The sequence below is a fragment of the Thermomonospora sp. CIF 1 genome, from assembly GCF_001896795.1.
Classification (GTDB): domain Bacteria; phylum Actinomycetota; class Actinomycetes; order Streptosporangiales; family Streptosporangiaceae; genus Thermomonospora; species Thermomonospora curvata.
On the sequence record NZ_MOYN02000022.1, the window covers coordinates 368,770 to 426,440 of the forward strand.

Consider the following 57,671-nt stretch of genomic DNA (forward strand, 5'->3'; position numbering starts at 1 on the left):
CAATCCCCGGCCAACGCCCGATTCGTCCCTGGGTAGGGTCGATTCCGACTGCATGGAAGGAGATCACGATGTCGGTCGTGAAGATCAATGTGCTGACCGTCAGCGAGGAGATGCGCAGCGAGCTGGAGCGCCGGTTCAGCGGCCGGGCGGGGCTGGTGGAGTCGGCCGACGGCTTTGAGCACTTCGAGCTGCTGCGGCCGGTGGACGGGACCGACCGTTACTTGGTGTACACGCGTTGGCGCAGCGAGGAAGATTTCAAGAAGTGGACCGAGAGCCAGGCGTTCCAGCGGGGGCACGCCGAGGCCGCCAAGGACGCCGAGGCCGCGGGGCACGGCCACGGCCACGGGCACGGCGGCCCTGCGGCCTCGAACGCGGAACTGTGGAGCTTTGAGGTCATCCAGAGCGCCGAGCCCAAGCCCAAGGAGGGCTGAGCCGCACCCCGACGCAGCCGCCCAAGGGAAAGGCCGCGGATCCGGATCAGTCCGTGGCCACCAGATCCCGGTACTCGGGGTGCCGCCTGATGTAGCCCTTGATGAACGGGCACAAAGGCACCACCCGCACGCCCTTGGAGCGCAACTCGTCCAGGACGCCGCGGGCCAGGGCGCTGCCGACGCCCTGGCCCTCATACTCCTCGGCCACCTCGGTATGGATGAGGGCGACCGCGCCGCCGCGCGGCTGATACCGGACGAACCCGGCGAGGCGGCCGGCTATGTGGATCTCGTAGCGGCTCGCGGCGGGGTTGTCACTGACCCGTGTGCTCATACGGGTGTCAGTGCCCGGCGGCGGCCTTTCATTCCCCGGTGCGGCCGGCGGTGTCGGCTTCGTAGCCGGCCCGCAGCAGCCCGTAGGTGACCGCGTCCTCCATGGCCTGCCAGGACGCGGCGATCACGTTCTGGTCCACGCCGACGGTGCTCCAGGTGGCCTCGCCGTCGCTGGTCTCCTGCAGCACCCGCGTCACCGCGCCGGTGCCGCGGCCGCCCAGCTCCAGGATGCGGACCTTGTAGTCGGTCAGCTCCATGCGGGCCAGCTCGGGGAACAGCCGCTCCAGGGCGGTGCGCAGCGCCCGGTCCAGGGCGTTGACCGGGCCGTTGCCCTCGCCGGTGCACACGATGCGCTCGCCCTTGGCGTGCAGCTTGACGGTGGCCTCGCTGATCACCTCGCCGTCGGGGCGCTGCTCGACGATCACCCGCCAGGACTCCACGTCGAAGTGCCGGGTGCGCTCGCCGTTCAGCTCCTCCCGCAGCAGCAGCTCGAAGGAGGCGTCGGCGGCCTCGAAGGTGTAGCCCTGGGCCTCCAGGTCCTTGACCTTGTCAACGACTTTGCGGGCCTTCTCCCCCGACAGGTCATAGCCCAGCTCACGGCCCTTGAGCTCCACCGAGGCGCGCCCGGCCATGCTGGAGACCAGCATCCGCATGTCGTTGCCGACCTGGGCCGGGTCGATGTGCTGGTAGAGGTCGGGGTCGACCTTGACGGCCGAGGCGTGCAGCCCGGCCTTGTGCGCGAACGCCGACACGCCCACATACGGCTGCTGCGGGCTGGGCGCCACGTTGGTGACCTCGGAGATGGCGTGCGCGATGCGGGTCATCTCCGCCAGCTGCTCGTCGGTCACCAGCCGCATGCCCCGCTTGAGCTGCAGGTTCCCGATGACGGTGAAGAGGTTGGCGTTGCCGCTGCGCTCACCGTAGCCGTTGGCGCAGCCCTGGATGTGGGTGGCGCCGGCCTTGACGGCGGCCAGGGTGTTGGCGACCGCGCAGCCGGAGTCGTCGTGGCAGTGGATGCCCACCCGGGCCCCGGCGCCGACCACCTCGTGCACCACCTCGGCCAGCTCATCGGGCAGCATCCCGCCGTTGGTGTCGCAGAGCGCGACCACGTCCGCGCCGGCCTCGGCGGCGGTCAGCACGACCTCCATCGCATAGGCCCGGTTGGCCTTGAACCCGTCGAAGAAGTGCTCGGCGTCCACGAAGACGCGCCGGCCCTCCGCCCGCAGGTGGGAGACCGTGTCGCGGATCATCGCGAGGTTCTCCTCCAGCGTGGTGCGGAGGGCCAGCTCCACGTGCCGGTCGTGGCTTTTGGCCACCAGCGTCACCACCGGCGCCTCCGATTCGCGCAGGGCGGCCACCAGGGGGTCGTCGGCGGCCTTCAGGCCGGGCCGGCGGGTCGCGCCGAACGCGGCCAGCTGCGCGTTCTTCAGGTTCAGCTCGGTGCGGGCGCGCCGGAAGAACTCGGTGTCCTTGGGGTTGGCACCGGGCCAGCCGCCTTCGATGAAGCCGACGCCCAGCTCGTCGAGGTGGCGCGCGACCGCCAGCTTGTCGGCCACAGAGAGGTTCAGGCCCTCCTGCTGAGCGCCGTCTCGCAAAGTGGTGTCGTAGACGTGGAACCCGTCGCCGTACATCAAGCTTCCCTTCGCGGTTGCCCGCGCGCAGGTCCGGTGCCCGGAAAAGCAAAAAACCTCTCACGGACGTGAGAGGTCTGCGCGCCGGCGGTGTCCTGTCAGATGCCGACGCGCCGGCCAATAATGATCAGGCCCTGGCGCATAACGGAACCCTGTCTACCACAGCCTTAACGCGGCCGTCACATCCGTCTCATCTATCGAGACGGCCCGGCCGCCGGACCACACCATGGCGGCCGTCCCTGCCGAAAGCACATCACCGCAGGTGAAGCGGGGTGAACTGGGCGGGTGAAGGGTGCGTTTTCGCCTGCCGGGCGCGCGGTGCGTCCACGGTTCGGGAACTTCCCGAAACGCAGACCACGCGGCCTTCCCGCGGAGGCGGTGGGTGCGGGATGTTCCAAGGGCGCCGGACGAGCGGCGCATCCCGCCGGTCGGCGCCTTTGGCGGGGGAAGGGCGTCCCTGAGCGGGCGAAGCGCTCCATCCGGCGGGCGGTGCGTGCCGTCCGCCGGATGGATGAGGCACGTTTCCGAAAGGGAGAGCGTCCCAGGAGAGCGCGACGATCAGGCGATCTTGTGGACCCAGCCGTAGGGGTCGGGGCGGGTGCCGTACTGGATGCCGATCAGCTCCTCGCGCAGCCGCATGGAGATCGGGCCGGGCTCGCCATCGCCGATCTTCCACTCCCGGCCGGGGCCCTTGACCCCGCCCACCGGGCTGATGATCGCCGCGGTGCCGCAGCCGAACACCTCGGTGATCTTCCCGGAGGCGCAGTCGGCCTCCCACTGGTCGATGGAGATCTTCCCCTCCTCCACCGGGATGCCCAGGTCGGGGGCGAGCTTGAGCAGCGAGTCGCGGGTCACGCCGGGCAGCAGGGTGCCGGTGAGGGCCGGGGTGAGGATGCGGGCATCCGGGCCGGAGCCGTAGACGAACATCAGGTTCATCGACCCGACCTCCTCCACCCAGCGGCGCTCGGCGGCGTCCAGCCAGACCACCTGGTCGCAGCCGTGCTCCAGCGCCTCGGCCTGCCCGGCGAAGGAGGCGGCGTAGTTGCCGCCGCACTTGGCCTCGCCGGTGCCGCCGGGCGCGGCCCGGGTGTAGTCGGTGGAGATCCACACCGTCACCGGCTTGATGCCCTGCGGGTAGTACAGGCCGGACGGGGAGGCGATCACCATGAACAGGTACTCCTGCGAGGGACGCTGCACCCCGAGGGCCCGGCTGGTGGCGAACATGAACGGGCGCAGGTACAGGCTGTAGCCCTCGGTCCGGGGCACCCAGTCGCGGTCGGTGCTGACCAGCAGCTCCAGCGACCGCACGAACAGCTCCTCGGGGATCTCCGGCATGGCCATGCGGCGGGCCGAGCGATTGAAGCGCGCGGCGTTGCTGTAGGGGCGGAAGGTGACGATCGAGCCGTCCGCCTGGGCGTAGGCCTTGGTGCCTTCGAAGATCTCCTGGGCGTAGTGGAAGACCTGGGTGGCCGGGTCCAGCGTGATCGGCCCGTACGGCTCCAGCCGGGCGTCGTGCCAGCCGCGGTCGGCCGAGTACCGGATGGTGATCATGTGGTCGGTGAAGTGCTGGCCCCATCCGGGATTGGCCAGGATGCGCTCCCGCTCCTGCTGCGGGGTGGGGTTTTGGGAAAGCTTGATATCGAAGTCCAAGGTGCTGCTCATGATCTGGGTCCTCTCCCGGAGCGGCCGGCGGGCCTCGTCGCCGCGCTGGCACTCCCATTGTGATACTTCGTCCGGCTCTCCTGGGATCACGGGCGCACCAAAAACCGGGCGGCCCGTGGGGCACGCCCGGAGAGTCATGCCGCAACCAGCGGAGGGCGTGCCGCTAGCCGACTACTCGCTTGGCGATGGCGTCGCCGACCTCGTGGGTGGCGCGCACGGCGGTGCCACGCTCGGCCAGGTCCGCCGAGACGGCCTGCTCCACCGCACGCGCGGCCTCGGTGGCGCCGATGTGGTTCAGCAGCATGGCCACCGACAGGATGGTGGCGGTCGGGTCGGCCTTGGCCTGCCCGGCGATGTCGGGGGCGCTGCCGTGCACCGGCTCGAACATCGACGGGGCGGTGCGGTCGGGGTTGACGTTGCCGGAGGCGGCCAGCCCGATGCCGCCGGCGATGGCGGCGCCGATGTCGGTGATGATGTCGCCGAACAGGTTGTCGGTGACGATCACGTCGAAGCGCTGCGGGTTGTTCACAAAGAACATCGTCGCCGCGTCGACGTGGCAGTAGTCGGTGGTGACCTGCGGGTATTCGGCCGCGACCCGCTTGAGGGTGCGCTGGTAGAGGTCACCGGCGAAAGTCAGCACGTTGTCCTTGTGGACGAGCGTGAGCTTCTTGCGCGGCCGGGCGGCGGCCTGCTCGAAGGCGTAGCGGATGACCCGCTCGACCCCGTAGGCGGTGTTGACGCTCTCCTGGGTGGCGACCTCCTGGGGAGTGCCCTTGCGCAGCACCCCGCCGACCCCGGTGTAGGGGCCCTCGGTGCCCTCCCGGACGACGACCATGTCGATGTCGTCGGGGGTGACGTCGGCCAGCGGGGTCTTCACGCCCGGGAACAGCTTCACCGGGCGCAGGTTGACGTAGTGGTCCAGCTCGAACCGCAGGCGCAGCAGCAGCCCCCGCTCCAGGACGCCGCTGGGGACGCTCGGGTCGCCGACCGCGCCCAGCAGGATGACGTCCTGGCCGCGCAGTTCCTCCAGCACCGAGTCCGGCAGCGTCTCACCGGTGCGGTGCCAGCGGGCCGCTCCCAGGTCGTAGGTGGTCCGGTCGAAGACCAGGCCATGGGCGGGGGCCACGGCGTCGAGCACCTTGAGCCCTTCGGCGACGACCTCGGGACCGATCCCGTCTCCGGGGATGACGGCCAGACGAACGGTGCGGGTACTGCTGGAAGCCATGGCCGTACCTTAGTGCATTGATCTCAGTGGTCGGGCATTGATCTCATATGCCGGATGAGGGACCCTCACCTGGGGGTGCGGCCTCCGTTGTCGCGGCGGTCCAGGGCGTCCTGCAGGGCCTTGGCGGCCTCCTGGCGGGCCTCGTCCTCGGTGGGCTGCGGGTGGATGTCGGTCATGGTCGTCTCCGTGGTGGTCGTTGCTGCCGGCCCCTTTCCCCGTCCGTCGTCTCCGCAGGTCATACGGGAAGAGAGGGAAAGATCGCGATCGGCGCCGGTGCGCGACGGCGCTGGGTTCTCAGGTTCCGGCGCCCGGGGGTGCGGGCCTGAAAGACTCGGTGGTCGCCGCGAAAGCGGCGGAACGCGGGCGATGCGGCCGGTCCGGCGCCGGTTCCGGTCGGGGACGCCGGTGCGGTGGCCTCGGCGGCCTCGCAGGATTTCCGCGGGCGTCGCCTGCCCCACCTGCGATGTTACCCGCCCGTAAAGGGGTCATCCCACCTCATCGGCCCATTTCACGCGGTTTGGGACCGGTCCAAGGCGAGGCGGCCTCGACGCCGCGGCTGCGGGGGCGGCAGCGAGGGGGTGGGACGGCGTCGCCGCCTCGCCCGGCAAGCGACCGGTGAACCGGAAAGCGCCGCAGAGCGCGCCCACGGCCGGTGCGGTCAAGGACGCGCTCTGCGGCGGCACGAGCCGTCCCGGCGGGATGCGCGCCGAGACGGCGGCGTCAGTCGTTGCCGTCGAGGTCGACGCGGCGGCCCATGTCGGCGCCGATCTCGGTGCGGATGGTCTCCAGCAGGTCCGGGCCGATGGCCGAGTCCACGGTCAGCGCGATCAGCGCCTTGCCGCCCTTGGAGCTGCGGCCCACCTGCATGCTGGCGATGTTGATCTGGGCGTCGCCCAGCAGCCTGCCGACCACCCCGACGATGCCCGGCCGGTCGGTGTAGGAGAAGAACGCCATGTGCTCGGCCGGCACCAGCTCCATGTCGTAGCCGTTGATCTCGACGATCCGCTCGATGTGCTTGGGGCCGGTGAGAGTGCCCGACACCGACACCACCGTGCCGTCGGTCATGGTGCCCTTGACCTGGACGACGTTGCGCCAGTCGGGGCTGTCCTCGGTGGTGGTCAAGGTGACCTCCACGCCCCGGTCGCGGGCCAGCAGCGGGGCGTTGACGAACGTCACCGCGTCCTCCACCACGTCCAGGAAGACGCCCTTGAGCGCGGCCAGCTCCAGCACCTTGACGTCGTGGGCGGTGATCTCGCCGCGCACCACCACCTCCAGCCGGACCGGCACCCCGCCGGCCAGCGCGGTGAAGATGCGGCCCAGCTTCTCGGCCAGCGGCAGACCGGGCTTGACGTCCTCGGCCACCGCGCCGCCCTGCACGTTGACCGCGTCCGGCACGAACTCCCCGCTCAGCGCCAGCTTGACCGAGCGGGCCACCTGGGTGCCGGCCTTCTCCTGCGCCTCGTGGGTGCTGGCGCCCAGGTGCGGGGTGACCACCACGTTGTCGTGGTGGAACAGCGGGCTGTCGGTGCACGGCTCGTTGGCGAACACATCCAGCCCGGCGCCGGCCACCCGGCCCTCCTTGAGCGCCGCCTCCAGCGCGTTCTCGTCGACGATCCCGCCGCGGGCGGCGTTGATGATCCGCACCGACGGCTTGACCAGGTGCAGCTCCTTGTCCCCGATCAACCCGATGGTCTCGGGGGTCTTGGGCAGGTGGACGGTGATGAAGTCGCTTTCGCGCAGCAGCTCTTCCAGGGAGACCAGCTTGACGCCCAGCTGGGCGGCGCGGGCCGCCTGCACATAGGGGTCGTAGGCGATGATCTCCATGTCGAAGGCGGCCAGCCGCTGGGCCACCAGCACGCCGATGCGGCCCAGGCCCAGCACGCCGACGGTCTTGCCCTGCAGCTCCACGCCGGTGTACTTGGAGCGCTTCCACTCGCCCTGCTTGAGGGCGGCGTGGGCCTGTGGCACGTTCCGCGCGGTGGCCAGCAGCAGCGCGATGGCGTGCTCGGCGGCGGTGACGATGTTGGAGGTGGGGGCGTTGACCACCATGACCCCGGCCTTGGTGGCGGCCTCCACGTCGACGTTGTCGAGCCCGACCCCGGCGCGCGCCACCACGCGCAGCTTCTTGGCGTGCTCGAACACCTCGGCGTTGACCTTGGTGGCGCTGCGCACGATGAGGGCGTCCACCTCGGCGACGGCGGGCAGCAGCGCGGACCGGTCGGAGCCGTCGACGTGACGGACGTCGAAGTCGGCCGCCAGCAGCTCGATTCCGGCCGGTGAGAGTTCTTCGGCTACGAGGACGACAGGCTTGCTCAAGGAAAGTCCTTTGGATGTGGATTTGCAGCTGAGGTCATGGATGTGCAGCTGAGGTCAGCGAGTCCACCCCCTCGTGTGCCTCGCCCCGTACGTGAAGTCTAGCCGCCGCCGCTCACTTCCCCGGACGCGGCGGCAGGCACGTCCCAGAACGCACTGAATGCGGCGATCCATCAGGTTCGGCAGCCGCCGAGCGGTTTCGCCTTCCTCTCAAAGCATCCGCGCACCGCCCGCGGCGGCCTCATTCTCCACGGCGGCCGCTCACCGCTTTCGAAGAACCGAGGTGACCAACACCTGACGACGTGACGAACAACACCTTTTGCCGGACCCGCCGATAACGGCTCTGGTCGTGGATCCACCGTTCAGGCCGGCCCCTGCCGAAAGCCCCGAACCGCGCATCTCGGCCGTCCCCAAAGGCACGGTATGGCGGTGCTACGCCGCCCGCCTTCCCGAGGACGAGTCCCAGGCTCCGCAGACGGCCCCCGGACACGCACCCGCCGATCAAAAACCACGGCGCTCACCGAACGCCCCGAACCGCGCACCTCAGCCGTCCCAAGACACCGGTGCGACAACAACGCACCGCCCACCGTCCCAAAGACAGGCCCCCGCACAGACGACGCCCGGACACACACCCACCGAACGTTCCGGCCCCGCACCTCAGCCGTCCCAAGGCACCGGTGCGGCAACGACGTACCGCCCTCTTCCGAGGGCAGGCCCGAAGTGCGCAAGCGGTTTCCGGAGGCGCGTCCTGGCGGTCAGAGCGTGGCGCCGGCCGGGATGCCGCCGCGGGAGCCGAGTGTCTCCCGCGGCCCGTCCGGGGTGTCCCGGGGGTCGCCGGGCGGGGCCTCGGCGGTGCGGCGCCCGCCGAGGCCGGCGGCGGCGCCGGCGGCCAGGCAGGCCAGCGGCACGGCGGCCAGCACGTAGCGGTAGTCGAACTGGGCGGTCGCGGCCGGGACGACGATCAGCACGGCCGACAGCGTCCACGGCAGCATGATCAGCACGCCGCCGCGTCGCCAGGCGGCCGCCGCCCCGGCCAGCCCGATCGCCAAGATGACCCCCAGCACGGTGCCCCGCAGGTAGACGTGCCGCTGGTAGACCTGCATGAAACCGGCGTAAGGGTGGACGACTTCGGTCGTGACCCGGCCGCCCCGCCGGTACTCCTGCAGCGCGGGCAGCACGTGCTCGGGCGGGCGGGCCGTCTCGTCGCGGAACAGGTAGTGGCCGTAGGTGAACTCCTCCGGGTAGACCGGGTGGCCCCACTGGAAGGTGCGCGCCACATCGATGGCGACGGTCCGCAGGTAGTCGCCGGGCTGGGCGAGCATGGCCCGCCTGGCGAACGACCCGGCGAGCCGGTTCTGCTCGGCGGTGAAGGAGCTGCCGGGGATGCGGCGCACCGGGGCGAACTGCCCCCACACATACGAGCCGGGCGCCTTGCGTTCAGAGGGGTGGGCCGCCACGCACAGCGGCATCTCCTCCGGCGGCGGGCGCATCTTCTCGCAGTCGGCGAACGCCATCGAACGGCTGTAGAGCATGACTCCGGAGCTGCCGGTCAGCTCCAGCCGGCCGTGGTGGGAGTGGTACCACTGCAGGTAGCAGGCGATCGGCAGGGCGCAGGCCCCGGCCAGCGCGGCGACCGGCCGCCAGCCGGCCCGCCGCACCAGCAGGTAGAGCACGCCGACGGCCAGCAGCGGAAGCCCCACCGAGCGGGTGATCGCGGCCAGGCCCAGCAGGATCCCGGCCAGCGCGCAGTTGCGGGCGGTGGACCCGCCCAGCAGCAGGACGGTCACCGCGGCCATGACCAGGAAGGCGAACAGCGTGTCCGACAGGACCAGGTGCTCCAGCTGGATCTGGAAGGCGTCGAACAGCACCGGCACGGTGGCCAGCGCCGCGATCCAGCCGCGGACGGCGAAACGGCGGCGCAGCACCGCGTAGATCATCACGGCGATGCCCAGCCCCATGAGGTGCTGCAGCGCGGCGACCAGCGTGAAGCTGTGGAAGCCCTTCAGCAGCCACAGCAGCAGCGGGTAACCGCTGGGCCGGATCAGCCCCGGCTCCAGCCGCACCGCCGCCGAGACGTAGTCGTAGGAGTCGGGGAACCACATCACCGACCGGTAACCGAGCATGGTCACCACGCGCAGCGCCGCCGCGGCCACCAGCAGCGGTATGAACACCCGGTGCCGGCCGAGCAGCTCCCGGGCCCGGCGCGCCACGGCGGCGCCGCCCGCCCGCAGCGTCCGGACGTTCACGCGCGCTCCCCGCTGCCGCGATGCCGGGCCGGGCGTCGTCCGGCGGTCCCGCCGAACCCAGGTGCGGTCAACGCTTGCATGCGGCCTCCTGCCTGTCTGGGGAGCCGAGATCCCGGACATACGCCAGATGTCCACCACCCCGAGCCGCGGGGGTGTGCGCGATCGTCGACCGTGGCAGCGGGATCGAGACGGCCCGCTCCACTCCGCCGGGTATTCGCCGATGATATTGGCTGCGGCGAGATCCCGTGCGGGTTCGGCCGCTCCGCTCCGCCGGCGTGGTGTGCCGCACACGTCCGGCATGCCCGTTCCAAGCCTTCGTGTTCGGGCGTCCCGGACGCTCCGCCGGGGACGCACGTGACACCATGCACCAGACGCCCCCGCCGGCCACCGCACCCCACGCCCAATGGCAGGGAAAACCCTCCCCTGAGACAGCCAAATCCATCGGCCGTCCCACCCCGGACAGCGAACAGGCGAAACGTCGCACGCCGGCACCCGCCTGGAGCAGGACGCGGCACCGGGTTCTCTGTGAGTGCACAACGAAGAAAGACGCGCCGTATGTCTCAGGTGCCCTCACGGCCGCCGGAGCACCTTGCTCCTCTCGCGGCTCCTCTCGTGGTTCTTCTTGCGGCGTCCCTCTTGCGGCGACACGACCGATGGGAACCGGTTTCCCCCACCGGCCGGACTCTGCTATTGGATCATGGAATGCCGAGGTGACGGCTACCGGCGGGTCTGGCGGCACGTGTGCCGTTTTCCCGGTGCCGAAGGTCGCCGACCCCCTACCGTGACCCTGGCCCCCGTATGTGCACCGACCACAGGAGAGTCCTTTGACGGCGGAACCGGAAGCGAGCGTGCTGCACGACGTCCTGCGCGTGTACGACCACCGGTTCCTCGACCTCAACAGCCGGCAGCGCACCCGGCTGCTGGAGGGCACCCGGCACGTCCTCGGCGACGGGCTGAGCGATGAGGTGCGCGCCGCGCTCCCGTCCGCCTACCGGATACGGGCGTTCTGCATCCAGCACGGGCTGGATGAGGAGCTGGAGCGGATGATCCGGGACGAGACCGAGGGGCGGCGCAGCGGCGCCGTGGTCGTCGGCGGCCGGGTGTATGCGATCTACCCCTACCTGCGCGGCGTGCCCCGGCAGGACGCCGACATCACCAGTGAGGTGCAGGCCGGGCACCGGCTCGACGCGGTGGGCTGGCAGGGCGACCGGCTGCGCATCCGCGGCTGGGCGGCGCTGGAGCGGGTCGAGGCGCGCACGGTGACGACCGAGCTGATCTTGCGGGAGCGGACCAGCGGAGCCGAGCACCGTTTCTCCACCACGCCCCGGGAGGACGGGTTCGAGGCCCTGATCGACTTCACCGAGGTCGGGGCGGGCCGCTGGGACACCCATGTGGCGGTGACCGTCCATGGGGTGCGCCGGCAGGCGCGCTTCGGCAAGGTCCGCGACCCGCGGCTGCCGACCGATCCCCGGCGGCACCAGATCCGCATGCCCGAGGGGAGGGTCGATGCCACGGCGTACTTCACCAAGGGCGGCTATCTGGCGGTCAAGGTCGGCGGCGTGCGCCGCCCCGTCCCGCTGCGCACCAGGATCATCCGCCGCCTCATCCGCTGACGGCCGGGAAAGAGCCCTCGGGGCTTCTTACCGCCGCCAGGAACGCCGGGCCTACGAAGGCGCCCCGGCCGGAAAGCGCGTCCGCACCCGAAGATGCGAGATGCGAAGCAAAGCCATGGCCGCATTCCCGAGGGGCGCAGACTGCCTCAAGCGTTGCCGGGCCCGCAGAGGCGCCCGGCCGGAAAGCGCGTCCGGCCGTCGCCGTGTCCGGGGGTGCGGGGCGTGAAGGCGGGCCCCGTACCCCCGGGTCAGCCGATGCGGCGGGTGACGGGCAGCCGGGAGCGGGTGAACATGCCCGCGGCGAGGGCCGCCAGGAGGGGGACGAGCAGGCCGAGGGCGGCCAGCAGCGCCCAGGGAATGTCGATGATCACCCCGTGCATCTCGGCGGACCGGTCCGCGGAAGGAGCGGTGAGGTAGGAGTTGTCGGTGAGCGGATAGGCCACCGCGATGCCCGGGACGATTCCGGCGGCGATGCCCAGCCAGCAGCCCAGCAGCGCGGTGAAGGCGGCCTGGCTCATCGTCAGCAGCCGCCGGGTGCCGGGCCGGGCGCCCACCGCGGCGAGGGTGGCCAGATCGGGCCGGGCGTCGGCGATGGACAGCCCGGTGACGATCATCGACCCGCCGAACACCATGATCCCGCCGGCCAGCGCGAGCAGCAGCAGCGGCACCGCGAACGACTCGGTGAATCCGCGTTCGACATAGAGGTCCGGTGAGATGTCCTCGGGCAGGAGCGCCGCGATGCGCTCGGTGATCTGCTCCTCTTGCGCGGGGGTCACCCGGTGGTCGGCGCGGTCGATCCCGTAGTACCTCAGCGTGGTCGGCAGCCCCAGCTCGCGGGCGGACCGCACCGATATCACCGCCACGGCCTCACTGGGCAGCGGTTCGGGGACCGTTAGCACCGGCGCCTTGAACTCGCGCACGACCCGTCTTTTAGGCTCGCCTTCGGGGTCTTTCGGCGGCCGCTCCTCCATGAGCCGCAGATCCATTACCCTGCCGTCGGTCTTGCGGCCGTTGGGCAGGATGATCCCGCCTTCCTCCAGCACCCGGACCGCTTCGGGGTCGTGGCGGCCGAGCAGCAGCCCCACGTCGCCCGGCCGCACGGCCACGAGGTTGCCCTCCAGCGTCGACTTGCGGCCCAGCCGCAGCCATCGGCAGCGCGGGGTCTCGGTCGCCTCGCAGCCGGACAGAGAGTCGGCCAGGTACACCTCGCGGAGCGGCACGCCGGGCAGTTCCTTGTGGAGAACCCGGCGGATCTGCTCGGCGCGCCCTTCGTTGATCCCGACCAGGGCCGAGCCCATCGGCAATTCCGCCTGGTATTCGATGCGCTGCTGAGCGAAGTCGCTGGCGCCCCCGATGGCCAGTGCGGTGACGCCCGCGACCGCGGCCATGATCGCGGCGACGGCCGGCGCGGTGCGGCCCCTATGGCGGGCGCCGTCACGGACGGCCAGCCGCAGCGGCAGCGGCAGCGCGCGGGCCGGGCGGGCCGTGACGCCCACCAGCCACGGGCTGATCATCACGCAGCCCACGATGATCGCCGCCGCTCCGAACGCGGGGCCGAACTCCTGCCAGAAGCGGATCCCGCCCAGGCTGAGCACCACTCCCCCGGCGATGGCGAACGCCCCGGCGATCGGCCAGCCGATCCGGCCGCGCCCGCGTGCCCGCTCCCGCCGTCCGGCCAGCGCCGCCACCACGTCCGTCCGGGCCGCCTGGACGGCGGGCACGCAGGCGGCCAGCAGCCCGCTGAGCGCGCCCAGCGCCACGGGCGCCGCCACCAGCTTCCAGGGCACCTCATAGGGCCCCATCCGGTTGCCGGTGAGGCGTTCCAGCACCGGGACGGCCGCCGCGGCCAGCCCCAGCCCGAGCACGGCGCCCGCCACCGCGGCGAGGATGCCCAGCACCGCGCCCACGGCCAGCACCATGGCCCGCAGGTGGCGGGGCTCGCCACCGGCCGCCAGCACCAGGGCGAGCCGGCGGCGCTGCCGGCGGATGCCGACGGCGAACGCGGGCCCGGCCAGCAGCACGACCTCCAGCACGATCATCGCCACGGCCATCGCGACGACCGCGATGAAGGCCGGGCTCGTCTCCTCCATGGACTGCAGGCCGGCCCCGGAGGGAGGGTCGCGGACGAGTTCGGCCGAGGTGACCACCAGGCCGAGCCGGTTGAGGTGCTCCACATCCGGCCAGGTGACCGCCCTGCCGGCGACCAGCAGCCACTCGGGGGAGCGTTCCTCGGCCGGGATCAGGCCGCTGCCCGGCAGCGTCTGGACGAACTGGCCGTAGGGCTCGCCCAGTGGGTCGGCGAGGTGGCCGACGATCCGTTTGGGGGTGTCGGCGCGGGTCAGGCGGATGGTCCCGCCGATGCGGTAGCCGCGGTCGCGCAGCCCTTCGGAGACCGCCACCTCCTCGTGGGAGGCCGGCAGCCGCCCTTCCAGGAGGGTCAGCATGCCGGCGGTGGCCGGATCGCGCAGGTCCACCTCGCGCACTCCCACCCAGGAGTAGCCGCGGGGGGTGCGCAGGTCGGTGGCGCCGTCGAGCAGCGGCAGAACGCGGGCACCGGGCCCGAACCGCGCGGTCACCGCCTGGGCGACCTGCGGGGTGTCCCACGAGTCGCCGGGCGCCACCTCATCGGGCTCCTCCAGGTGCTCCCAGTACTCGCCGAGGACGTCCTGGGAGACCGGGCCGCCGACGTACTGCAGCCGGGCGTCGGCGCGGCCGAGCTCGTGGGGCAGGCGCTCGACGGGATTCCAGTCGTAGGTCGCATACAGCACCGCCAGCGCCACGATGGCCAGCACCGGGACACCGATCATGCACAGCACCAAGGCGCTGCGGCCCTTGTCGCGCAGCGCGTCCCGCCGGGCGACGCGCAGCGCCACCCGGTAGCCGCCGAGGTTCACCGGGCGCCCTCCAGCAGGCTCTCGGGGCCGGCGGGGCTCCCGGTGGCGTCGACGATCACGCCGTCGCGCAGGAACACCACCCGGTCGGCCCAGGCGGCGTGCCGGGATTCGTGGGTGACCATCAGGCAGGCGGCCCCGGCGTCGCAGCGGGCCCGCAGCAGGCGCATGACCTCCTCGCCGGTGGCGGTGTCCAGCGCCCCGGTCGGCTCGTCGGCGAGCATCAGCCGCCGCTCCCCCACCAGTGCCCGGGCGATCGCCACGCGCTGCTGCTGCCCGCCGGACATCTCGTCGGGGAACCGGTCGGCCAGCTCGGGGACGCCGACCTCCTCCAATGCCCGCAGCGCCTCGCGCCGGGCCTGGGCGGTGCGCACGCCGTCCAGCTCGCGGGGCAGCATCACGTTCTCCGCCGCGGTCAGCGCGGGGATGAGGTTGAGGTCCTGGAAGACGTAGCCGATGCTGCGGCGCCGCAGCCGCGCCAGCTCCGCCTTGCCCAGGGTGCTCAGATCGACGCCTTCCACCAGCACCCGCCCGCCGGTGGGCCGGTCGAGCCCGCCGGCGAGGTTGAGCAGGGTGGACTTGCCGGAGCCGGACGGCCCCATCACCGCCACGAACTCCCCGGCCTCCACATGGAGGCTGACGCCGCGCAGGGCGTGCACCAGGTTCGGCCCGGCGCCGTGGTCGCGCGAGACCTCGCGCATGACGAGCACGCTCATCGCCGCTCCCCCGTCCGTCCGGGCGCGGGGGCAGAGGGCTCGGGCGCGGGCGGTTCGTCGGCGACCCGCACCGCCGGGCGGAACCCCACGTCGATGCGGGTCATGAACGCCTCGCAGTGGTCCAGCCAGCGCACCTCGGCCTCGGCCTGGAAGATCATGGATTCCAGCACCAGCCGCCAGGCGCTCTCGGCCGGGCCGGCGGGCACGGCGGGGGCGTCGGCCTTGAGCCGGGTCAGGTCGCGCAGCGTGCGCAGCGTGGCGGTGCGCTGGGCCTGCACGACGTCACGGACGTCGACGCCGGGCGTGGTGACGGCCATCGCCAGCTTGATGGCCAGTTCGTCGCGGGGCCGGTCGGCGCGGGCGACGGGGGTGGTGAACCAGCGGCGCACCTCCTCCTCGCCGGTGGGAGTGATGTTGTAGACGAAACGGCCCTCGGCGTCGGCCTCTCCCTTGGTGACCAGACCGTCGCGTTCCAGACGTGACAGCGTGGAGTAGACCTGGCCGATGTTCAGCGGCCAGGTGGCGCCGGTGGACGCCTCGAACTCCGCGCGAAGCTGATACCCGTAGCGAGGCCCCTGAGACAGCAGGGCCAACAGACCATGACGAATGGACACATACGCAGTATGCATACCGCGTATGCCCAGGGCAATACCGAGTATGCACCCCGTCCGGAAGCGGCCAGAAGAAGCGGCCGGAGACGGCGACGGCCCGCCGCAACGGACGTCGCGGCGGGCCGTGCCGAGCGCGAACGGATCAGGCGGCCGTCCCGGCAAAGGGCCGATGCGGCCGGGGACGCTCCGATCCGCCTTCCCCGTGACCGGGAAGAACCGTCAGTCGTTCAGCCAGCTCATCATCGGGCGGAGCTTGGCGCCGGTCTTCTCGATCGGGTGGTTGCCCAGCTCCTCGCGGTACTTGAGGTGGTTGACCTGGCCGCCGTCGAACTCGGCCACCAGCTCCTTGGCGAACTCCCCGGACTTGATCTCCGCCAGGATCTGCTTCATCGCCTCCTTGGTCTGGGGGGTGATGATGCGCGGGCCGCGGGTGTAGCCGCCGTACTCGGCGGTGTCCGACACCGACCAGTACATCTTCTGGATGCCGCCCTCGTACATGAGGTCGACGATGAGCTTCATCTCGTGCAGGCACTCGAAGTAGGCCACCTCCGGCTGGTAGCCGGCCTCGATGAGGGTCTCGAACCCGGCCTTGATCAGCTCGGAGACGCCGCCGCACAGCACGGCCTGCTCACCGAACAGGTCGGTCTCGGTCTCCTCGGCGAAGGTGGTCTTGATGCCGCCGGCCCGCAGGCCGCCGATGGCCTTGGCGTACGACAGCGCCAGCGGCCAGGCGTTCCCGCTGGCGTCCTTCTCCACCGCGACCAGCACCGGCACGCCGCGCCCGGCGGTGAACTGGCGGCGGACCAGGTGGCCGGGGCCCTTGGGGGCCACCATCGCCACGTCCACGCCCTCGGGCGGCTCGATCAGGCCGTAGCGGATGTTGAGGCCGTGCCCGAAGAACAGCGCATCGCCCTCGACCAGCGCGGGCTTGATCTGGGTGTTGTACAGGTCGCGCTGGACGTGGTCGGGGGCCAGGATCATGATCAGGTCGGCCTCCTCGGCCGCCTCGGCCGGGGTGACCACCCGCAGCCCGTCGGCCTCGGCCTTCTCCCGGCTCTTGGAGCCCTCCTGCAGCCCGACCCGGACGTCCACGCCCGAGTCCCGCAGCGACAGCGCGTGCGCGTGCCCCTGGCTGCCGTACCCGATCACGGCCACGTGCCGGCCCTGGATGACGCTCAGGTCGGCGTCGTTGTCGTAGAACATTTCAGCCACTTGCGTATGCCTCTCTAGAAGTGAAGGGACGGCCTGACCCGGCGCCGGCGGGCCCGTCAGGCGCTGCGGTCCAGTGCGCGCAGGGACCGGTCGGTGATGGAGCGGGCGCCGCGGCCGATGGCGACCATGCCCGACTGCACCAGCTCTTTGATACCGAACGGCTCCAGCACGCGGATCAGGGCCTCCAGCTTGTCACGGTTGCCGGTGGCCTCGATGGTGACCGCCTCGGGGGCCACGTCGACGACCTTGGCGCGGAACAGCTGGACGGTCTCCAGCACCTGGGAGCGGGTCTCGGCGTCGGCCCGCACCTTAACGAGGATCAGCTCGCGCTGCACCGAGGAGCTCGGGTCCAGCTCCACGATCTTCAGCACGTTGACCAGCTTGTTGAGCTGCTTGGTGACCTGTTCCAGCGGGTGGTCCTCGACGTTGACCACGATGGTCATCCGGGAGATCTCCGGATGCTCGGTGGTGCCCACCGCCAGGGAGTCGATGTTGAATCCGCGCCGGGAGAACAGCGCCGCGACCCGGGCCAGGATGCCCGGCTTGTTCTCCACCAGCACCGAGAGCGTGTGACGGCTCATTGGGTCCTCAGTCCCCGTTCTCCCACTCGGGCGCGAGATCCCGCGCGATCTTGATGTCGTCGTTGCTGGTCCCGGCGGCGACCATGGGCCAGACCATGGCGTCCTGGTGGACGACGAAGTCGATGACCACCGGGGTGTCGTTGATCTCCATGGCCTTGCGGATGGTCTCCTCGACGTCCTCGGCCCGGTCGCAGCGCATCCCGACGCAGCCGTAGGCCTCGGCCAGCTTGACGAAGTCGGGGATCCGCTTGGAGTGCAGGTTGGTGTTGGAGTAGCGCTCGTTGTAAAAGAGCGTCTGCCACTGGCGGACCATGCCGAGGTTGCCGTTGTTGATGATGGCGACCTTGATCGGGATGCCCTCGACGGCGCAGGTGGCCAGCTCCTGGTTGGTCATCTGGAAGCAGCCGTCGCCGTCGATGGCCCAGACCGTGGCGTCCGGCTTGGCGACCTTGGCGCCCATGGCGGCCGGGATGGCATAGCCCATGGTGCCGGCGCCGCCGGAGTTGAGGAACGCCCCGGGCCGCTCGTACTTGATGAACTGGGCCGCCCACATCTGGTGCTGGCCGACGCCGGCCACGTAGTAGGCGTCCGGGCCGGCGATCTTGCCGATCTGCTCGATGACGTACTGGGGGGCCAGCGAGCCGTCCTCGGGGTGGTCATAGCCCAGCGGGTAGGTCTCCTGCCAGGCCCGCAGCTGCTTCCACCAGGCGGCGTAGTCGCCGCGCCGGCCGGCCTCGTGCTCGGCCTGCACCGCCACGATCAGGTCGGCGATGACCTCGCGGGCGTCGCCGACGATGGGCACGTCGGCGTGCCGGTTCTTGGAGATCTCGGCCGGGTCGATGTCGGCGTGCACCACCTTGGCCTCGGGGGCGAAGCTGTCCAGCTTGCCGGTGACCCGGTCGTCGAAGCGGGCGCCGAGGGCCACCAGCAGGTCCGCCCGCTGCAGGGCGCCGACCGCGGCGACGGTGCCGTGCATGCCGGGCATGCCCACGTGCAGCGGGTGGCTGTCGGGCAGCGCGCCCTTGGCCATCAGCGTGGTGACGACGGGGGCGCCGGTCAGCTCGGCCAGCACCTTCAGCTCGGCCGCCGCCCCGGCCTTGAGCACGCCGCCGCCCACGTACAGCACCGGGCGCTTGGCCTCCATCAGCAGCCGGGCGGCCTCGCGGACCTGCTTGGCGTGCGGGCGGGTCACCGGGCGGTAGCCGGGCAGGTGCGGGGACTCGGGCCAGGTGAAGTCGAAGGTGGCCTGCAGGGCGTCCTTGGCGATGTCGACCAGGACCGGGCCGGGACGGCCGGTGGAGGCGATGTGGAAGGCCTCGACGATGGTGCGCGCGATGTCGTGGGGGTCCTTGACCAGGAAGTTGTGCTTGGTGATCGGCATGGTGATGCCGACGATGTCGGCCTCCTGGAAGGCGTCGGTGCCGATGGCGCCGCTGGTGACCTGGCCGGTGATCGCCACGATCGGCACCGAGTCCATGTAGGCGTCGGAGATCGGGGTGACCAGATTGGTGGCGCCCGGCCCGCTGGTGGCCATGCACACCCCGACCTTGCCGGTCACCATCGCATATCCCTGCGCGGCGTGCCCGGCGCCCTGTTCGTGCCGGACCAGGATGTGGCGCACCTTGGTGGAGTCGAAGAGAGGGTCGTAGGCGGGGAGGATCGCCCCCCCGGGAATGCCGAACACGGTGTCGACCCCGACGTTCTCCAGCGCGCGGATGAGCGCCTGAGCCCCCGTCATCTGCTCGGTCGTCATGCCTTTTCCTTGGTGGGAGAGGTGATCCTGGCCAACAAAAAACCCCTCGTGCCGGTCCCGGCGGTCGAGGGGCGCGCGCAGGCGAAACGACTTGGTCAGCCTGCGCGCCGACCAAGTACTACGAGGATCGTGGAGATGCTCTGCACGGGTACACCTTCGCCGACTTCCCCGCCGTTGGTCAAATCCACGACCCGATATCTCATTATCTGAGACACACCTTGGACGGTCTCCGGCGGCGACGGCGCCGCCGGAGCCGCTGCACGGCAGGTCAGCCCGGTGACAGGGCCGATCCGGGCAGCCGGACGCCCGGCTCCCCCGAATCGTCCGGCACGGTGTCCTGGACGGTGGTGAGGTTGGTGCGCAGCAGCGACTCGGCGGGGCCGGGCGCCATCGGGCGGGCCACCAGGAACCCCTGGCCGCGCGGGCAGTTCATCTGGCGCAGCAGCTCCAGCTGCTCGGGCCGCTCGATGCCCTCGGCCACCACGGTCAGCCCCAGGTCGTGGCCGAGCCGCACGATGGCGCGGGTCAGCAGGGTCCGGGTCTCATCGCGGCCCAGCCCGGCCACGAACGACGGGTCGATCTTGATCACGTCCACCGGCAGCCGGCCCAGGTGGGCCAGGGAGGCGTACCCGGTGCCGAAGTCGTCGATGGCCAGCCGCACCCCCAGCTCGCGCAGCGCCGACAGCCGCTCGACGGTCTGCCCGGCGTCCTCGACCAGGACCGCCTCGGTGACCTCCACGGTGAGGGCCTGGGGCGGCAGGCCGGTCTCCTCCAGCACCTGCGCCACCGACTCCACGAAGCGGGGGGCGGCGATCTGCCGGGCGGTGAAGTTGACCGACAGGTCCACCTGCCAGGACTCGGCGCGCCAGCGGGCCACCTGGCGGCAGGCCTGGCGCAGCACCCAGTCGCCCAGCGTGATCATCAGCCCGGACTCCTCGGCGGGGCGGATGAAGTCCTGCGGCGGCACCGACTCGCTGCCGCGCCACCACCGCACCAGCGCCTCCACCCCGGTCACCCGGGAGGTGTCCAGCTCGACCACCGGCTGGAACTCCAGCGCGAACTGCTCTTCGGCCAGCGCCCGCTGCAGGTCGGCCCCCAGCTCCAGCCGCCGCACCACATCGGTGTGCATGTGCGCGGCGTACACCTCCACGCGCCCGCCGCCCAGCTCCTTGGCCCGCGCCATCGCCAGATCGCCGTTGCGGATCAGCTCGGCGCCGCTGCGCCGTTCGCTGTCGCCGGAGGGCGGGTCGTCGGCGAAGGCGATGCCGATGCTGGCGCTCAGCACGACCTCGCGCTCACCGGCCCGATACGGCTCGGCGGTCAGCACCCGCAGCAGCCGTTCGGCCAGCTCCACGATGGAACGCGCCTCGTCGGAGTTCTCCACCAGCACCGCGAACTCATCGCCCCCCCAGCGGGCCACGGTGTCGTCGGCCTGAACGGCGCTGCGCAGCCGGCGGGCGGCCTGGGCCAGCACCTGGTCGCCGGCGGCGTGCCCGGCCGAGTCGTTGACCGCGGTGAAACCGTCCAGGTCCACAAACAGCACCGCCACCGTCTCCGGGCTGGGCTCGCGGCCGACCACCTCGTGCACCCGCTCTTCGAAGTAGGCCCGGTTGGGCAGCCCGGTCAGCCCGTCGTGGAAGGTCAGGTGGGTGACCTGGCGCTGCAGCGCGGCCTGCTCCGACAGGTCCCGGGTGGTGATCAGCACCCGGGAGGAGGTGTAGCGGGAGACGGTGGACTCCGTGGGCAGCCAGGTGCCGTCGGCGGCGCGCACCCGGCAGGAGATCCGCAGCGCGGGCCGGTCGGTGGTCAGGAACTCGCCGTAGACCTCCTCCACGTGCGGCAGGTCCTCGGGGTGGATGAACTCGGTCACCGAGCGGCCGAGCAGGTCGTCGGGAACGTGCTCATAGGTGCGGTGCGCCTTGTCGGAGACGTACTGCACCACCCCGTTCAAGTCGCAGATCAGCACCAGGTCGTTGATGCTCTCGGCGAGCGCCCGGAAGTGCTCCTCGCCGGCGCCGACCGCGCGCCGCAGCCCGTCGTTCTCCCGCTGCAGCCCGGCCAGGCGGGCCAGCATCACCAGCACCGCCGAGCCGGCGATCAGGGACACCACCGGCTCCATCCCCCGCGAGCCGGTCAGCGAGTGACCGGCGACGAAGATCGCGGCGGCCGCGCCGACCGCCGCCGGGGCGATCCCGGGACCGATCATCCGGCCCCGCGGCAGGCCCCCGTCGAACTCGGCGTCCTCGGCGGCCGGCTCATCGCCGCGCGGCGGAGGGGTGATCCAGGGGGCCAGGCCGAGGGCCAGCAGCCCCGCCACGCGCGCCGCGTCCCCGATGTCGCCGACCGGGGCGGCGTCCCCGCGCAGCCGGACGGCCATGGACACCACATCGGCGATCACGAACGCGGTCAGCGCCAGGTAGGCGGTCCACACGCCGGGCCGGTAGGGGCGGGCCGCGCCCAGCACGAACGGCAGCGCCCCCCACAGCAGGACGATGCCCACCAGCGGGTAGAGCAGCTCCAGGACGAACTCGGCGGGGCTCTCCCCCGACAGGTGGTAGAGCGTGCCGAACTCCGCGACCCAGCCGAACACGAACAGCGCCGCCACGCACACGTAGGTGTCGGCGATGTAGCGCACCCAGGTGCCCACGTCCCGCGGCAGCTGGACCGGGACGATGAAACCGGTGGTCAGCGCGGCGATGGCGGCCAGGTAGAACAGGTCGGCCAGCGACAGCGCCCCGCTGCTGGTGTCCAGCAGGCCCGGGGAGACCGCACCGGCCACCGACCCGGCCAGCCAGCAGGCGGCGGCCACGGCGAACCAGCCCCAGCTGTCCCGGCGCAGGTCACGGCGGACCGGCGGCGGGCCCGCGCCGCCGGCCGCGCCGCCCTCGCCCGCCTCCTGCCGCCGCCGGACGGGCAACGGGAACACCGCGGCCAGCAGCGACACCACCGCCGCCATCGCGGCCACAGTCTCCGCCCAGGCGGGCATGCCCACCTCGCCGCCGCCCAGCAGCGAGACCAGGACGAAGAGCACTGCTGCCAGCGCGACGACACCGATCGGCACCACACGAGGCGGAAACCGCCTGGCGCTTTCGCCGCTCATTCGCCGCTCACTTTCCGCCTTACGGGCCGTGGACCCCACAGGGTTCACCGGTTTCGGCCGTCACCGGACATGTCATCGGACATAACGCGGTCACCGTGCCCGTTCGTGCCCTGCCGCGCCGGTCCGGCCGAAGAAAACCGAAAGTCGCCGTCCCCACCGGGCGCCACCCCCTCTCCGGGGCCATCGGGCGCCGACCGGAGCCGGCGACGTGGTCTTCACCATAGGTCTCACTGCGGGATCATCGTGCTGCACAATGTACGTTCCGTAGGTCACGGAGCGATTGAGGCTCAGCGTCCACCCGGCGACAACCCTGCCGTGCCGCGGCCTCGCGGGCCGCCCTGCCCGTGGGAGGCCGCCCGGCAGACACTGTCACTGTCGGTGATTTAGGACCGGCGCTCCGGCTCCGGCACATTTCCCCCACCGGGTAGCGGCGTGCCCGTTCGCGGACGAGCCGGACGGTCCGGCGCGCCGAGGCCCGCGTCATCCCGATGGGCGGCGTGATGAACGCTCCGGGATGTGCCACAGGGGGCGGGAGGCAGCGGTTCGGGGTCGGTGACGTCCAGCGCCGCGCGCCGCCCTTCATCCGGGACGGCAGGTCGGCGTCGAACGTCTTGTGCGCCTGCGGGCCGCCCGGGATGAGCGGCGCCGGCACGCGCCCGTTCCGCTGCTCCAAGTCCTTGACCGGCTGCTCAAAGCCTCGTCATGGCCCAGATCGTAGGGTTCGCCGGGGAACCGGGCGGGCCTTGTATCCGTAAGGCAGGATGACGAAGGAGAGCTTTCATGCCCATCGACATCCGCAAGGCCATCGCGCTGGGCGCGGGAGCGATCGTGCTGGCCGGGTGCTCCTCCGGCTCCGGCGACGGCGCGCCGCCCCCGCCTCCGCCGCCCGCCGCCACCGGGCGGCCCTCCCCGGCCGTCACCGCGACGGTCTCCCCCACGCGGCCGCGGGAGCTGGTGCGCGGGCTGCGCGTGCCCTGGGCGATCGCCTTCCTGCCCGGCGGGGACGCGCTGGTCACCGAACGCGACAGCGCCCGGCTGCTGCGGGTGAGCCCGCAGGGCGCGCTCAGCGAGGTCGGGAAGGTCCCGGGGGTGCGGCCCGGCGGCGAGGGCGGCCTGCTGGGAGTGGCGGTGTCCCCCTCCTATGAGCGGGACCGGCAGATCTACCTGTACTTCACCGCGGACGAGGACAACCGGGTCGTGCGGTTCCGCTATGACGGCGATGGGCTGTCGAAGCCGCAGCCGATCGTCACCGGAATCCCCAAGGGCGGCATCCACAACGGGGGCCGGATCTCATTCGGCCCCGACGGGATGCTGTACATCGCCACCGGTGAGGCGGGGCGGACCGACCTGGCGCAGGACCGCGGGTCGCTGGGCGGCAAGATCCTGCGGGTCACCCCGGAGGGGAAGGCGGCCCCCGGCAACCCGTTCGCCTCCCGCATCTGGTCCTACGGGCACCGCAACGTGCAGGGGCTGGCCTGGAAGGGCGAGCGGCTGTTCGCCACCGAGTTCGGGCAGAACCGCTTCGATGAGATCAATCTGATCGAGCGGGGCCGCAACTACGGATGGCCCGAGGTCGAAGGCGGCCGGGACGGCGATGACCGCTATGCCGACCCGCTGGTGACGTGGACGACCGACGAGGCCTCCCCGTCCGGCCTGGCGTACGCGAGCGGGTCGCTGTGGGCCGCCGCGCTGCGCGGGCAGCGGCTGTGGCAGATCCCGGTGGACGACACCGGAACGGTGGGCCGTCCCATCGCGCACTACGAGGGCCGCTACGGGCGGCTGCGCGCGGTGGTGCGGGCCCCGGACGGTTCGCTGTGGGTGACCACCAGCAACCACGACGGCCGCCGCGCGGGCGGACCCATGGAGGGTGACGACCGGATCTTGGTCATTCCGCTGCGGCGGTGAGCCCTGCCGCATGCGCGGACGGGACAACCGGTCGGTTCAGGCCGCGGTTCCCAGGAGCCGTGGCCTGAACCGACCGGTCCCGATGGACGCTTCACACGCGAGCAGCTCAACAAGCTCCATCACGAGACGAACGGCGTCATCTTCCGCAAGGAGCCGCTCCTCGGCGGGCGCACACCCCTCCCCGGACTCGTCCGGCGGCCATGAGGATCGCCGGGCGGGCGCGGGGACCGGGCGGCCCGGCGGCGCCGGCCGAAGACGGGCGCCGCCGGGCCGAACCGTGCGCTCAGGAGGCGCCGAGCTTCTGCAGGATCAGCTCGCGGGCGCGGGCGGCGTCGGCCTGGCCGCGGGTGGCCTTCATGACCGCGCCGACCAGGGCGCCGGCCGCGGCGACCTTGCCGGCGCGGACCTTGTCGGCGGCGTCGGCGTTCTCGGCGATGACCTGATCGACGATGGCGGCCAGCTCGCCCTCGTCGCTGACGACCTTCAGGCCGCGGGCGGCCACCACCTCATCGGGGTCGCCCTCGCCGGCCAGCACGCCCTCGAAGACCTGGCGGGCCAGCTTGTCGTTGAGGGAGCCCTCGTCGATCAGCGCCTGGACGCGGGCCACCTGCGCCGGGGTGATGGGCAGCTCGTCCAGCTCCACGCCCTGCTCGGTGGCGCGGCGCGACAGCTCGTTCATCCACCACTTGCGGGCCGGGCCGGGGGCGCAGCCGGCCTTGACGGTCTGCTCGATCAGATCCAGCGCACCGGCGTTGACCACGTCCCGCAGCTCCAGGTCGGTCAGGCCCCACTCGGCCTGCACCCGGCGGCGGCGGGCGGCCGGCAGCTCCGGCAGCGAGGCCCGCAGCTGCTCCACCCACTCCCGGGACGGCGCCAGCGGCACCAGGTCCGGCTCGGGGAAGTAGCGGTAGTCCTGGGCCTCCTCCTTGCTGCGGCCGGGGGTGGTGGTGCCGGTGTCCTCGTGGAAGTGCCGGGTCTCCTGGACGACCTTGCCGCCGGATTCCAGCACCGCGGCCTGCCGTTCGATCTCGTGCCGGACGGCCCGCTCCACCGAGCGCAGCGAGTTGACGTTCTTGGTCTCGGTGCGGGTGCCCCACTCGGTCGCGCCGCGCGGCGCCAGCGACACGTTGATGTCGCAGCGCATGGAGCCCTCCTCCATGCGCACGTCCGAGACCCCCAGGGCGCGCACCAGCTCGCGCAGCTCGGTGGCGTAGGCGCGGGCCACCAGCGGCGCCTTGTCACCGGTGCCGGTGATCGGCTTGGTGACGATCTCCACCAGCGGGATGCCGGCCCGGTTGTAGTCCACCAGCGAGTAGTCGGCCCCGTGGATGCGCCCGGTGGCGCCGCCCACGTGGAGGGACTTGCCGGTGTCCTCCTCCATGTGGACCCGTTCGATGCCGATGCGGAAGGTCTCCCCGTCGACCTCCACGTCCAGATACCCGTCGACGCACAACGGCTCGTCGTACTGGGAGATCTGGTAGTTCTTCGGCATGTCGGGGTAGAAGTAGTTCTTGCGGGCGAAACGGCACCACTCGGCGATGGTGCAGTTCAGCGCCAGCCCGATCTTGATGATCCCCTCGATGGCCGCCTTGTTGGTCACCGGCAGCGAGCCCGGCAGCCCCAGGCACACCGGGCAGACCTGGGTGTTGGGCGGCGCGCCGAAGGTGGTGGGGCAGCCGCAGAACATCTTCGTGGCGGTCCCCAGCTCGATGTGGGTCTCCACGCCCAGCACCGGCTCGTACTTGGCCAGCGCCTCCTCGTACGGCACCAGTGTCGGAGCAGTCATAGGTATCCCAATCCCTCTCGTCACAGGGCCGGTGCCTTGGACAGCAGGGGCCCGCCCCAGCGGTCGGTCAACGCCCGTTCCACGGCGGCGCCGACCCGGTAGACCCGGTCGTCGGCCAGGACCGGGGCCATGACCTGCAGGCCGACCGGCAGGTCGTCCTCGTCGGCCAGGCCGCAGGGCACCGAGATGGCCGGGGTGCCGGCCAGGTTGGACGGGATGGTGGCCAGGTCGGCCAGGTACATCGCCATGGGGTCGTCCACCCGGTCGCCGAGGGGGAAGGCGGTGGTCGGCGTGGTGGGCGAGACCAGCACGTCCACCTGCTCGAACGCGGCCTCGAAGTCGCGGATGATCAGGGTGCGGACCTGCTGGGCCTTGCCGTAGTAGGCGTCGTAGTAGCCCGACGACAGGGCGTAGGTGCCCAGCATGATGCGGCGCTTGACCTCCGGGCCGAAGCCCTGGGCGCGGGTGAGGGCCATGACCTCCTCGGCGCTGCGGGTGCCGTCGTCGCCGACCCGCAGGCCGTAGCGCATCGCGTCGAAGCGGGCCAGGTTGGAGGAGCACTCCGACGGCGCGATCAGGTAGTAGGCCGGCAGCGCGTAGGTGAAGTGCGGGCAGGAGACCTCGGCGACCTTGGCGCCCAGCGACTCCAGCAGCTCCACCGCCTCGTTGAAGCGGGCCAGCACGCCCGGCTGGTAGCCCTCGCCGCCCAGCTCCTTGACCACGCCGATGCGCAGCCCGGCCACATCCGCGCGGCGGGCGGCCTCGACCACCGGCGGCACCGGGCGGTCGATGGAGGTGGAGTCCATCGGGTCGTGACCGGAGAACGCCTCGTGCAGCAGCGCGGCGTCCAGCACGGTGCGGCCGAAGGGGCCGGGGGTGTCCAGCGAGGAGGCGAACGCGATCAGCCCGTAGCGGGAGGAGCCGCCGTAGGTGGGCTTGGTGCCGACGATGCCGGTGACCGCGGCGGGCTGGCGGATGGAGCCGCCGGTGTCGGTGCCGGTGGCCAGCGGCGCCTGGTAGGAGGCGACCGCGGCCGAGGAGCCGCCGGAGGAGCCGCCGGGCACGCGCTCCAGGTCCCACGGGTTGCGGGTGGGCCCATAGGCGCTGTTCTCGGTGGAGGAGCCCATGGCGAACTCGTCCAGGTTGGTCTTGCCGAGGATCACCAGCCCGGCGGCGCGCAGCCGGGCGGTGACGGTGGCGTCGTACGGCGGCCGCCAGCCCTCCAGGATCTTCGAGCCCGCGGTGGTGGGCATGTCCACGGTGGTGAAGACGTCCTTGTGGGCGATCGGCACCCCGGCCAGCGGGCCGAGCTCCTCGCCGGCGGCGCGCCGGGAGTCCACCGCCCGCGCCTGCGCCAGCGCGACCTCGGCGTCGACGTGCAGGAAGGCGCCGATGCGGCCGTCCACCTCGGCGATGCGGTCCAGGTGCGCCTGGGTGACCTCCACCGCCGAGACCTGGCCGGCGGCCATCAGCTCCGCCAGCTCGGCGGCGCTCTTGCGGGTCAGCTCACCGCTCACGCTTCCTCCCCCAGGATCCGCGGCACGCGGAAGCGCTGCTCTTCGGCGGCCGGCGCCCCCGACAGGGCCTGCTCGGGGGTCAGCGACGGACGGACCTCATCGGGCCGGAAGACATTGGTGATCGGCAGCGCGTGCGAGGTCGGCGGGATGTCCTCCGCGGCGACCTGCTGCACCCGCGCGACCGCGGAGATGATCACATCGAGCTGGGCGGCGAGGTGATCGAGCTCATCCTCGTCCAGCGCCAGCCTGGACAGCCGGGCGAGGTGAGCGACCTCGTCACGGGTGATGGCGGACATGTGGAAAGCCGTTTCTGCGATCGGTTGGGTTCGTCGCCATCCTATGGGGCCCCGCAGGCCGCCTCAGAACGCTTTACCCGGGATCACGGCCACGCGCCGCCCCGGCCCGTTTGGGACACGCCCAGCGGGAAGGGGTCTGCGGTGCCCCCCGCGGGGAGATTCCGGAGAGGAGTGGGCCTTGACCATCGGAGGCGGTCTCGCCCTGATCATCATCGGCGCCATCTTGACCTACGCGGTCGATTACCGGATCAGTGGCGTCGACATCACGGTCGTCGGCGTGATCCTCATGATCGGCGGGCTGGCCTGGCTGGTGCTGGGCCTGATCCGCTTCGCCATCGCCCGCAAGGGCGGCGCGGCCCCGCCGCCCGAGGCGCCGGCGCGCGAAGAACGCCGCTACCGGGACCCGTACTGAGCCGTCCGCCCGCGGGCGGACGGCCGGTCAGGCGGCCGGCTCGGGGGCGCGCTGCAGATGGCGGCGCAGCCAGTCGGTGGTGGCGGCGCCGTCCATGGGACGGCCGTAGAACCAGCCCTGGGCGGCGTCGCAGCCCAGCTCGCGCAGCAGGTGGGCGGTGGCGGCGTCCTCCACTCCCTCGGCCACCGAGCGCAGGCCGAGGGTGCGGGCCAGTTCGACGATGGAGCGGACGATGACCGCATCGTCGGCGGCCTCGCCGGCGGTGTGGGCCAGCCGGGACACGAACGAGGCGTCGATCTTGATCTCCTCCACCGGCAGCCGCTTGAGGTGCACCAGGGACGAATAACCGGTGCCGAAGTCGTCCAGGCTGAGCGGCACGCCCAACTCGGCCAGCGCGGTGAGGGTCTCGGCGGCGTAGGCGGGCTCGTTGGCGAGCACCCGCTCGGTGATCTCCAGCTGGAGGGCCTCGGGCGGCAGGCCGTGGCGGGCCAGCTCCTCGCGGACGGATTCGGCCAGCCCCACATCCAGCAGGTCGCGGCCGGAGACGTTCACCGCGACCTGGATCTCCAGCCCTTCCCGCCGCCAGGCGGCGGCCTGGGCCAGGGCGGTCTTCAGCACGTGCCGGCTGATCGAGCACATCAGGTAGGTCTGCTCGGCCATGGGCAGGAAACGGCCGGGCTCCAGCAGGCCCAGTTCGGGGTGGCGCCAGCGCAGCAGCGCCTCCAGGCCCACCGGGCGGCCGGTGCCGAGGCAGACCTTGGGCTGGAAGTGCAGCTCCAGCTCCCCGCGGTCGATGGCGCGGCGCAGGTCGCCGAGCATGCCCAGCCGGTCCGGGGAGCTGCGGTCCTTGGCGGGCGAGTAGACCTCCACCCCGGTGCGGCTCTCCTTGGCCACGTACATCGCCACGTCCGCGCGCTGCAGCAGCGACTCGAAATCGGCGGCGTGGTCGGGGCAGAGGGCGATGCCGACGCTGGCCTCCAGATCGAAGGTCAGCCCCTCCAGCCGCACCGGCTCGCCGAGGGCGGCCCGCAGCCGGGCGGCCACCTCGCGGGCGGCCCGCTCGTCGCGGACGGTGGGCAGCAGCACCGCGAACTCATCGCCCCCCAGGCGGGCCACCAGGTCACCGGGGCGCACGCTGTGGGTGAGGCGGTGCGCGACGATCTGCAGCAGCCGGTCCCCGGCGGCGTGCCCGAGGGTGTCGTTGACCTCCTTGAAGCGGTCCAGGTCCAGCAGGAACAGCCCCAGCCGGCGGTCGGCGCCCGCCGCGGCCAGGGCCTGCCGGGTGCGCAGCGTCAGTAGTTTGCGGTTGGGCAGGCCGGTCAGCCCGTCGTGCCGGGTCTGGTGCTCGCGGCGCATCGACACCGCGGCGTTGAGGTAGACCGCCATCAGCGGCAGCGCGATGAGCAGGACGAACGCCGGGGAGCGGTCCATGGTGACCACCACCGGCGGGGCCAGCGCCAGCAGCGCCGGCTGCACCAGCAGCTGATGCCCCAGGTCCCGGCGCAGCATCTGCAGCGGCGGGACCCGCTCGTGCAGGGCCACCGCCGTGCACACGAGCAGGTTGTTGCAGACGATGTAGACCAGGCCGGCCACCGCCATGGGCAGCAGGTCGGAGCCGGCGGGCACCCACAACCGGTCCGGCAGGGGCGAGGCCGCGATGCCGAAGGAGTGCAGCACCAGCGCCGGGGCCGTCAGGCTCAGGGTGGACTGGGCGACGTTGAAGGCGGTGCGGTGCACCGCGTGCCGCCGCAGGATCCCGCTGATGAGCACCGCCGCCGCCTGCAGCAGCACCGCCACCGGCAGCCCGGCGTACAGCAGGGCGGCGAAAGAGAAGGTGGTGGAGGCGGTGGCGCCGCCGGTGTGCTCCCCGGAGCCGGTGGCGACGATGGGCCGCAGCTCGCCGAAGACGATGAAGCAGCCCAGGATCCAGAACACCGGGTTGCCGGTGAGCGCGTCCAGGTCGGCGCGGGTCGTGCCGTGCAGGGCCGCGGCGAAGGCGACGGCCCCGGCGCCGATGACGGCGACGAAGTAGATCCATAGCGGGGATCCGCGCCGCGGCGCTGTGTTCCGCGTGCTGTTCGGGTCCTTCATCACGGCCTCAGGAGTGCGGACGGGTGGAGATGATGAGGAGGGTACGACCTTTGCTCAACTTCGCGAAGCCGATTGCGTACGTTGCGTTATGAGCCGGGCCGGTCGTTCCCTCCCCCGCCATCACCGTTGGGTAGTTACACCATACCTTTGGGTAACAAGCCGCTGCCCGCGCGGCCGTGAATCCTGGTTCGTTACGGGACCTCGGTCACGGCCATGGCCTTGGCCGCCTCCGGCCCCTGCTCCAGCAGCACCCGGAAGCCGTCCTCATCCAGCACCGGCACGCCCAGTTTGACGGCCTTGTCGTACTTGGAGCCGGGGTTGTCGCCGACGACGACGAAGTTCGTCTTCTTGGAGACCGAGCCGGTGACCCGGCCGCCGCGCGACAGCACCGCCTCGGTGGCCGAGTCCCGGCTGTAGTGCTCCAGCGTGCCGGTGATCACCACGGCCACCCCGCTCAGCGGGCGCGGCCCGTCGGCCCCCTCGTCGGCCATCCGCACCCCGGCGGCCCGCCACTTTTCGATGATCTCCCGGTGCCAGTCCTCGGCGAACCAGCGTTTGATGGAGGCGGCGATGGCCGGGCCGACGCCGTCGACGGCGGCCAGCTCCTCCTCGGAGGCCTTCATGATCGCGTCGATGGAGCCGAACTCGCGGGCCAGGGCGCGCGCCGCGGTCGGGCCCACATGGCGGATCGACAAGGCCACCAGCACCCGCCACAGCGGCCGCGTCTTGGCCTTCTCCAGCTCGGCGAAGAGCACCTCGACGGTCTTTTTGGGCCTGCCGTCCTTGGTGGCGAAGAAGCTCACCACCTTCTGCTCACCGGTCTTGGGGTCGATCTTGGGCAGGCCGGTGCGCGGGTCGCGCACCACGGTGCGGATCGGCAGCAGCTGCTCGACCTTCAGGTGGAACAGGTCGCCTTCGTTGCGCACCGGCGGGTCGGACGGCTCCAGCGGCTGGGTGAGGGCGGTGGCGGCCACATAGCCCAGCGCCTCGATGTCCAGCGCGTTGCGGCTGGCGGCGAAGAACAGGCGCTCGCGCAGCTGCCCCGGGCAGTAGCGGGCGTTGGGGCAACGGATGTCGGCGTCGCCCTCCTTCTCGTAAGCCAGCCGAGTGCCGCACTCGGGGCAGGTCTCGGGCATGTGGAAGGGGCGTTCGGAGCCGTCGCGCAGCTCGGTCACCGGCTTGACGATCTCGGGGATCACATCGCCGGCCTTGCGCAGCACCACCGTGTCGCCGATCAGCACGCCCTTGCGGGCGACCTCGCCGGCGTTGTGCAGCGTGGCGTAGGCCACCGTGGACCCGGCCACCTTGACCGGCTCCATCACCCCATACGGGGTGATCCGGCCGGTGCGTCCCACCCCGACCTTGATGTCCAGCAGCTTGGTGTTGACCTCTTCGGGCGGGTACTTGAAGGCGATCGCCCAGCGCGGCGCCCGCGAGGTGGACCCCATCCGGCGCTGCAGCGCCAGCTGATCGACCTTGACCACCACCCCGTCGATCTCATAGGGGGGATCGTGCCGGTGCTCGCCGTAGTGGGCGACGTACTCACGGACCCCCTCCAGGTCCGGCACGACCTTGTACAGGTCGCTGACCGGCAGGCCCCACGAGCGCATCAGCTCATAGGCCTCCGACTGGCTGCGCGGCAGCTCGCGGCCCTCCCAGGCGCCGAAGCCGTGCACCAGCATGCTCAGCGGGCGCCGCGCGGTGATGCGCGGGTCCTTTTGCCGCAGCGAGCCGGCGGCGGCGTTGCGGGGGTTGGCGAACGGCTCCCGGCCGGCGTCCACCATCGCGGCGTTGATCTGCTCGAACGAGGCGACCGTCAAGAAGACCTCGCCGCGCACCTCCAGCAGGCTCGGCCAGCCCTCGCCCGACAGCCGGTCGGGGACGACGTCGATGGTGCGGATGTTGTTGGTGACGTCCTCGCCGGTGCGCCCGTCGCCGCGGGTGGCCCCGCGCACCAGGCGGCCGTCGCGGTACACCAGCGCCACCGCCAGCCCGTCGATCTTGAGCTCGCACAGGTAGGAGGCCTGCTCGCCGACCTCCTTGAGCACCCGCTCCCCCCAGGCCGCCAGCTCCTCGCCGGTCATGGCGTTGTCGAGGCTGAGCATGCGCTCCAGGTGCTGGACGGTGGCGAAGTCGGTGACGATGGGCGCCCCGACCCGCTGGGTGGGCGAGTCGGGGGTGACCAGTTCCGGATGCCGCTCCTCCAGCTCGCGCAGCTCGCGCATCAGCCGGTCGTACTCGGCGTCGCTCAGCGTCGGCCGGTCGAGCACGTAGTAGCGGTAGTTGGCCTCGTCGATCTCCCGGCTCAGCTCCGCGTGGCGCCGTGCCGCCTCGGTGGGGGTGCCCTCGCTCAAGCTCATGGACTCATTGTGGTGCGCGCCGCCGACATTCCCCGCCCGTCACGGCCGCGGTGTGCCGCACCCGCGAAGTCCCCTCTCCGCTGTGTGCAGGCATAGTGCTTGAAAGGCCGGTGATTTCACCGATGCCGCCCTGGATGCGGGCCGGTGATCCTCCAAAAAGGTTCCCGTTCCCCGTCCCCCCACGGAGGATCTCATGCGCCGGCTGATCGGCATCCTCGTGGCCCTGGTCACCGCCTGCGCGACGCTCGCGGTCGCGCCGGCCGCCCACGCCGCCCCCACCAGGCCCGTGATCTTCGTGCACGGCTACACCGGCAGCGCGTCCAACTGGATCACCGCCATGTCGGTGTTCCGCTCGATGGGGTACCGCAGCGACCAGCTGTTCGCCTACGAGTACAACTCCTACGGCAACAACGTGCAGAACGCCCAGGGCCTGGCCTCCTTCGTCAACCAGGTCAAGGCCCGCACCGGCGCCTCCCAGGTCGACATCGTCAACCACTCCATGGGCGGCCTGGTCAGCCTGTACTACCTGAAGGTCCTGGGTGGGCACCCCAACGTCGGGCGGCTGGCCTCCATCGCCGGCGCCAACCACGGCACCACCTACGCGTCCGCCTGCCTGGTCTTCGTGACCTGCCAGCAGATGCTCCCGGGCTCGTCGTTCATCGCCCAGATCACCGCCGGTGACGAGACCCCGGGCAACACCCGTTACGCCACCTGGTACTCCCCCTGCGACGGGATCATCATCCCCTACACCAGCACCCGGCTGAGCGGCGCCACCAACAACCTCGTCCTCTGCCAGACCCACATCGGGTTCCTGGCCGACCTCAGCGTGCTCCGCGACATCGCCCGCTTCACCAGCTCCTGACCCCACCTCCGCCGGTGGCCGAAAAGGCCCGCGCCGCTGCGGCGCGGGCCTTTTCGGCGCGTCACATCTGCGGGGCCTCGTGCAAGGTGCGGGCGACCTCGCGACAGCGTTTCAGGGCGGCGCGGACGTAGCGGGGGGAGGCGCCGGCCAGGCCGCAGGCGGGAGTGATCACGGTCTGCTCGCCGAGGGTGGCGGCGGGAAAGCCCAGCCGCCGCCACAGCTCCCGCGCCGGCGCGGCGGTGTCCTGCAGCGACGGCAGCTGCGTGTCGGTGCCGGGCAGGACGCCCAAGAACAGGGCCACCCCGGCGTCGATGGTCTCCCCGATCGGGTCGTCGTCGCGGTCGGGCACCAGGCTCAGGTCGATGGAGATGCCCTTGGCGCCCGCCTTGCGCAGCAGCCCATAGGGCACCCGGCGGGCGCAGCAGTGCACCAGCGGCCAGGCGTCGGCGGCCTCGATGACGCGGCGCAGCCCGTCGACGGCCACCGCCTCCTCCACCGCCGGCAGCCGGGCGAACCCGGAGGCGGTGGGAACGGTACCGGCCAGCACCGCCGGCAGGCCCGGCTCGTCCAGCTGCAGCAGGACGCGGGCGCCGGGCACCCGGCGGCGGATCTCGGCGACGTGCCCGGCGACCCCCTCGGCCAGGGAGGCGATGAGGTCGCGCACCGCGCCGGCGTCCTTGAGCGTCCGGTGGCCGCTGGGCAGCTCCACGCCGGCCGCCAGCGTCCAGGGGCCGCAGACCTGGATCTTCAGCGGTCCCTCGTAGCCGCCCGCCACCTCTTCCAGGGCGTCCAGGTCGCGCGCCAGGTGGTCGTGGGCGCGGCGCAGGTCGCGTCCGGGCCGGCCGGCCAGGCGCCAGCCGGACGGCTGCAGCTCCACCGGCAACTCCACCAGCAGGCCGGCGGCGCGGCCGATCAGGTCGGCGCCGGGCCCGCGGCCGGGCAGCTCGGGCAGGTGCGGCAGGCCGGGCAGCTCGCCGAGCACCACGCGCAGCGCCTCGGCCGGATCGTCGCCGGGGTAGGAGCCGACGCCGGTCGCGCTGCCCGGCCGCCACGGGAAAGTCGCTGTCTGTGCCACGTCCCCCAACTTTAGGAGGAGATCAGCTCGGCGATCTTGTCCAGCCGCGCCAGCGTGGCGTCCTTAGGCTCGGTGGGGATGCCGAACAGGATCTCATCCACCCCGGCCTCCCGCAGCTCCTCGATCACCTGCGGCTTGGGCGGCACCCCGAACATCAGCACCGGCACGCGGCGGCCGGCGCGCTCGCGCAGCCTCGCGATCTGCTCGGCCGTGTCGCCGGGGATCCGGCCGTAGATCGGCATCCAGCCGTCGCCGTACTCGATCACCCGGTCGAAGACGGTGGGGCCGGAGCCGCCGACCAGGATCGGCGGGTGCGGGTCCTGCACCGGCTTGGGGTAGCAGAAGACCGGGTCGAAGTTCACGAACTCGCCGTGGAAGGCGGCCTCGTCCTTGGTCCACAGCTCCTTGACCGCCAGCACCCGCTCCCGCAGCAGCGCCATGCGGGTGCGCGGGTCGGTGCCGTGGTTGCGCATCTCCTCGCGGTTCCAGCCGGCGCCCACGCCCAGCACCGCCCGGCCGTTCGACACCCGGTCCAGGGAGGCGACCTCCTTGGCGAGGATGATCGGGTCCCGCTGGATCACCAGGGCGATGCCGGTGCCGACCCGCAGCCGCTCGGTGGCCGCCGCGACGGCGGTCAGCGCCACGAACGGGTCGAAGGTGCGGTAGTACCAGCGCGGCATCTCCGCCCCGCCCGGCCACGGCGATTCGCGCTTGACGGGGATGTGGGTGTGCTCGGCGACGAACAGCGAGGTGAACCCGCGCTCCTCCAGGGCCCGGCCGAGCGCGGCGGGGCCGATGCCCTCATCGGTGATGAATGCGGAAACTCCGAACTCCATAGGGCAGAACGTACCCGCAACTCCGGCTCAGGCGGGTACGCGCGAGGTGAGGGCGATGGTGGACGAGCCGATCACCCGGTCGCCGTCGTAGAGCACGGCGGCCTGCCCCCTGGCCACCCCGCGGGCCGGTTCGTGCAGCCTGATGCGCACCCGGTCGCCGTCCGCCTCGGCGGTGCAGTCGTAGACCTCCCCGTGGGCGCGCAGCTGCACCTGGCATTCATGGGGGCCGGCCGGCGGGGGGGCCAGCCACACCGGCCGTTCCCCCACGATCTCGTGCACGTCCAGCGCCTCGCGGGGGCCGACGGTCACGGTGTTGGTGGCCGGGGAGATGTCGAGCACGTAGCGGGGCCTGCCGTCGGGGGCGGGGCGGCCCAGCCGCAGGCCGCGGCGCTGGCCGATGGTGTAGGCGTAGGCGCCCTGGTGCTCGCCGACGACCTGGCCGGTCTCGTCCACGATGGGGCCGGGGGCGGTGCCCAGCCGCTCGGCCAGGAAGGCGCGGGTGTCGCCGTCGGCGATGAAGCAGATGTCGTGGCTGTCGGGCTTGTCGGCGACGGCCAGGCCGCGGCGCTCGGCCTCGCGGCGGATCTCGGCCTTGGTGGTGTCGCCGAGCGGGAAGATGGCGTGCGCCAGCTGCTCGGGGGTGCACACCGCCAGCACGTACGACTGGTCCTTGGCGGTGTCCACGCCGCGGCGCAGCACCCCGTTCTCCCAGCGGGCGTAGTGGCCGGTGCACACCGCGTCGAAGCCCAGCGCCAGCGCCCGGTCCAGCAGCGCGGCGAACTTGATCTTCTCGTTGCAGCGCAGGCAGGGGTTGGGGGTGCGCCCGGCGGCGTACTCGCTGACGAAGTCGGCGACCACGTCGCGGTCGAAGCGCTCGGCCAGGTCCCACACGTAGAAGGGGATGCCGATCACGTCGGCGGCGCGGCGGGCGTCGCGGGCGTCCTCCAGCGTGCAGCAGCCCCGCGCCCCGGTGCGGTAGGACCGCGGGTTGGCCGACAGGGCCATGTGGACGCCGGTGACGTCGTGGCCGGCCTCGGCCACGCGGGCGGCGGCCACCGCTGAGTCGACGCCGCCGGACATGGCGGCCAGTACGCGCAAAGTCATGACCTCTCAAGGCTACGCGCTGCCCGGCGGGCGTCGCGCCGGTCGCTGCGGGCCGTGCGGCGGGCGGCTCCCCGACACGAGGGCGGGTGCCCCGGCCACCGGCCCTGGAGCAATACGATTGAGCGGCTATGGGACTTTTCCGCCGCCAGCGCGACGCCGCGCGTCCGACACCGCTCCCCGCGATCACCGAGTTCTGGCAGTGGTGGGCCCAGGCCCGGCCGAAGATCGAGGCATCGCTCGGCGACGGGCCGTCGGCCGATCTGATCGAGGAGCTGTCGCTGCGGGTGCACCGGATCCACCCGCACCTGCAGTGGGAGATCGGACGGCCCGACGGCGGGGTCCCCACGTTGACGGTGACCGGCGGCGGCGACGGGGAGCTGCGCGGGCTGGCCGAGCGGTGGCTGCGGGCCGCGCCCACCGACACCGGCGGCTGGGCGCTGCACGCCGCCCGGCAGGCCGACCCGGAGATGCTGACCCAGAAGCTGACGCTGGGCGACCATGAGTTCGACCTGGAGTACGTGCGGGTGGGCATGCGGGCCGACCAGGCCCGGGCCCGCGTCCACGTCGCCGTCTACCACCCGGACTTTCTGTTCGTGGCCGAGGAGGCCCGGCGGCAGGTCGCCGGGCACGTGCTGGACTGGGCGCTGGGCGAGGACGATGTGGCCCGCTGGATCGGCGAGGTGACCATCGCCACCGAGCCGCCCATGGACGCGCTGCCGCCCGGCATGCTGCCGGCGGTGGTCGACCAGATCGCCGAGCAGTTCCGCGAGCCGACCTGGCTGTGGGGCGAGGGCCGCACCCCGCGCGGCCACCCGGCCCGGCTGGGCGCCCGCTTCCCCCTGCACCGCCAGGACCACCCGCTGTGCGACCTGCACGTGGCGGTGTCGGTGCCGTACGCCCACAGCAACCCCGACCGGCTCCCGGTGGAGCCGTCCGCCTCGGCGCTGCGCGAGCTGGAGAAGAAGCTGGACGCCCTGGGGCCGGACGCGGTGCTGGCGGTCCAGGAGACCGGCGACGGCCTGCGGGTGTACCACCTGTACGCCGACCCCGACTCCGGGGTGCTGGCCCGGCTGGACCAGCTGGCCGCCTCCTGGCCGGAGGGCAGGGCCAAGGTGGCCTCCGCCCCCGACCCGGGCTGGCGGGCGCTGGCCCCCTACCGGCCGTAGGGGCGCCTACGACAGGCCGGCGCGGCGGGCCCGTTCGACCACCGGGCCGATGGCCTCGGCCAGGGCGGTCACGTCGTCCTCGGTGGAGGTGTGGCCGAGGCTGAAGCGCAGGGAGCCGCGGGCGCGTTCGGGGCTGGCGCCCATCGCCAGCAGCACATGGCTGGGCTGGGCCACCCCGGCCGAGCAGGCCGAGCCGGTGGAGCAGGCGATGCCGCGGGCGTCCAGCAGCATCAGCAGCGCGTCGCCCTCGCAGCCGGGGAACGACAGGTGCGCGTTGCCGGGAAGCCTGTTGACCGGGTCGCCGTTGAGCACGGCGTCGGGGACGGCGTCGAGGACGCAGGCGATCAGCCGGTCGCGCAGGGCCGTCAGGCGGCGGGCGTGCTCCTCCCGCTGGGCGGCGGCGGCCTGGACGGCGGCGGCCAGCCCGGCGATGGCGGGGGTGTCGAGGGTGCCGGAGCGCACGTCGCGTTCCTGCCCGCCGCCGTGCAGCACCGGGACCGGGTCGATGCCCTTGGCCAGCAGCAGCACGCCCACCCCCAGCGGGCCGCCGAGCTTGTGCCCCGACAGGGCCAGGGAGTGCACGCCGCTGCCGGCGAAGGAGACCGGCAGTTGCGCGGCGGCCTGGACGGCGTCGGTGTGGAAGGGGATGTCGTGCTCGCGGGCCAGCGCGGCCAGCTCGGCGACCGGCTGCACGGTGCCGACTTCGTTGTTGGCCCACATGACGGTGATCAGGGCGATGTCGGCGCCGCCGGAAGGGCCGATCATCTCGCGCACCACGTCCGGGTCGACGCGTCCCAGGGAATCCACCGGGATGTGCTCCACCCGGGCGCCCTGGTGGTCGGCCAGCCACTGGGCGGCGTCCAGCACCGCATGGTGTTCCACCGCGCCGACCAGCACCCGGGTGCGGGCCGGGTCGGCGGCGCGGCGGGCCCAGTAGATGCCCTTGACGGCCAGGTTGTCGGCCTCGGTGCCGCCACCGGTGAAGATCACTTCGCTGGGACGGGCGTCGAAGACGTCGGCGATGATCTCGCGGGACTCCTCCACCACCCGGCGGGCGCGGCGGCCGGCCGAGTGCAGGGACGAGGGGTTGCCGAGCCGTCCCAGCTCGGCGGTCATCGCCTCGACGGCCTCCGGCAGCATGGGGGTGGTCGCGGCATGGTCGAGGTAGGTCACCACGCCGTCCACACTATCCGCGCCGGGACGGGCGGCGCCCCGCGACTTTGCTACTGTACCGTCCGGACGGTACAGTAACGTTCGTTATGAAGAGAGAGGCCCTGCTGGACGCCGCCGAGGCCGTGCTGTTCGAGCACGGCACGCAGGCGCTCACGCTGGCCGCCGTCGCCGAGCGCGCCGGGGTCAGCAAAGGCGGGCTCCTCTACCACTTCCCCACCAAGGAAGCGCTGATCAAGGCGATGGTCACCCGGGTCATCGACGAGTTCGACGACCTGGTGGCCGACTACGACGACGGCTCTCCCGGCTCCTACACCCGGGCCTACGTCAAGGCCACCTTCGAGGTGCTGACCGGCCGGCAGGGCGCGCGGACCAGCCGACGATGGTCGGCGATCACCGCCGCGGCCAGCGACCCGGAGCTGATCGCGCCGCTGCGCGAGGCGATGGCCCGCTGGCACCGGATCAACCCCGACCACGAGCCCGACCCGCTCGCCTCCACGGTGGTCCGCCTGGCCGCCGAAGGGCTGTGGGAGGTGCTCAGCCACGCCCCGGACGCCTTCGATGAGCAGCAGCTGGCCGCCCTCCAAGAGCGGCTGCTGAGCATGGTGGCCCCTTGAGCCGCCCCGTCTGACCGCCGAAGGCCACAGGACGCCCCGTCCTGCCCGTTCCGCCCCCGCTGATCCTCTTCCGCCCCGTCACGGGCACGGGCCGGCCCGGCCCGCCGCGCCCGCCTGCCCGGTGCCCGTCGTTCCCCACCGGCCGCCTGAGCCGGTCACTGTGCAAACCGCTGAGAAAGGAGTGAGCCATGTTGCGCTGGGCGCGTTTGGGAACCTTCCTGACCTTCGCCCTCACCGGCCTGCTGTGCGGCGTGTGGGTGGCCCGCATGCCCGCGCTGGCCGACAAGCTTCACGTCGGCCCCGGCGCCATCGGAATGGTGCTGCTGGTGTGGGGCCTGGCCGCGCTGGCGGCCATGCAGGGGCTGCGCGGTGTGATCGCCCGGCTCGGCAGCCGCACGATGCTGCGGGTGTCGCTGCCGCTGTCGGCGGCCACCGCCGTGCTGGTGGCGCTGGCTCCCTCCTATGGGCTGCTGCTGGCGGCCCTCGCCGCCTTCGGCATGGCCTTCGGGGTCACGGACGTGGCGATGAACGCCCAGGCGAGCGTGGTGGAACGGGCCTACCGCAGGCCGCTGATGAGCGGGATGCACGCCGGCTGGTGCGTGGGCGCGATGACCGGCGGGGCGGCCGGCGCGCTGACCGCCCTGGCGGGACTGTCGTTCACCCAGTCCCTGCTGGGCACGGCGGCGCTGGCGCTGCCGGCGGCGCTGGCGCTGGGCCGGACCTACCTGCCCGACTCCCCCGCCGCGCCCGGCGCGCGGAGCGAAAGGCGGCAGCGGCTGCCGATGCCGGTCTACCTGATCGGCGCCCTGGCGTTCATCGCCTTCATGGCCGAGGGCGCGGTGGCCGACTGGAGCGGGCTGCTGCTGCACGGGGAGCTGGGCGCTCCCGAATGGCTGGCGGCGCTCGGCTACCCGCTCTTTGAGACCGCCATGCTGACCGGGCGGCTGGCCGGCGACCGGCTGCGCACCCACCTGGGCACCCGCCGGCTGCTGGTGGCCGCCGGGCTGGGCACCGCCGCCGCGGCCGGCGTGGTGCTCACCGCCCCCACGGTGCCGGTGGCGCTGGCCGGGTTCTTCGTGACCGGGCTGGCGGTCTGCACCATCGTGCCGACGATGATCTCGCTGGCCGGCACCGCCGCCCCCGGGCGTTCGGCCGCCTCGGTCGCCCAGGTCGGCGCGATGGGCTACGGCGGGCTGCTGCTCGGCCCGGTGCTCATCGGTTTCCTGGCCGAGGCGACCTCGCTGCGCGCCGGGCTCGGCGTGGTCGTGGTGGCGGCGCTGCTGGTCGCCGCCGGCGCCCGGCTGCTGCCGATCGCCGCCGGCACCGACCTGGCCTCCCACGAGTACCTCGCCGACCGGGCACCGGAGCACCCGGTGCCGGGCCCGGCCGAGCCCGCCCTCGGCAAGGCCGCCTGACCCGCCGGGTCGCTCACGGGCCGGTGCGGACGACGGCGGCCACCAGCACGCGGGCCGCCCGCAGCGGGCCCAGGTCGGCGACCAGGGCCCGGACGATGCGCAGGCCGAGACGGCGGACCGGCGCCCGCGGGCCGGGGGCGTAGCGGGCGCGTTCCAGCTCGGCGGCCACGGCGGCGATGTTCGGCCCCAGGCGGGCCAGGCGGACGCGCAGCCCGCCCCAGGTGGTGCCGGGCGTCACCGGCTCGCCGCCATGGCCGGCCAGCCGCTCCAGCAGCCGGTCGGCGCGCCCGCCGCGCAGACCGGAGGCGCCCGGGCCGCGCCGGCGGACGGTGACCAGCAGCACCACGGCCGGCACCAGCCCCAGCAGCACGGCGGGCAGCAGCACCGGGCCCTGCCGCCCGCCGCCGGCGGCGGGCGGGGCGAACGGGTCCAGGGAGGGGTCCACCACGGCATCGGCATCGGCCGGAGTGGGGTTGAACGGCACCCAGCCGACACCGGAGAAGTACACCTCGATCCAGGCGTGGGCGTCGGCGTCGCGCACCACGTACCGGCCGTTTTGCTCCAGCCCGGTGGCGAAGCCGGCGACCACCCGGGCGGGCACCCCGGCCAGCCGCAGCAGCAGCGCCGCCGCCCCGGCGAAGTGCTGGCAGTAGCCGGTGCGGGTGCGCAGCAGGAAGTCCACCAGCGGGACGCGGGAGGTGCGCTCCACGTCGGTGTCGTAGCGGAACCGGCCGCCCTCGGTCAGGTAGCGCTGCACCCGCTCGACGACCTCGAACTGGTTGCGGGCCCCGGCCGTCACCGCCCTCGCCATCACGGCCACCTCGTCGTACAGCGAGTACCCCAGGTAGCCGTGCCCTCCGAAGCCGGGATCGGCATAGGGGCCGAACTCGCCCTGCCGTCCGCCCATCCACATCCCGCCGGGCCGGCGTTCCCGGACGCGGGTGTACTCCTCCAGCCGGGGGTCGGAGTTCGGCCAGGGCACGGTGCGCAAGGTGGCGGGGTCGGCGGTGACCACCGCGGCCCGCACCCGGTAGACGTCCCCGGCGTCCGGCGCCGGGGTGATCCGCCAGGACTCCCCCGCCCCCGAGTCGACCCGCCCGTCGGCCTGCAGGCTGATGATCCGGCCCGGGGAGACCACCATGTCGTTGCGCAGGCCCCGGACCCGCACCTCGATCTCGACGGGACGGGCGGCCGGCTCGGGCAGGTCCTCATCCGGCAGGCCCCCGGTCTCCCAGCCGCGCCAGCCGATCCGCTCCAGCACCTGCATCCGCCACAGCGCCGGGCGGGGCGAAGAGATCTCCAGCATGGCCGCGCCGGTGCGGCGCCCATACAGCGGCCCGTAGGTCTGGGTGGTGTCCAGCGTGGTGAACTGCGGTTCCCGATCGATCAGGTCGTCGATGGCCAGCCACTGGCCGCGCGGTCCCAGGGTGTGCGCCAGCGCGGCCGCGCCCAGCGCGGCGGCCGTGCCGAGCGCGACCATCGGGCGGGCGGCCCGGCCGCCGGGCGGCGCCAGCCACAGCGGCACGGCCAGCACCATCGCCGCCCCCTGCCAGGAGACCTCGTCGCTTTGCCGCAGCGCCACCGCGATCACCCATGGCAGCGCCACCAGCGCCAGCGACAGCGCCTGCCGGGGCCGCGAGCGCGGCGCGGTGACCGACAGGCCGGCCGCCGACAGCCACAGCAGCCCGACCAGCAGCAGCCACACCGCCGCCGGCCACGGGTCGCCCGCGGCGCGGCCGGGCCCCAGCGACGACAGCCGCTGCAGCCCGTCCGACAGCGACAGCAGCAGCTGCGGCCAGCGGCGGGGCCACAGCATGTCCGGCTGGACGCCGCCGGCCAGCAGCGCCATCGGCGGCCAGAGCAGCAGCAGCGCGCCCACCGCCCGGGTGGCGGTGCGCCCCCAGGCCACCACGGCGGCGGCGACGGCGGCGACCAGGCAGCCCCACAGCACCGCCGTGCCCAGCAGCGCCGACCAGGCCCCCATCGCCGCCGCGGCGGCCGCCAGCAGTCCGGCCGCCCGGATCATCGCGGCCGTCCCTTCCCGGCGGGCAGCGGCACCACGCCCGGCGGCAGCGGCGGCGGCGGATCCACCGTCCGGTCCGGCGGGAAGCGGACGACGATGGCGCCGGCCGGCGGACGGGCGGGCCGGTCGCCGGCCTCCAGCAGGGCCAGGCGGCGATGCAGCGCCCGCCAGGACTCTTCGTCCTCGACCGGCGTCGCGGCGCTCTCCCCGGGCAGCAGCACCGCGCACCCGCCGGACCTGGACAGGGTGCGCACCAGCCCGGCGGCGGCCCGGGCCACCCAGTCCACCTCCGCCTCGCAGGCGCCGTGGGTGTCGACGACCACCAGCGGCAGCCCGGACGGCGGCGGGCCCATGCGCCGCTCGTGCAGCTCCATGCCGCGGGCCAGGGACAGCCAGTGGATGCGGCTGACCGGGGTGCCCGGCACATACGGCCGCAGCCCGTCGGGCTCGGTGTGCTCAATGGCCCGGCCGGGCGCGGGCGCGGGCTGCCCGCCGCCGTCGGGGACGGGCAGGACCAGCACCTTCTCGCGCTCGCCGACCTCGACGGTGAGGCGGAAGATGCCCAGCGCGTCGCTGATCCGCAGCCGGGTGGGCTGGATGCGATAGGCGCCGCGCCGGCCGATGGGCACCTCCACGACGCCGCCGGCGGGCTCCAGCTCCGCCCAGGCGCGCCGGGTGATGCGCACCTGGACGCGGACCGGCAGCCGCTCGGGCAGGCCGAGGTCCAGGCGCATCCGCAGCGGCCGGTCCTCACCGATCTCCCGTTCGGCGATCAGCCGGGTGGCGTTCAGGCGCGAGCGCGCCGCCAGCACCGTGACGGCCGCCCACAGCACCATGATCACCATTCCCACGGCCAGCGCGAACAGCGCCAGCGACGGCAGCGCCCCGGCGGCCAGGACCAATGCGCCGGCGCAGCTCAGCCAGATCAGCGCTCGCATGGGCGCCTCACCCCGCCGTCATCTGGCCCGGACCCGCCGCAAGGCGTCCTCGACGACCTCGGCCCGGGCGTCGGCGGGGGCCGTGCCGGACGGCTGGATCCGGTGGGTGAGCACGGGCCGGGCCACCGCCTGCACGTCGTCGGGCAGCACGAACGCCCGGCCGTCCATGGCGGCCACCGCCCGGGCGGCGGCCAGCAGCAGCAGCCCGGAGCGGGGGCTGGCGCCCACGGCCGCCAGGGGGTGGGCGCGGGTGGCGGCCAGCAGGTCCACGATGTAGCGCAGCAGGGGGTCGGAGGCGTGCACCGCGGCGACGGCCCGCTGGGCGGCCAGCAGGTGGGCCGGGTCGGTGACCGCGTTCACCTGCGGTTCGGGGCCGGCGCGCAGCAGCGCCACCTCTTGCTCGGGGGTGGGGTAGCCCAGGGAGACCACCGACAGGAAGCGGTCCAGCTGGGCGGGCGGCAGCGGGTAGGTGCCGTCGTAGCCGGCGCTGGGGTTCTGGGTGGCGATCACCACGAACGGCGGCGGGATGGGCCGGCTGACGCCGTCCACGGTGACCTGGCGTTCCTGCATCGCCTCCAGCAGGCCGGACTGGGTCTTGGGGGTGGCGCGGTTGATCTCGTCCACCAGCACCACGTTGGCGAAGATCGGGCCGGGCCGGAACTCGAAGGCCGCGGCGTCGGCCTGCCAGACGTTGGCGCCGATGATGTCGGCCGGCAGCAGGTCGACGGTGGCCTGCACCCGGGAGAAGCGGCCGTCCAGGCTGCGCGCCAGGGAGCGGGCCAGCTGGGTCTTGCCGACCCCGGGGTGGTCCTCCACCAGCAGGTGCCCGCCGGCCAGGACGGTCGCCAGCACCACGTCCAGCACGTCGGCGGGCATCCGCACGGCGCCCGCCACGTTGGCCCGCAGCCGGTCGCCGAGCTCGGCGACCTCTTCGACGGTGAGCGTCGCCTCCCCGTCGGAGGGGACCGGATGCGGCCGGGGCGCGGCGCTGAGCCTGCCCGGCGGCCGGGCCCACCCGCTCGGATCGGCCACCGCGCTCACCGGGCCTCCTTGAGCGCGGCCTTCGGGAGGGCGAGGGCACCGGGGCGGCGACGCCCGGCCCGGCGTCGCGCCTGCCGGTGGTGGGCACCGGGCTCGCGGTCCGATGCGGCGCCTGCGGAGCTGGTGTGAGACCTCAAAGGAGAGTCCTTTCTCCGGCGGGCGTGGCGGTGGCACAAAGTCCTACACGCAACCAACAACGTGGTTTCGGTGCCCTGCTGTTCCAAGAACATCCCGGGGGTGCCATGGGTGTGGCGGTGCGGTGTACCCGCCGTCCGGACCCGCTCAGGCGCTGGGAAAGGCTCCCGAAGACGGCGAAACGGCCGGTGGCGGGAGGCCACCGGCCGTTTGCGCAACGCCCTCAGCTCGCGGCGAGCTTACTTGCGCTTGTTGATCTCCTCGGTGAGCTGCGGGGCCACCTGGAACAGGTCGCCCACCACACCGAAGTCGACCAGCTCGAAGATCGGCGCCTCGGGGTCCTTGTTGATGGCGACGATCGTCTTGGAGGTCTGCATGCCGGCCCGGTGCTGGATGGCGCCGGAGATGCCGACCGCGATGTACAGCTGCGGGGAGACCGTCTTACCGGTCTGGCCGACCTGGAACTGGTGCGGGTACCAGCCGGCGTCGGTGGCGGCCCGGGAGGCGCCCACCGCACCGCCGAGCGCGTCGGCCAGGTCCTCGATGATCTTGAAGTTCTCGGCGCTGCCGACGCCGCGGCCACCGGAGACCACGACCGCGGCCTCGGTGAGGTCCGGGCGCTCGCCCTTCTCCTGCACCACCTTCTCGACGATCTTGGCGGCCTTGGCGGCGTCCGACAGGGTCACCGAGACCTGCTCCTCGGCCGGGGTGGCCGGGGCGGGCTCGGGGGCGACGGCGTTGGGCCGCACCGCCACGATCGGGGTGCCGCGCTTGACCTTGGCGTGCGCGATGACCGCACCGCCGAAGATGGAGTGCTCGCCGACGAAGCCCTCGGCGACGTCCACCACGTCGGTGAGCACGCCGGAGTCGAGCTTGACCGCCAGGCGGCCGGCGATCTCCTTGCCCTCACCGGTGGCGGCCACCAGCACGCCGGCCGGGGACTTGTCGGCCACCAGCTTGGCCAGCAGCTCGACCTTGGGCGCCACCACGTAGGAGGTCAGCTCCTCGTCGGCGGCCACGTAGATCTTGGCCGCGCCGTACTCGGCCAGCTTGTCCTTGGCGTTCTCCAGGCCGGGGCCGATCCACACCGCGGCCGGCTCGCCGAGCCGGCGGGCGGCGGTCAGCAGCTCCAGGGTGACCTTCTTGACCTCGCCGTCGATGTGGTCGACGAGGACGAGAACCTCTGCCATGTCGTACTGTCCCCTTCCTCGCTCAGATGAACTTCTTGGACGCGAGGAACTCGGCGATCTTGACGCCGCCGTCGCCCTCGTCGGTGACGATCTGGCCCTTCTCACGCGGCGGGGCCTCGGCGAAGTCGGTCACCTCGCTGGCGGAGCCCGCCAGGCCGACCTTGTCGGCCTCGATGCCGAGGTCGGCGATGCCGAGCGTCTCGACCGGCTTCTTCTTGGCCGCCATGATCCCCTTGAAGGAGGGGTAGCGCGGCTCGTTGATCTTCTCGACCACGCTGACGACCGCCGGCAGGCTGGCCTCGACCTTGTCGTAGCCGTAGTCGGTGACGCGCTGCACCTTGATGGCCGAGCCGTCGATCTCGACCTTGGAGGCCAGCGTCAGCTGCGGCACGCCCAGCCGCTCGGCCAGCATGGCCGGCAGCACGCCGGTGCGCGCGTCGGTGGACTCCGAGCCCAGGATCACCAGGTCGAAGCCGGTGCGGCCGAGGACCTTCTCCAGGGCGTAGGAGGTGCCCAGCGCGTCGCTGCCGGCCAGCGCGTCGTCGACCAGGTGGACGGCCTTGTCGGCGCCCATCGCCAGCGCCTTGCGGATGGAGTCGGTGGCCTTCTCCGGGCCCATGGTCACGACGGTGACCTCCCCGCCGTGCTTCTCCTTGATGAGCAGCGCCTCTTCGATGGCGTACTCATCGAGCTCGTTGATGACGCCGTCCGCGGCACCGCGGTCGAGCGTGCTGTCCTCGGGCTTCAACTTGCGCGGGCTCTCCGTGTCGGGAACCTGCTTGACGCAGACGACGATGTTCATGGCCGTCGACCGACCTCCCTGCATTTCCTCTGGCCGCCGTAAGCGGGCGGGGCGCCGCCCGGGCGGGTCGACGCGAGCTGATGGGCTACAGACTGCCAAATACCCGAACAGGCTTCGGCTCCGGGTCCCGGCTTTGGACCGTGCACCTAGATGTTACCGGCGAGTAGCATCGCGGCAAATCCCCCGGTCACCGCGGGGCCACCGGCCACAACCACGACATTTGCCCACACAACAGACGCATCCGGCAGCACTCCGCGAAGTGACCGGTATCACCTTACGGCCCCCTTGCGGAGCCCTGAAACGGACGCTCAGGGCAGCGCGCTCTGGAACCGGTCCAAAGCGGCGATCACCGAGTTCTGCAGGCCGTACATCGGGGCGAAACTGGGGGTCAGCGACACCGCGCCGACCACCGCGGCGAAGATCAGCACGCCCAGCACGGCCCCCACCGGGACGATCCGCGCCGGCTCCGGCGCCAGCGTCCCGAACAACCGCTCCAGCTGCCGGCGCGGCGCCCGCACCCCCGGACCGCTCCACAAGACGGCGGCCCCCGCGCCCGCTCCCCAGGCGCAGGCGTCCATCGCCGGAGTGCGCACCCCCACCATGACCAGCGACGCCAGCGCCAAGGCCACCGCCGCCGCGGCCACGGCGGCGTAGGGCAGCGTCAGCGCCGTCCACAGCGCCGCCCGCGCCGCGTCCCCCACAGCCGGCGTCGCGCGGCCGGAACCGCCGCGCAGGGCCGCCGCATCCCAGGTGCGCAGCGCCAGCGCCCCCGCCGTGGCCGCCACGATCCCCACCACCGGCATCACGATGGCGACCGCGGCCATGAGCACCACCGCCAGCACCGCCAGCAGCCGCGACCAGGCGTGCCCCACCGTCGGCCGCGGCCGCGCCGACCGCGGCGGCGCGGCGGCCCGCACGGCCCGCTCCACCGGCGTCGACCGGACCGGCTCGTGCACGACCGGGGTCGCCTCCTGCGGCCCCAGGTCCGCCGCGTCCACCGCCTTGACCAGTTCGGCGGCCGTGGGCCGGGCATCCGGGTCGGCCCGCAGCGCATCGCGCAGCACGGCCCGCAACGGCTCGGGCACCTCCGCCGGCGCCCCGTCCCCGACCTCCGCGCGGCCGGTCGCGGCGAACGCCACGGTCGCCGCCCAGGCGTACACGTCGGAGGCGGGCGTGGCGGGTGCGCCGTCGCGGACCTCCGGTGCCAGGTGAGGGCGCACCCGAACCGGCCGGGCGGGGTCCACCGCCTGCGCGACGCCGAAATCGATGACGACCGGCTCTCCCCCGACCACCAGCACATTGGCGGGGCTCAGGTCGCGGTGCACCGCTCCGGCCTCGTGGATCGCGACCAGGGCCTTGGCCAGGCCGAGGGCCAGCCGCCGCAGCGCGCCGCCGCGCAGCGGCCCCTCCTCGGCCACCAGCACATCCAGCCCGCGCCCGGGGACGAAGCGGCTGACCACATACGGCCGCTCGGCGGAGGCGTCCCCGTCCAGCACATCGACCACATGCGGGCTGAGCACCCGGCGCATCACCGCGATCTCATGCTCCAGCCGCCGCCGCGCGGCCGCCCCGCTGACCGCTTCCGGCCGCAGCACCCTGATCGCCACATCCCGGCCGGACGGATCGGTGCCCCGGTAGACCACGCCCGCGTCGCTCTCGCCCAGCAGGGACAGCGGGCGGTAGGGGCCTATCCGACCGCCGGGGACGAGTTCTCTGGAAGGCTGGTTCATCAGAACTCCTAGAGCGGGGAGATCTCCCCCTCCGGAAGAAGAGGGAGACACGGCACAAGGTCACGCGGAACGGCGCAGCCGGTGCGGAAGCCAGGGGCGGAGCAGGGCCGCTTCAGGGGCGCGGCTTCCGCCCGCCCCCGACCCTAGCGGGCCCGCGGCGGGCCGTAGGCCGTCTGCCGGTCCCGCCCGGCCGGCGGGCGCGCCGTCACCAGGGCCATAGGTCCCGGATGCCGTCGCGCAGCTCCTCCAGCCGCGCGCTCAGGCCCTCCACCGGGTAGGTGTCGGGGGTGCCGCCATAGGAGAGCCCGATCAGCACCGCCGCGAACAGTGACAGTGCCAGCGCCAGCGGCGCGGCGATCTCCCGGCGGGGCGCCACCGCCCCCCACAGCCGCACCAGTTGGCGGCGCGGGGCGCCGCTGCCCGGCGCCAGGCACAGCAGGCCGATGACGAGCATCACCGCATACGCGATGCCCTTGGCGGCACTGATCTGCGGCATGGTCACCAGCAGCGCGATCAACAGCACGGAGGCGGTGCACAGGGCCGCCGCCGACAGCATGCCGGTGACCATGACCGCCCCCGGCAGGCCCAGCGGCGCCCGCACCAGCGCGCCCAGCACATCACCGGCGCGCGGGCCGCGCCTGGTGCGGCGGTCGTCCATGCCCTTGGCCGCCCAGTCGCCCATCCGCAGCACCAGCACCCCGCCGATGGTGACCAGCACGGCCAGCACCGGCACCAGGTAGGCGAAGCCCAGCAGCGCGGCCAGCACCGTGAAGCTGAGGAAGCGGTACCAGCCGTACGGCTTGGGCGGCGGGTCGGGGCTGGTCGCCGGGGCCGCCGGGGCCTGTGCGGGGCGCTCGCTCACCGGCGCCGCGTACGGGTCATAAGGAGGCGGCGCCGGGCCGCGCGGCTGAGGCTGCGGCTGCGGGTCCGGCGGGGCGGCGGGCGGCGGGACCTGGGAGAGGGGATGGGAACCGTAGGGGCCCTGCCCGTAGGCGGCCTGCCCGTAGGCGGCCTGCTCGTAAGGGGTCTGCTCGTAGGGACGGCCGTAAGGGGCGGGGCCGGGCGGCGGCCCCGGAGGCGGCGCCGCGGGCGGCAGCAGCCCGCGGAAGTCCTCCGGCTGGGCGGGCGCGGGCGGCGCCTGACCGGACAGCGGCCCCGGGGCCGGCGGAGGAGCCGGCAGCGGCGCGGTCCGGTCCGGCCGCGAAGGCGAGGTCTGGCCGGTCCGCTCCGGCGGGGCCGGCATCCAGGAGGAGGCGTCCACCCGGGTCTGGTCGGTGATGGTGGCCTCCAGGTGGATCCGCCGGGCCATCTGCACCAGCTCGACCGCGGTGGGCCGCTGGGAGGGGTCGCGCGCCATCGCCGACCGGATCAGCGGCTGCAGCGCCGGGGGCATCCCGTCCAGATCCGGCTGTCCCTGCAGGATCCGGTAGAAGATCGACTCGAACGGGCCGGAGCCGAACGGCGGGCGGCCGGTGGCCGCGAACGCCACCGTGGCGGCCCAGGCGTGCACGTCCGAGGGCGGCCCGGCGTCCTCCCCCTCGAGGATCTCCGGAGCCAGGTAGCCGGGGGTGCCGATCACCATGCCGGTGGCGGTCAGCCGGGTGGCGTCGGCGGCCTGGGCGATCCCGAAGTCGATCACGATGGGCTCGCCGTCCAGCAGCATCACGTTGCCGGGCTTGAGGTCGCGGTGGATGATCCCGGCGCCGTGGATCGCCGACAGCGCCGAGGCCAGCCCGACCGCCAGCCGCTGCAGCGCCGCGCCCTGCAGCGGGCCTCCGTCGGGCCCTTCCACGACCTCCTCCAGGGTGCGGCCCGGCACGTACTGGGTGACGATGTAGGGCTGGGGCGCGGTGACATCGGCGTCCAGGATCTCGGCGACATGCGGGCTGTGCACCCGGCGCATCGAGTCGACCTCGCGGGCCAGCCGCCGCCGCGCGACGGTGTCCCCGGCCACCGCGGAGCGCAGCACCTTGATCGCCACCTTGCGGCCCTCGGGGTCGGCCGCCAGGTGGACGACCCCCATCCCGCCCTCGCCCAGCGTGCGGATCAGGCGGTACCGGCCGATGCGCTCCCCGGACGTGACAACCCCCTTCATCGCTGCCGCCACCCTATCTTCGCCCGCCGCACCGGGCGGTTCCACCGGATCGTCCCGGCCCGCTGCGGCCGGCGTTTCGTCCACCGGCTCGCCGGTCTCCCGCCGGTCCGGGACGGACGCCCCGGTGAAAGGGCGGACGGGAGCGGGTGAGGGCCTCCGGATGCGTCCTTACGCAATCATTGGACGCCGCCGAAGCGGCCGAGGTTCCCGGGCGCGGGCGGCTTCACAGGGGCCGCCGTCACTCGCCCCGGGCGGCCCGCCGGGCGCGGCGCTCGGCCCGCCGCGTCTCGAACCTGGTGGCGGCCGCGTCCAACTGCTCCAGGAATTCGCCCAGTTCCTGACGGGCCCGCTCGCCCTCGGCGGTCAGCCCGCTCATCTCGAAGACCTTCCATTTACGCAGCACCGGCATCAGCACATCGTCGTGGTGCAGCCGCAGGTCGTAGATGCCGGCGTTGGCGATGGCCACCGATTTGCGCAAAAAGCCGTCGATGGTGTGCCCGGGCATCTGGAACGCCTTGACCACGTCGGTGACGGCGCGCATGGTCTGGCCGGGATCGATCTGGAACGCCGCCTCCAGCAGGTTCCGGTAGAAGATCATGTGCAGGTTCTCGTCCTTGGCCACCCGCGCCATCATCTGCTCGCAGACCGGGTCGCCGGACGCCTTTCCGGTGTTGCGGTGCGACACCCGGGTGGCCAGTTCCTGAAACGACACGTAGGCCACGCCGCGCAGCAGGTCCTCGCCGTGGTCGGGCTCATAGCCGCCCTGCATGTGCCTCATGCGGGCCCGTTCCAGCGCCACCGGATCGACCGCGCGGGTCACCGTCAGGTAGTCGCGGATGACCGTGCTGTGCCGGTTCTCCTCGGCGGTCCACCGGTTCACCCAGGCGCCCCAGGCGCCCTCCCGGCCGAAGATCCGGGAGATGGCGTAGTGGTAGCCCGGCAGGTTGTCCTCGGTGAGCAGGTTGACGATCAGCGCCTCCCGGGCCTCGGGGCTGATCGCGGAGTCCTCGGGCCGCCACTCCTCGCCGCCCAGCGGGCCGTCGTAGTCGCGTCCCCGGCTCCAGGGGACGTACTGGTGCGGGAACCACTCGTCGGCCATGGACAGGTGCCGGTCGAGTTCCCTCTCCACCACCGGTTCAAGCTCCATCAGCAGCTCGAACCGGCTTTTCGCAACGGGCGTGGAGGCCATGTCTCACCCTTCCGGGCATGGGGGAAATGATCGCGCCGACGGCGGTCCGCTCACCGTAGGGGGATCCCGGCGGCACCGGCTATGCGCATCGTGCGCACTTCAGTCGCCGATTTTTGTCTCGGCCGCCAGTTGCCACGCCCGATTGACCGCCGACCGCAGCAGAAAACGCGGCGCCAGGCGCAACAGGGGCAGCAGCGCTTTGTACTGCCCTCCGGGCACGCACAAGGCGCGTCCGGCGGCCACCGCCTCCAGCCCCGCGCGGGCCACGTCCACGCGCCGCAGCCACAGCAGATTGGGGCCGGCGGTCTCGTCCGTGCGGGTGAACCCCGGGCACAGCGCCGTCACGTGCACGCCCTTGCCCTGCAATTCCGCGTGCAGGCTTTCGGTGAAAGCCTGCACGTACGCTTTGGTCGCCCCGTATGTCGCGCTTCCCGGGGACGGGGTGAAGGCCGACATGGAGGCCACATTGAGCACGCCGCCCCGCCCGCGTTCGATCATGCTCGGCAGTGCCGCGTAAGTCAGCCGCACCACCGCCCGCACGTTCAGGTCGATCTCCTTGAGCTGGTCTTCCAAGGGAATCTCGGCGAACGCCCCGAACGCGCCGTAACCGGCATTGTTGATCAGCAGGTCCACCGGTTCACCGCGCAATTTCCGCTCGACCCGCTCCAGCTGGGCGGGGTCGGTGAGGTCGGCGGGCAGCACCTGCACCCCCACCCGGTGCCGCTCGGCCAGGCGGCCGGCCAGCCGTTCCAGCAGGTCCGCGCGGCGCGCCACCAGCACCAGGTCGGTGCCGCGCGCCGCCAGCAGCGCCGCGAACGCCTCGCCGATGCCGCTGGAGGCGCCCGTCACCAGGGCTGTCCGGAATTCCTGATGCATGCCCGGGATGGTACTCCCCGTGCCGCAGTGACCCCCGGGATGTCAGAGCCCGCTGCTAACTTCTGTGGCCGCCTGCAGCCGTCCTCGTCCGGGGGGCCATGACCGATGCTCATCGCCCACGCCGTCTGGCACGGCGGCGCCCTGTGCCTGTGGGCCGAACGGCCCGGCGGCCCCGGCGGAGCAGACGGCCCCCGGTGGCACCCCTGCGCCACCGCCGACTTCGACGGCACCTCCTATGCGCCGTTCACCGCCGACGCCCCACCGATCACCCTCGACCTGCTGCTGCCGACCGTCACGGGCCGTCCGCTTCTTTCCTCCGAGGCGTCACCCGAAGCGGGCGCAGAGCCGCGCCTGCAGTCCTGGAGGGTGCCGGCGCGGGCGCTCGCCCCGCTGACCGCCATGGCGCTGCTGGGGCACACCGAGCGCGCCACCGATGTCGCCGCAGGGGACGATCTGCGGTTCTTCGCCCTGCTCGCCGGCATCGCCGCGCAGCTCGTCCGGCAGGGCCGGGTGCTGCCCGCCCTGCTGCGCGAGGACGGGGAAGCGGTCGCCCGCTGGCGGCCCGCCCTGGTCGATCCCGCCTTCATCCAAGCGCTGGCCGCCGCGATGCCGCCCGCCTGCCGCGCGGCCGACGGCGGACGGCCCGCCGGGCGGGTGCTCGGCGAGGCCCTCGGCTGCCTCACCGACACGGTGGTGCGGGGCGTCGTCCCCCACCCGCTGCTGCCACCGCGCCGAGGCGGGGCGGCCGGCCCGCCGCCCCTCGCCGAACGCTGGGCGTCCGCGCTCACCGGCCCCGACCCCCGCGTCCTGCGGGAGCCCGGCGACGACCTGGACGGGCTGAGCGCCGAGCTGGCGGCCTGGGCCGCCTCCGCCGGGCCGCCCGGCCCGCTGCGCACCTGTTTCCGGCTGATCGAGCCCGATCCGGCCGGCGACCGCGACGCCTGGCGGATCGAGTTCGCCCTGCAGAGCACCGAGGACCCCAGCCTGTACGTCCCCGCCGCCACCGTCTGGGCGGGCGGCGCCCCCTTTCTGCCCGAGGCCGCCGAGGCCCTGCTGAGCGGGCTCGGCCGGGCGTTGCGGCTGTTCCCCGAGCTGGCCGCGGCCCTGCGCGGCCCCGCCCCCGCCGAACTGCGCACGGACGTCACCGGCGCCTTCCGGTTCCTGCGCCGCTCCGCCCCGCTGCTGGCCGCCGCCGGTTTCGGCGTGCTGCTCCCCCGCTGGGGCGACCGGCCCCGGCTCGGGCTGAAACTCACCGCCCGCACCCGGCCCGAACCGGGCGCCGTCACCTCTTCCGGTTTCGACCTGGGCACTTTGCTCGACTTCCGCTGGGACCTGGCCATCGGCGACCAGCCCCTGACCGAGGAGGAGCTGACCGAGCTGGCCCGGCTCAAGGCCCCGCTGGTCCGGCTGCGCGGCCGGTGGGTCGAGCTGGACGAGGCCCAGCTGGAGGCGGCGCTGGACTTCCTGCGCCGCCCCCGCACCGGCGCCATGTCCGCCGGGCAGGTGGTGCGCGCCGCCGTCCACGCCGGCGGCGACGCCCTGCCCCTGCTGGGCGTCGATGCCGACGGGCCGCCGGCGGACCTGCTGTCGGGCCAGGCCGAGCGGCGGCTGACCCCCATCGCCACGCCGGAGGGTTTCAAGGGGACGCTGCGTCCCTACCAGGAGCGGGGCCTGGCCTGGCTGGCGTTCATGAGCTCACTCGGACTGGGGGCGATCCAGGCCGACGACATGGGCCTGGGCAAGGGGGTGGTGACGCTGGCGCTGCTGGTCCACGAGCGTCTGCACAACCCCGATGTCGCGCCCACGCTGGCGGTGCTGCCGATGTCGCTGGTGGGCAACTGGCAGCGGGAGGCGGCCCGGTTCACCCCCGGGCTGCGGGTCCACGTCCACCACGGCGGCGGACGCCACCGGGGCAAAGCGCTGGCCGAGGCCGCGGCGCGGGCCGACCTGGTGCTGACGACCTACGGGACGGCGGCGCGGGACGCCGCCCTGCTCGCCGGGATCACCTGGGAGCGGGTGGTCTGCGACGAGGCCCAGGCGCTCAAGAACAGCGGGACGCTGCAGGCGCGGGCGGTGCGGAGCATCCCGGCGCGCACCCGCATCGCGCTGACCGGGACCCCGGTGGAGAACCACCTGACCGAGCTGTGGTCGATCATGGAGTTCGCCAACCCGGGGCTGCTGGGCCCCCGGCGGGTCTTCCGGGAGCGCTTCGCCGTCCCCATCGAGGAGCGGGGCGACCGGCGGGCGCTGGCCGAGCTGCGGCGCATCACCGGGCCGTTCATCCTGCGGCGGCTGAAGACCGACTCTGCGATCATCTCCGACCTGCCGGACAAACAGGAGATCAAGGTCTACTGCAATCTGACCGCCGAGCAGGCGTCGCTGTACCAGGCGACGGTGGACGACATGCTGGCGCAGATCGCCGAGGCCGGCTCGAGCGCGGCGCGGCGCGGGCTGGTGCTGGCGACGATGGCCCGGCTCAAGCAGGTGTGCAACCATCCGGCGCAGCTGCTTCGGGACGGCTCGCGCCTGGCGGGCCGGTCGGGGAAGCTGGAGCGGCTGGAGGAGATCTGCGCCCAGGTCGTCGAGCGGGGCGAAAAAGCGCTGGCGTTCACCCAGTACGCCGAGTTCGGCGCGATGCTGCAGCCGTACCTGGCGGCCCGGCTGGGCTGCCCGGTGCTGTGGCTGCACGGCGGCACGCCCCGCCGCGTGCGCGATGATCTGGTCCGGCGTTTCCAGGAGGAGGCGGAGCCGGCGGTGTTCCTGCTGTCGCTGAAGGCCGCCGGGACGGGCCTGACGCTGACGGCGGCCAATCACGTGGTGCACATCGACCGCTGGTGGAACCCGGCGGTGGAGGACCAGGCCACCGACCGGGCCTTCCGCATCGGCCAGACCCGCGATGTGCAGGTCCGCAAGCTCATCTGCGTCGGCACCCTGGAGGAACGGGTGGAGGAGATGATCGAGCGCAAAAAGGCGCTGGCCGGCAGCGTGGTGGCCACCGGTGAGGACTGGCTGACCCGGCTGTCGGTGGCCGAGCTGCGCGAGGTGCTGCGGCTGTCGCCGGAGGCGGTGAGCGGTTGACGGCGGGTGACGGAGGGGCCGCCGCGGCGGGTGACGACGCCGGGCGGATGTGGTGGTCGCGGCGCTTCCTGGACGTGCTGGGGTCGTTCACCGATCACGGCCGGCTGCACCGGGGGTGGACGTACGCGCGTCAGGGGCGGGTGAAGGATCTTCGGGTGCGTCCCCATGAGGTGAGCGCCCGGGTGCTCGGGCCGGAACCGTACGGGGTGGCGATCGGCGTCGGCCCCATCGATGAGGGCTCCTGGCGGGCGGTGGCGGCGGAACTGGCCTCCCAGCCGCTGCTGCGCGCCCGCCTGCTGGAGGGGGAGACGCCGCCGGAACTGGAGTGGGCGTTCGCTCAGGCGGGCGTGCCGCTGTTGCCGGACTCGCCCCATGACCTGCACCTGATGTGCGAGTGCCCCGGCTACGGGGAGCCGTGCGAGCATGCGGCGGCCGTGCTCTGCCTGCTCGCCGAGGCGTTCGACCGCGATCCGTCCCTGCTCCTCACCTGGCGGGGAGGTTCGCGGGAGCGGCTGCTGCACGGGCTGCGCCAGGCGTCCGCAAAGGACGCGCCCGATCCGTTCGACGTCGGGGACGAGCCGCTGCGCGCCGCCGGGTTCTGGACGGCCGGCCCCGCTCCGGCCGAGCCGCGCGAGCATGCCGCGCCCGCCCCGCCCGACCTGCTGTTGCAGCTGCTGGACCCGCCGGCGATCAAGATCCGTCGCCGCCCGCTGACCGACGTGCTGAGACCGGCCTACGAGGCGATGTCCCGCGCGTGAGCGGCGTCCATACGGCCGCTCTTCCGTGCCGGGCGCAGGCCGAAAGCCCTGCGGCGCCCGCCGCCCGGCGAAAGGGTGCCCGGGGCGGCGTCCTGCGGCTTGCGGAAACGGCGCGTTGCAGAGGCTCACCGGGCGATCGGCACCGCTTCGGCGGGCACGCCGGCGCCGCCCGCCTGAGCGGGCCGGCGGGTGCGCGGTGGTCCGCTCCGGTCGCCTCGCTCAGCGCAGGTCGCCGTTGGTCATCCCCACCGGTGCCGGCGGCAGGGCGACCAGGCCCAGTTCGGCGGGGCCGGCCAGCAGCCGGTGCCGGGGGACGACGCGGACGCTGTAGCCGAAGGGGCCGGTGCGGTCCAGCGGGATCTCCCCGGTGTAGCGGATCCGGCCGTTCTCACCGCCCTCGCCGGTCAGCTCCAGGTGGGACGGGGAGACGATGGAGTCGGAGGCGTCCACCCGTCCGTAGACGGCCTCCACCAGCACGTCTTCGGGCTTCAGGTCGCCCAGGTTGACCACCGCGCGCACCGTCAGGCGCTCGCCGACGTGCGGGCTCTCCTCCCCCGCCGACTCCACGTGGTCGACCGCGACACCGGGCCAGGCCTTGATCACCCGGTGCTTCCAGGCCGCCAGCTCCCGGGCGCCGGCGTAGCCGTCGGCCGCCATGGCGCGGGCCGAGCGGGCCGCCGGGGTGTACAGCTCGCGCACATAGTCGCGCAGCATCCGGGTGGCCAGCACCTTGGGGCCGAGCGTGGCCAGGGTGTGCTTGACCATCTCCAGCCAGCGGCGGGGCAGCCCGGCGCCGTCGCGGTCGTAGAACATCACCGCCACATGGTCGCTGATCAGCTCATACAGCGCGGCGGCCTCCAGCTGGTCGCGGCGGTCGGGGTCGGACAGG

Annotated in this window: 42 protein-coding genes (1 of these 42 running past the window's edge); 10 read left to right on the forward strand and 32 right to left on the reverse strand. The window is 73.0% G+C overall.

What is annotated here, in order from left to right; genetic code table 11:
* Positions 1-68: 68 nt before the first annotated feature.
* Positions 69-431 (forward strand): antibiotic biosynthesis monooxygenase family protein, encoded by a 363-nt coding sequence (locus BUE48_RS17610; RefSeq protein ID WP_012853859.1) that lies wholly within the window; start codon positions 69-71, stop codon positions 429-431.
* 46 nt (positions 432-477) lie between these two features.
* On the opposite strand, the gene BUE48_RS17615 is transcribed toward BUE48_RS17610, so the two are convergent.
* The 6 genes from BUE48_RS17615 to BUE48_RS17640 form a co-directional block, all read right to left on the reverse strand.
* Positions 478-762 carry a GNAT family N-acetyltransferase gene (locus BUE48_RS17615; RefSeq protein ID WP_012853860.1) on the reverse strand — a complete coding sequence of 95 codons (285 nt, stop codon included), beginning with the start codon at positions 760-762 and terminating at the stop codon, positions 478-480.
* A gap of 28 nt (positions 763-790) precedes the next feature.
* Positions 791-2,392: a citramalate synthase gene (cimA, locus tag BUE48_RS17620; RefSeq protein WP_012853861.1), complete on the reverse strand. Its 1,602-nt coding sequence runs from the start codon at positions 2,390-2,392 to the stop codon at positions 791-793.
* Between the two features lie 558 nt (positions 2,393-2,950).
* Positions 2,951-4,054, reverse strand: coding sequence for a branched-chain amino acid aminotransferase (locus tag BUE48_RS17625; protein ID WP_012853862.1), 1,104 nt, complete (start codon positions 4,052-4,054; stop codon positions 2,951-2,953).
* A 163-nt stretch (positions 4,055-4,217) separates the two neighbouring features.
* Positions 4,218-5,279, reverse strand: a complete 1,062-nt coding sequence (locus tag BUE48_RS17630; protein ID WP_286990574.1) for a 3-isopropylmalate dehydrogenase — start codon at positions 5,277-5,279, stop codon at positions 4,218-4,220.
* A gap of 720 nt (positions 5,280-5,999) precedes the next feature.
* Positions 6,000-7,595 (reverse strand): phosphoglycerate dehydrogenase, encoded by a 1,596-nt coding sequence (serA, locus tag BUE48_RS17635; protein WP_012853865.1) that lies wholly within the window; start codon positions 7,593-7,595, stop codon positions 6,000-6,002.
* Positions 7,596-8,347: 752 nt separating this feature from the next.
* Positions 8,348-9,838 (reverse strand): glycosyltransferase family protein, encoded by a 1,491-nt coding sequence (locus BUE48_RS17640; protein WP_286990575.1) that lies wholly within the window; start codon positions 9,836-9,838, stop codon positions 8,348-8,350.
* 824 nt (positions 9,839-10,662) lie between these two features.
* Here BUE48_RS17640 and BUE48_RS17645 point away from each other — a divergent pair.
* Positions 10,663-11,451: a hypothetical protein gene (locus BUE48_RS17645; RefSeq protein WP_148233049.1), complete on the forward strand. Its 789-nt coding sequence runs from the start codon at positions 10,663-10,665 to the stop codon at positions 11,449-11,451.
* 248 nt (positions 11,452-11,699) lie between these two features.
* Here the strand turns inward: BUE48_RS17645 and BUE48_RS17650 are convergent, their stop codons facing one another.
* From BUE48_RS17650 to BUE48_RS17680, 7 genes are all read right to left on the reverse strand, one after another.
* Complete coding sequence (locus tag BUE48_RS17650; RefSeq protein ID WP_286990576.1) at positions 11,700-14,345, reverse strand: ABC transporter permease; 2,646 nt, start codon at positions 14,343-14,345, stop codon at positions 11,700-11,702.
* Positions 14,342-15,058, reverse strand: coding sequence for an ABC transporter ATP-binding protein (locus BUE48_RS17655; protein ID WP_012853869.1), 717 nt, complete (start codon positions 15,056-15,058; stop codon positions 14,342-14,344). Before BUE48_RS17655 ends, BUE48_RS17650 begins: the two co-directional genes overlap by 4 nt.
* Positions 15,055-15,672, reverse strand: coding sequence for a PadR family transcriptional regulator (locus tag BUE48_RS17660; RefSeq protein ID WP_502694618.1), 618 nt, complete (start codon positions 15,670-15,672; stop codon positions 15,055-15,057). Before BUE48_RS17660 ends, BUE48_RS17655 begins: the two co-directional genes overlap by 4 nt.
* A gap of 216 nt (positions 15,673-15,888) precedes the next feature.
* A complete protein-coding gene (gene ilvC, locus BUE48_RS17665) occupies positions 15,889-16,872 on the reverse strand; it encodes a ketol-acid reductoisomerase (protein WP_041439965.1) in 984 nt (327 codons plus the stop codon).
* Between the two features lie 65 nt (positions 16,873-16,937).
* Complete coding sequence (gene ilvN, locus BUE48_RS17670; protein ID WP_012853872.1) at positions 16,938-17,462, reverse strand: acetolactate synthase small subunit; 525 nt, start codon at positions 17,460-17,462, stop codon at positions 16,938-16,940.
* A gap of 7 nt (positions 17,463-17,469) precedes the next feature.
* Positions 17,470-19,536: an acetolactate synthase large subunit gene (locus BUE48_RS17675; protein ID WP_342610210.1), complete on the reverse strand. Its 2,067-nt coding sequence runs from the start codon at positions 19,534-19,536 to the stop codon at positions 17,470-17,472.
* Positions 19,484-22,315, reverse strand: coding sequence for a putative bifunctional diguanylate cyclase/phosphodiesterase (locus tag BUE48_RS17680; RefSeq protein WP_286990578.1), 2,832 nt, complete (start codon positions 22,313-22,315; stop codon positions 19,484-19,486). The genes BUE48_RS17675 and BUE48_RS17680 overlap by 53 nt, the downstream gene beginning before the upstream one ends.
* Before the next feature lie 780 nt (positions 22,316-23,095).
* Between BUE48_RS17680 and BUE48_RS17685 the strand changes: the two genes are divergently transcribed.
* Positions 23,096-24,220 carry a PQQ-dependent sugar dehydrogenase gene (locus tag BUE48_RS17685; protein ID WP_286990579.1) on the forward strand — a complete coding sequence of 375 codons (1,125 nt, stop codon included), beginning with the start codon at positions 23,096-23,098 and terminating at the stop codon, positions 24,218-24,220.
* 283 nt (positions 24,221-24,503) lie between these two features.
* Here the strand turns inward: BUE48_RS17685 and gatB are convergent, their stop codons facing one another.
* From gatB to gatC, 3 genes are read right to left on the reverse strand one after another with little or no spacing between them, the layout of a single operon-like run.
* Positions 24,504-26,006 (reverse strand): Asp-tRNA(Asn)/Glu-tRNA(Gln) amidotransferase subunit GatB, encoded by a 1,503-nt coding sequence (gene gatB / locus BUE48_RS17690; RefSeq protein WP_012853877.1) that lies wholly within the window; start codon positions 26,004-26,006, stop codon positions 24,504-24,506.
* Between the two features lie 20 nt (positions 26,007-26,026).
* Positions 26,027-27,475, reverse strand: coding sequence for an Asp-tRNA(Asn)/Glu-tRNA(Gln) amidotransferase subunit GatA (gene gatA / locus BUE48_RS17695; protein ID WP_286990624.1), 1,449 nt, complete (start codon positions 27,473-27,475; stop codon positions 26,027-26,029).
* A 44-nt stretch (positions 27,476-27,519) separates the two neighbouring features.
* Complete coding sequence (gene gatC, locus BUE48_RS17700; protein WP_012853879.1) at positions 27,520-27,819, reverse strand: Asp-tRNA(Asn)/Glu-tRNA(Gln) amidotransferase subunit GatC; 300 nt, start codon at positions 27,817-27,819, stop codon at positions 27,520-27,522.
* Positions 27,820-27,997: 178 nt separating this feature from the next.
* Between gatC and BUE48_RS17705 the strand changes: the two genes are divergently transcribed.
* Complete coding sequence (locus BUE48_RS17705; protein ID WP_012853880.1) at positions 27,998-28,231, forward strand: DUF6458 family protein; 234 nt, start codon at positions 27,998-28,000, stop codon at positions 28,229-28,231.
* 27 nt (positions 28,232-28,258) lie between these two features.
* Here the strand turns inward: BUE48_RS17705 and BUE48_RS17710 are convergent, their stop codons facing one another.
* Together BUE48_RS17710 and ligA are read right to left on the reverse strand one after the other, a co-directional pair.
* The gene (locus tag BUE48_RS17710) at positions 28,259-30,322 is read right to left on the reverse strand and encodes a putative bifunctional diguanylate cyclase/phosphodiesterase (RefSeq protein WP_012853881.1); all 2,064 of its coding nucleotides are present in this window, start codon (positions 30,320-30,322) and stop codon (positions 28,259-28,261) included.
* 191 nt (positions 30,323-30,513) lie between these two features.
* Complete coding sequence (gene ligA / locus BUE48_RS17715) at positions 30,514-32,682, reverse strand: NAD-dependent DNA ligase LigA (protein ID WP_012853882.1); 2,169 nt, start codon at positions 32,680-32,682, stop codon at positions 30,514-30,516.
* A 193-nt stretch (positions 32,683-32,875) separates the two neighbouring features.
* Here ligA and BUE48_RS17720 point away from each other — a divergent pair, with 193 nt between their 5' ends.
* Complete coding sequence (locus BUE48_RS17720) at positions 32,876-33,544, forward strand: esterase/lipase family protein (RefSeq protein WP_012853883.1); 669 nt, start codon at positions 32,876-32,878, stop codon at positions 33,542-33,544.
* Between the two features lie 61 nt (positions 33,545-33,605).
* Here BUE48_RS17720 and BUE48_RS17725 read toward each other — a convergent pair whose 3' ends face one another.
* From BUE48_RS17725 to mnmA, 3 genes are read right to left on the reverse strand one after another with little or no spacing between them, the layout of a single operon-like run.
* Entirely contained in the window at positions 33,606-34,619 is a 1,014-nt protein-coding gene (locus BUE48_RS17725; protein WP_286990580.1) for a methionine synthase, read from the reverse strand.
* Between the two features lie 11 nt (positions 34,620-34,630).
* Complete coding sequence (locus BUE48_RS17730; protein ID WP_012853885.1) at positions 34,631-35,455, reverse strand: LLM class F420-dependent oxidoreductase; 825 nt, start codon at positions 35,453-35,455, stop codon at positions 34,631-34,633.
* Between the two features lie 27 nt (positions 35,456-35,482).
* Complete coding sequence (gene mnmA, locus BUE48_RS17735; protein WP_012853886.1) at positions 35,483-36,559, reverse strand: tRNA 2-thiouridine(34) synthase MnmA; 1,077 nt, start codon at positions 36,557-36,559, stop codon at positions 35,483-35,485.
* A 128-nt stretch (positions 36,560-36,687) separates the two neighbouring features.
* On the opposite strand from mnmA, the gene BUE48_RS17740 reads away from it, so the two are divergent.
* The gene (locus tag BUE48_RS17740; protein WP_286990581.1) at positions 36,688-37,725 is read left to right on the forward strand and encodes a DUF695 domain-containing protein; all 1,038 of its coding nucleotides are present in this window, start codon (positions 36,688-36,690) and stop codon (positions 37,723-37,725) included.
* A gap of 6 nt (positions 37,726-37,731) precedes the next feature.
* On the opposite strand, the gene BUE48_RS17745 is transcribed toward BUE48_RS17740, so the two are convergent.
* On the reverse strand, positions 37,732-38,898 hold the full coding sequence (locus tag BUE48_RS17745) for a cysteine desulfurase family protein (RefSeq protein ID WP_012853888.1): 1,167 nt from the start codon (positions 38,896-38,898) through the stop codon (positions 37,732-37,734).
* 86 nt (positions 38,899-38,984) lie between these two features.
* Here BUE48_RS17745 and BUE48_RS17750 point away from each other — a divergent pair, with 86 nt between their 5' ends.
* Positions 38,985-39,512: a TetR/AcrR family transcriptional regulator gene (locus BUE48_RS17750; protein ID WP_012853889.1), complete on the forward strand. Its 528-nt coding sequence runs from the start codon at positions 38,985-38,987 to the stop codon at positions 39,510-39,512.
* Positions 39,513-39,700: 188 nt separating this feature from the next.
* Positions 39,701-40,927 (forward strand): MFS transporter, encoded by a 1,227-nt coding sequence (locus BUE48_RS17755; protein WP_012853890.1) that lies wholly within the window; start codon positions 39,701-39,703, stop codon positions 40,925-40,927.
* Positions 40,928-40,940: 13 nt separating this feature from the next.
* On the opposite strand, the gene BUE48_RS17760 is transcribed toward BUE48_RS17755, so the two are convergent.
* The 9 genes from BUE48_RS17760 to BUE48_RS17800 all read right to left on the reverse strand — a co-directional run bounded on the left by BUE48_RS17760 (position 40,941) and on the right by BUE48_RS17800 (position 52,946).
* Positions 40,941-42,953, reverse strand: coding sequence for a transglutaminase-like domain-containing protein (locus BUE48_RS17760; protein WP_286990582.1), 2,013 nt, complete (start codon positions 42,951-42,953; stop codon positions 40,941-40,943).
* Positions 42,950-43,888, reverse strand: coding sequence for a DUF58 domain-containing protein (locus BUE48_RS17765; RefSeq protein WP_286990583.1), 939 nt, complete (start codon positions 43,886-43,888; stop codon positions 42,950-42,952). The genes BUE48_RS17760 and BUE48_RS17765 overlap by 4 nt, the downstream gene beginning before the upstream one ends.
* An 18-nt stretch (positions 43,889-43,906) precedes the next feature.
* On the reverse strand, positions 43,907-44,929 hold the full coding sequence (locus BUE48_RS17770) for an AAA family ATPase (RefSeq protein WP_012853892.1): 1,023 nt from the start codon (positions 44,927-44,929) through the stop codon (positions 43,907-43,909).
* A 374-nt stretch (positions 44,930-45,303) separates the two neighbouring features.
* Positions 45,304-46,254: an electron transfer flavoprotein subunit alpha/FixB family protein gene (locus BUE48_RS17775; protein ID WP_012853893.1), complete on the reverse strand. Its 951-nt coding sequence runs from the start codon at positions 46,252-46,254 to the stop codon at positions 45,304-45,306.
* A 22-nt stretch (positions 46,255-46,276) separates the two neighbouring features.
* The gene (locus tag BUE48_RS17780) at positions 46,277-47,056 is read right to left on the reverse strand and encodes an electron transfer flavoprotein subunit beta/FixA family protein (RefSeq protein ID WP_012853894.1); all 780 of its coding nucleotides are present in this window, start codon (positions 47,054-47,056) and stop codon (positions 46,277-46,279) included.
* Positions 47,057-47,364: 308 nt separating this feature from the next.
* Positions 47,365-48,786 (reverse strand): serine/threonine-protein kinase, encoded by a 1,422-nt coding sequence (locus BUE48_RS17785; RefSeq protein ID WP_012853895.1) that lies wholly within the window; start codon positions 48,784-48,786, stop codon positions 47,365-47,367.
* Positions 48,787-48,991: 205 nt separating this feature from the next.
* Positions 48,992-50,881, reverse strand: coding sequence for a serine/threonine-protein kinase (locus BUE48_RS17790; protein ID WP_286990584.1), 1,890 nt, complete (start codon positions 50,879-50,881; stop codon positions 48,992-48,994).
* A 238-nt stretch (positions 50,882-51,119) separates the two neighbouring features.
* On the reverse strand, positions 51,120-52,070 hold the full coding sequence (locus BUE48_RS17795; RefSeq protein ID WP_286990585.1) for an acyl-ACP desaturase: 951 nt from the start codon (positions 52,068-52,070) through the stop codon (positions 51,120-51,122).
* A gap of 99 nt (positions 52,071-52,169) precedes the next feature.
* Positions 52,170-52,946, reverse strand: coding sequence for an SDR family NAD(P)-dependent oxidoreductase (locus BUE48_RS17800; RefSeq protein ID WP_012853898.1), 777 nt, complete (start codon positions 52,944-52,946; stop codon positions 52,170-52,172).
* 105 nt (positions 52,947-53,051) lie between these two features.
* On the opposite strand from BUE48_RS17800, the gene BUE48_RS17805 reads away from it, so the two are divergent.
* Both BUE48_RS17805 and BUE48_RS17810 read left to right on the forward strand, forming a co-directional pair.
* Positions 53,052-56,024 (forward strand): DEAD/DEAH box helicase, encoded by a 2,973-nt coding sequence (locus BUE48_RS17805; protein WP_286990586.1) that lies wholly within the window; start codon positions 53,052-53,054, stop codon positions 56,022-56,024.
* A complete protein-coding gene (locus tag BUE48_RS17810; RefSeq protein ID WP_286990587.1) occupies positions 56,021-56,782 on the forward strand; it encodes an SWIM zinc finger family protein in 762 nt (253 codons plus the stop codon). The genes BUE48_RS17805 and BUE48_RS17810 overlap by 4 nt, the downstream gene beginning before the upstream one ends.
* A 219-nt stretch (positions 56,783-57,001) precedes the next feature.
* Here BUE48_RS17810 and glgP read toward each other — a convergent pair whose 3' ends face one another.
* On the reverse strand, positions 57,002-57,671 hold the end of the coding sequence (gene glgP, locus BUE48_RS17815) for an alpha-glucan family phosphorylase (protein ID WP_012853901.1). 1,922 nt of this gene lie beyond the right edge of the window; only the last 670 of its 2,592 coding nucleotides appear in the window; the start codon falls outside the window, past its right edge; it ends in the stop codon at positions 57,002-57,004.

Excerpts from the sequence above, each read along its gene's own strand:
- BUE48_RS17805 (WP_286990586.1), top strand. The coding sequence starts at position 53,052 with ATGCTCATCGCCCACGCCGTCTGGCACGGCGGCGCCCTGTGCCTGTGG.
- mnmA (WP_012853886.1), bottom strand. The coding sequence starts at position 36,559 with ATGACTTTGCGCGTACTGGCCGCCATGTCCGGCGGCGTCGACTCAGCG.
- BUE48_RS17610 (WP_012853859.1), top strand. The coding sequence starts at position 69 with ATGTCGGTCGTGAAGATCAATGTGCTGACCGTCAGCGAGGAGATGCGC.
- BUE48_RS17750 (WP_012853889.1), top strand. The coding sequence starts at position 38,985 with ATGAAGAGAGAGGCCCTGCTGGACGCCGCCGAGGCCGTGCTGTTCGAG.
- BUE48_RS17795 (WP_286990585.1), bottom strand. The coding sequence starts at position 52,070 with ATGGCCTCCACGCCCGTTGCGAAAAGCCGGTTCGAGCTGCTGATGGAG.
- ligA (WP_012853882.1), bottom strand. The coding sequence starts at position 32,682 with ATGAGCTTGAGCGAGGGCACCCCCACCGAGGCGGCACGGCGCCACGCG.
- BUE48_RS17730 (WP_012853885.1), bottom strand. The coding sequence starts at position 35,455 with ATGGAGTTCGGAGTTTCCGCATTCATCACCGATGAGGGCATCGGCCCC.
- BUE48_RS17785 (WP_012853895.1), bottom strand. The coding sequence starts at position 48,786 with ATGAACCAGCCTTCCAGAGAACTCGTCCCCGGCGGTCGGATAGGCCCC.
- BUE48_RS17790 (WP_286990584.1), bottom strand. The coding sequence starts at position 50,881 with ATGAAGGGGGTTGTCACGTCCGGGGAGCGCATCGGCCGGTACCGCCTG.
- BUE48_RS17625 (WP_012853862.1), bottom strand. The coding sequence starts at position 4,054 with ATGAGCAGCACCTTGGACTTCGATATCAAGCTTTCCCAAAACCCCACC.
- BUE48_RS17720 (WP_012853883.1), top strand. The coding sequence starts at position 32,876 with ATGCGCCGGCTGATCGGCATCCTCGTGGCCCTGGTCACCGCCTGCGCG.
- gatA (WP_286990624.1), bottom strand. The coding sequence starts at position 27,475 with ATGGCCGCCGGCCAGGTCTCGGCGGTGGAGGTCACCCAGGCGCACCTG.
- BUE48_RS17775 (WP_012853893.1), bottom strand. The coding sequence starts at position 46,254 with ATGGCAGAGGTTCTCGTCCTCGTCGACCACATCGACGGCGAGGTCAAG.
- ilvN (WP_012853872.1), bottom strand. The coding sequence starts at position 17,462 with ATGAGCCGTCACACGCTCTCGGTGCTGGTGGAGAACAAGCCGGGCATC.
- BUE48_RS17655 (WP_012853869.1), bottom strand. The coding sequence starts at position 15,058 with ATGAGCGTGCTCGTCATGCGCGAGGTCTCGCGCGACCACGGCGCCGGG.
- gatB (WP_012853877.1), bottom strand. The coding sequence starts at position 26,006 with ATGACTGCTCCGACACTGGTGCCGTACGAGGAGGCGCTGGCCAAGTAC.
- BUE48_RS17780 (WP_012853894.1), bottom strand. The coding sequence starts at position 47,056 with ATGAACATCGTCGTCTGCGTCAAGCAGGTTCCCGACACGGAGAGCCCG.
- BUE48_RS17765 (WP_286990583.1), bottom strand. The coding sequence starts at position 43,888 with ATGCGAGCGCTGATCTGGCTGAGCTGCGCCGGCGCATTGGTCCTGGCC.
- BUE48_RS17740 (WP_286990581.1), top strand. The coding sequence starts at position 36,688 with ATGGGACTTTTCCGCCGCCAGCGCGACGCCGCGCGTCCGACACCGCTC.
- BUE48_RS17760 (WP_286990582.1), bottom strand. The coding sequence starts at position 42,953 with ATGATCCGGGCGGCCGGACTGCTGGCGGCCGCCGCGGCGGCGATGGGG.
- BUE48_RS17800 (WP_012853898.1), bottom strand. The coding sequence starts at position 52,946 with ATGCATCAGGAATTCCGGACAGCCCTGGTGACGGGCGCCTCCAGCGGC.
- BUE48_RS17755 (WP_012853890.1), top strand. The coding sequence starts at position 39,701 with ATGTTGCGCTGGGCGCGTTTGGGAACCTTCCTGACCTTCGCCCTCACC.
- BUE48_RS17680 (WP_286990578.1), bottom strand. The coding sequence starts at position 22,315 with ATGAGCGGCGAAAGCGCCAGGCGGTTTCCGCCTCGTGTGGTGCCGATC.
- BUE48_RS17615 (WP_012853860.1), bottom strand. The coding sequence starts at position 762 with ATGAGCACACGGGTCAGTGACAACCCCGCCGCGAGCCGCTACGAGATC.
- cimA (WP_012853861.1), bottom strand. The coding sequence starts at position 2,392 with ATGTACGGCGACGGGTTCCACGTCTACGACACCACTTTGCGAGACGGC.
- ilvC (WP_041439965.1), bottom strand. The coding sequence starts at position 16,872 with ATGTTCTACGACAACGACGCCGACCTGAGCGTCATCCAGGGCCGGCAC.
- BUE48_RS17710 (WP_012853881.1), bottom strand. The coding sequence starts at position 30,322 with ATGAAGGACCCGAACAGCACGCGGAACACAGCGCCGCGGCGCGGATCC.
- BUE48_RS17630 (WP_286990574.1), bottom strand. The coding sequence starts at position 5,279 with ATGGCTTCCAGCAGTACCCGCACCGTTCGTCTGGCCGTCATCCCCGGA.
- BUE48_RS17685 (WP_286990579.1), top strand. The coding sequence starts at position 23,096 with ATGCCCATCGACATCCGCAAGGCCATCGCGCTGGGCGCGGGAGCGATC.
- gatC (WP_012853879.1), bottom strand. The coding sequence starts at position 27,819 with ATGTCCGCCATCACCCGTGACGAGGTCGCTCACCTCGCCCGGCTGTCC.